44 protein-coding genes (1 of these 44 running past the window's edge) are annotated in these 57,671 nt (G+C 33.2%); 21 read left to right on the top strand and 23 right to left on the bottom strand.

Annotation, left to right across the window (positions count from 1 at the left end; translation table 11 throughout):
• The 3 genes from ABJI11_RS12680 to ABJI11_RS12670 all read left to right on the top strand — a co-directional run.
• A protein-coding gene (locus ABJI11_RS12680) for an FtsX-like permease family protein (protein ID WP_348352771.1) crosses the window boundary here: on the top strand, positions 1-538 show its 3' end. The gene continues 668 nt to the left of window position 1, outside the view; only the last 538 of its 1,206 coding nucleotides appear in the window; its start codon lies beyond the left edge, outside the window; its stop codon occupies positions 536-538.
• An 80-nt stretch (positions 539-618) separates the two neighbouring features.
• The gene (locus ABJI11_RS12675) at positions 619-1,725 is read left to right on the top strand and encodes a hypothetical protein (protein WP_348352768.1); all 1,107 of its coding nucleotides are present in this window, start codon (positions 619-621) and stop codon (positions 1,723-1,725) included.
• Positions 1,726-1,789: 64 nt separating this feature from the next.
• A complete protein-coding gene (locus ABJI11_RS12670; protein WP_348352765.1) occupies positions 1,790-2,896 on the top strand; it encodes a hypothetical protein in 1,107 nt (368 codons plus the stop codon).
• Positions 2,897-2,907: 11 nt separating this feature from the next.
• On the opposite strand, the gene dusB is transcribed toward ABJI11_RS12670, so the two are convergent.
• Positions 2,908-3,906 carry a tRNA dihydrouridine synthase DusB gene (gene dusB / locus ABJI11_RS12665; protein WP_348352762.1) on the bottom strand — a complete coding sequence of 333 codons (999 nt, stop codon included), beginning with the start codon at positions 3,904-3,906 and terminating at the stop codon, positions 2,908-2,910.
• 204 nt (positions 3,907-4,110) lie between these two features.
• On the opposite strand from dusB, the gene ABJI11_RS12660 reads away from it, so the two are divergent.
• The 3 genes from ABJI11_RS12660 to ABJI11_RS12650 are packed head-to-tail and all read left to right on the top strand — an operon-like array spanning position 4,111 to position 6,453.
• Positions 4,111-4,893: a prolipoprotein diacylglyceryl transferase family protein gene (locus tag ABJI11_RS12660; RefSeq protein WP_348352759.1), complete on the top strand. Its 783-nt coding sequence runs from the start codon at positions 4,111-4,113 to the stop codon at positions 4,891-4,893.
• A complete protein-coding gene (locus ABJI11_RS12655) occupies positions 4,865-6,259 on the top strand; it encodes a radical SAM protein (protein ID WP_348352756.1) in 1,395 nt (464 codons plus the stop codon). Before ABJI11_RS12660 ends, ABJI11_RS12655 begins: the two co-directional genes overlap by 29 nt.
• Positions 6,256-6,453 carry a hypothetical protein gene (locus ABJI11_RS12650; RefSeq protein WP_348352753.1) on the top strand — a complete coding sequence of 66 codons (198 nt, stop codon included), beginning with the start codon at positions 6,256-6,258 and terminating at the stop codon, positions 6,451-6,453. Before ABJI11_RS12655 ends, ABJI11_RS12650 begins: the two co-directional genes overlap by 4 nt.
• A 6-nt stretch (positions 6,454-6,459) precedes the next feature.
• On the opposite strand, the gene ABJI11_RS12645 is transcribed toward ABJI11_RS12650, so the two are convergent.
• Positions 6,460-8,859, bottom strand: a complete 2,400-nt coding sequence (locus tag ABJI11_RS12645) for a TonB-dependent receptor (protein ID WP_348352750.1) — start codon at positions 8,857-8,859, stop codon at positions 6,460-6,462.
• A 111-nt stretch (positions 8,860-8,970) separates the two neighbouring features.
• The gene (locus tag ABJI11_RS12640; RefSeq protein WP_348352747.1) at positions 8,971-11,373 is read right to left on the bottom strand and encodes an outer membrane beta-barrel family protein; all 2,403 of its coding nucleotides are present in this window, start codon (positions 11,371-11,373) and stop codon (positions 8,971-8,973) included.
• Between the two features lie 203 nt (positions 11,374-11,576).
• Here ABJI11_RS12640 and lepA point away from each other — a divergent pair, with 203 nt between their 5' ends.
• On the top strand, positions 11,577-13,373 hold the full coding sequence (gene lepA / locus ABJI11_RS12635) for a translation elongation factor 4 (protein ID WP_348352744.1): 1,797 nt from the start codon (positions 11,577-11,579) through the stop codon (positions 13,371-13,373).
• Position 13,374: 1 nt separating this feature from the next.
• Here the strand turns inward: lepA and ABJI11_RS12630 are convergent, their stop codons facing one another.
• From ABJI11_RS12630 to ABJI11_RS12615, 4 genes are all read right to left on the bottom strand, one after another.
• Positions 13,375-14,139 carry a LytTR family DNA-binding domain-containing protein gene (locus tag ABJI11_RS12630; RefSeq protein ID WP_348352741.1) on the bottom strand — a complete coding sequence of 255 codons (765 nt, stop codon included), beginning with the start codon at positions 14,137-14,139 and terminating at the stop codon, positions 13,375-13,377.
• A gap of 10 nt (positions 14,140-14,149) precedes the next feature.
• Positions 14,150-15,157 carry a histidine kinase gene (locus ABJI11_RS12625; RefSeq protein WP_348352738.1) on the bottom strand — a complete coding sequence of 336 codons (1,008 nt, stop codon included), beginning with the start codon at positions 15,155-15,157 and terminating at the stop codon, positions 14,150-14,152.
• 13 nt (positions 15,158-15,170) lie between these two features.
• Positions 15,171-17,537: an outer membrane beta-barrel protein gene (locus tag ABJI11_RS12620; RefSeq protein WP_348352735.1), complete on the bottom strand. Its 2,367-nt coding sequence runs from the start codon at positions 17,535-17,537 to the stop codon at positions 15,171-15,173.
• Between the two features lie 179 nt (positions 17,538-17,716).
• A complete protein-coding gene (locus tag ABJI11_RS12615; protein ID WP_348352732.1) occupies positions 17,717-19,576 on the bottom strand; it encodes a sodium:proton antiporter in 1,860 nt (619 codons plus the stop codon).
• 577 nt (positions 19,577-20,153) lie between these two features.
• Between ABJI11_RS12615 and ABJI11_RS12610 the strand changes: the two genes are divergently transcribed.
• The 7 genes from ABJI11_RS12610 (at position 20,154) to ABJI11_RS12580 (ending at position 30,925) form a co-directional block, all read left to right on the top strand.
• A complete protein-coding gene (locus ABJI11_RS12610; RefSeq protein ID WP_348352729.1) occupies positions 20,154-23,897 on the top strand; it encodes a PAS domain S-box protein in 3,744 nt (1,247 codons plus the stop codon).
• 1 nt (position 23,898) lies between these two features.
• Positions 23,899-24,297 (top strand): response regulator, encoded by a 399-nt coding sequence (locus ABJI11_RS12605; protein WP_348352726.1) that lies wholly within the window; start codon positions 23,899-23,901, stop codon positions 24,295-24,297.
• Between the two features lie 136 nt (positions 24,298-24,433).
• Positions 24,434-25,294 carry an MBL fold metallo-hydrolase gene (locus ABJI11_RS12600; protein WP_348352723.1) on the top strand — a complete coding sequence of 287 codons (861 nt, stop codon included), beginning with the start codon at positions 24,434-24,436 and terminating at the stop codon, positions 25,292-25,294.
• A 42-nt stretch (positions 25,295-25,336) separates the two neighbouring features.
• Positions 25,337-26,986 (top strand): S8 family serine peptidase, encoded by a 1,650-nt coding sequence (locus ABJI11_RS12595; RefSeq protein WP_348352721.1) that lies wholly within the window; start codon positions 25,337-25,339, stop codon positions 26,984-26,986.
• A gap of 18 nt (positions 26,987-27,004) precedes the next feature.
• Positions 27,005-28,858, top strand: a complete 1,854-nt coding sequence (locus ABJI11_RS12590) for a M1 family metallopeptidase (protein WP_348352718.1) — start codon at positions 27,005-27,007, stop codon at positions 28,856-28,858.
• 74 nt (positions 28,859-28,932) lie between these two features.
• Positions 28,933-29,316 (top strand): ribonuclease P protein component, encoded by a 384-nt coding sequence (rnpA, locus tag ABJI11_RS12585; protein WP_348352716.1) that lies wholly within the window; start codon positions 28,933-28,935, stop codon positions 29,314-29,316.
• Positions 29,297-30,925, top strand: coding sequence for a S41 family peptidase (locus tag ABJI11_RS12580; protein WP_348352713.1), 1,629 nt, complete (start codon positions 29,297-29,299; stop codon positions 30,923-30,925). Before rnpA ends, ABJI11_RS12580 begins: the two co-directional genes overlap by 20 nt.
• A 7-nt stretch (positions 30,926-30,932) precedes the next feature.
• Here ABJI11_RS12580 and ABJI11_RS12575 read toward each other — a convergent pair whose 3' ends face one another.
• Both ABJI11_RS12575 and ABJI11_RS12570 read right to left on the bottom strand, forming a co-directional pair.
• Positions 30,933-31,268, bottom strand: coding sequence for a DUF1080 domain-containing protein (locus ABJI11_RS12575; protein ID WP_348352820.1), 336 nt, complete (start codon positions 31,266-31,268; stop codon positions 30,933-30,935).
• An 83-nt stretch (positions 31,269-31,351) separates the two neighbouring features.
• A complete protein-coding gene (locus ABJI11_RS12570) occupies positions 31,352-31,699 on the bottom strand; it encodes a DUF1080 domain-containing protein (protein ID WP_348352710.1) in 348 nt (115 codons plus the stop codon).
• 304 nt (positions 31,700-32,003) lie between these two features.
• Here ABJI11_RS12570 and ABJI11_RS12565 point away from each other — a divergent pair, with 304 nt between their 5' ends.
• A complete protein-coding gene (locus tag ABJI11_RS12565; protein WP_348352707.1) occupies positions 32,004-33,509 on the top strand; it encodes a peptidase S10 in 1,506 nt (501 codons plus the stop codon).
• Positions 33,510-33,523: 14 nt separating this feature from the next.
• Here the strand turns inward: ABJI11_RS12565 and ABJI11_RS12560 are convergent, their stop codons facing one another.
• The gene (locus ABJI11_RS12560; RefSeq protein WP_348352704.1) at positions 33,524-34,153 is read right to left on the bottom strand and encodes a hypothetical protein; all 630 of its coding nucleotides are present in this window, start codon (positions 34,151-34,153) and stop codon (positions 33,524-33,526) included.
• Positions 34,154-34,255: 102 nt separating this feature from the next.
• Positions 34,256-35,449, bottom strand: a complete 1,194-nt coding sequence (locus ABJI11_RS12555) for an SH3 domain-containing C40 family peptidase (RefSeq protein WP_348352701.1) — start codon at positions 35,447-35,449, stop codon at positions 34,256-34,258.
• A gap of 56 nt (positions 35,450-35,505) precedes the next feature.
• Here ABJI11_RS12555 and dcm point away from each other — a divergent pair, with 56 nt between their 5' ends.
• Positions 35,506-36,735, top strand: a complete 1,230-nt coding sequence (dcm, locus tag ABJI11_RS12550) for a DNA (cytosine-5-)-methyltransferase (protein WP_348352698.1) — start codon at positions 35,506-35,508, stop codon at positions 36,733-36,735.
• Positions 36,736-36,885: 150 nt separating this feature from the next.
• On the top strand, positions 36,886-37,260 hold the full coding sequence (locus tag ABJI11_RS12545; protein WP_348352695.1) for a hypothetical protein: 375 nt from the start codon (positions 36,886-36,888) through the stop codon (positions 37,258-37,260).
• A 47-nt stretch (positions 37,261-37,307) separates the two neighbouring features.
• Here ABJI11_RS12545 and ABJI11_RS12540 read toward each other — a convergent pair whose 3' ends face one another.
• On the bottom strand, positions 37,308-37,751 hold the full coding sequence (locus tag ABJI11_RS12540; RefSeq protein WP_348352693.1) for a GNAT family N-acetyltransferase: 444 nt from the start codon (positions 37,749-37,751) through the stop codon (positions 37,308-37,310).
• A gap of 112 nt (positions 37,752-37,863) precedes the next feature.
• Positions 37,864-38,292: a ribose 5-phosphate isomerase B gene (rpiB, locus tag ABJI11_RS12535; RefSeq protein WP_348352690.1), complete on the bottom strand. Its 429-nt coding sequence runs from the start codon at positions 38,290-38,292 to the stop codon at positions 37,864-37,866.
• 646 nt (positions 38,293-38,938) lie between these two features.
• Here rpiB and rnr point away from each other — a divergent pair.
• From rnr to ABJI11_RS12520, 3 genes are all read left to right on the top strand, one after another.
• On the top strand, positions 38,939-41,131 hold the full coding sequence (gene rnr / locus ABJI11_RS12530) for a ribonuclease R (protein ID WP_348352687.1): 2,193 nt from the start codon (positions 38,939-38,941) through the stop codon (positions 41,129-41,131).
• Between the two features lie 87 nt (positions 41,132-41,218).
• Complete coding sequence (locus ABJI11_RS12525) at positions 41,219-41,899, top strand: head GIN domain-containing protein (RefSeq protein WP_348352684.1); 681 nt, start codon at positions 41,219-41,221, stop codon at positions 41,897-41,899.
• A gap of 3 nt (positions 41,900-41,902) precedes the next feature.
• Positions 41,903-42,583, top strand: coding sequence for a LysE family transporter (locus ABJI11_RS12520; RefSeq protein WP_276491424.1), 681 nt, complete (start codon positions 41,903-41,905; stop codon positions 42,581-42,583).
• Positions 42,584-42,628: 45 nt separating this feature from the next.
• On the opposite strand, the gene ABJI11_RS12515 is transcribed toward ABJI11_RS12520, so the two are convergent.
• From ABJI11_RS12515 to ABJI11_RS12490, 6 genes are all read right to left on the bottom strand, one after another.
• The gene (locus ABJI11_RS12515) at positions 42,629-43,135 is read right to left on the bottom strand and encodes an OmpH family outer membrane protein (RefSeq protein WP_348352681.1); all 507 of its coding nucleotides are present in this window, start codon (positions 43,133-43,135) and stop codon (positions 42,629-42,631) included.
• 238 nt (positions 43,136-43,373) lie between these two features.
• Entirely contained in the window at positions 43,374-44,210 is an 837-nt protein-coding gene (locus ABJI11_RS12510) for a class I SAM-dependent methyltransferase (RefSeq protein ID WP_348352678.1), read from the bottom strand.
• Positions 44,211-44,273: 63 nt separating this feature from the next.
• The gene (mnmG, locus tag ABJI11_RS12505; RefSeq protein ID WP_348352676.1) at positions 44,274-46,142 is read right to left on the bottom strand and encodes a tRNA uridine-5-carboxymethylaminomethyl(34) synthesis enzyme MnmG; all 1,869 of its coding nucleotides are present in this window, start codon (positions 46,140-46,142) and stop codon (positions 44,274-44,276) included.
• Between the two features lie 5 nt (positions 46,143-46,147).
• Positions 46,148-46,567: an rRNA maturation RNase YbeY gene (ybeY, locus tag ABJI11_RS12500; protein WP_276491428.1), complete on the bottom strand. Its 420-nt coding sequence runs from the start codon at positions 46,565-46,567 to the stop codon at positions 46,148-46,150.
• On the bottom strand, positions 46,560-49,907 hold the full coding sequence (locus tag ABJI11_RS12495; protein ID WP_348352668.1) for a hypothetical protein: 3,348 nt from the start codon (positions 49,905-49,907) through the stop codon (positions 46,560-46,562). Before ABJI11_RS12495 ends, ybeY begins: the two co-directional genes overlap by 8 nt.
• Before the next feature lie 335 nt (positions 49,908-50,242).
• Complete coding sequence (locus ABJI11_RS12490) at positions 50,243-51,475, bottom strand: fibronectin type III domain-containing protein (protein ID WP_348352666.1); 1,233 nt, start codon at positions 51,473-51,475, stop codon at positions 50,243-50,245.
• Between the two features lie 265 nt (positions 51,476-51,740).
• Between ABJI11_RS12490 and gltX the strand changes: the two genes are divergently transcribed.
• Positions 51,741-53,249 carry a glutamate--tRNA ligase gene (gltX, locus tag ABJI11_RS12485; protein WP_348352663.1) on the top strand — a complete coding sequence of 503 codons (1,509 nt, stop codon included), beginning with the start codon at positions 51,741-51,743 and terminating at the stop codon, positions 53,247-53,249.
• A 78-nt stretch (positions 53,250-53,327) separates the two neighbouring features.
• Here the strand turns inward: gltX and ABJI11_RS12480 are convergent, their stop codons facing one another.
• From ABJI11_RS12480 to ABJI11_RS12465, 4 genes are all read right to left on the bottom strand, one after another.
• Positions 53,328-53,723, bottom strand: coding sequence for an ACT domain-containing protein (locus tag ABJI11_RS12480; protein WP_348352661.1), 396 nt, complete (start codon positions 53,721-53,723; stop codon positions 53,328-53,330).
• Between the two features lie 113 nt (positions 53,724-53,836).
• Positions 53,837-54,808 (bottom strand): 23S rRNA (adenine(1618)-N(6))-methyltransferase RlmF, encoded by a 972-nt coding sequence (rlmF, locus tag ABJI11_RS12475; RefSeq protein WP_348352658.1) that lies wholly within the window; start codon positions 54,806-54,808, stop codon positions 53,837-53,839.
• 41 nt (positions 54,809-54,849) lie between these two features.
• Entirely contained in the window at positions 54,850-55,428 is a 579-nt protein-coding gene (locus tag ABJI11_RS12470) for a PepSY domain-containing protein (protein ID WP_348352655.1), read from the bottom strand.
• A gap of 122 nt (positions 55,429-55,550) precedes the next feature.
• The coding region (locus tag ABJI11_RS12465; protein ID WP_348352652.1) for a hypothetical protein at positions 55,551-57,671 on the bottom strand (2,121 nt) is incomplete at its 5' end.

The following is a 57,671-nucleotide window of genomic DNA, read 5'->3' as shown; positions in this document are numbered from 1 at the left end:
CTCTATTTCCGGCATTAATTTTAAGATGGATGAAGGTGTTGAGCCTAGCGTCGTACGTGATGAAATACAAACCATTCTAGGTGATAACGTACAATTGAAAAATAGACAGCAATTGAACAGTACGCTCTATAAAATGTTAAACACCGAGAATGTAGCAACGTATCTTATTTTCACCTTAGTGCTTATCATTGCCCTGTTCAATGTGGTAGGTGCTATCATCATGATGATTTTAGATAAACAGCAAAATTCTAAAACGCTATATAGTCTTGGTACAACGATAAAAGAATTACGTAGAATTTATTTTGTGCAAGGAATTCTTGTTACCGGTTTTGGCGGATTTATAGGTGTGCTTATAGGTGTATTAATTGTTTGGTCACAACTTGCCTTTAGCTGGCTGAAGATTACGCCGTCATTGGCTTATCCTGTGAAATTTGAATTCATCAACATTGCAATTGTATTGGCAACTATTATTGTACTAGGTATTATTGCCTCTAAGATTGCAAGTAGCCGTATCAATAAAAAACTGGTAGACCTTTAGAAGGTCCTCATTATCTGCTTAATACAATATCTCACATTTGTTTTTGTTATCTTATAGCACAATTAACCATTAACAAAGGCATGAAGATTTCAAAAGTACACTCTAAAACACTTTTAGTTATAGTATCTATTATTTTTTCTCTTTTCACCACAAACGCACAGAAAGCTGGTGGGTTTTACGAAAAGCTCCGTGAATTTAATTTCCCGTATTCCCCTGCTCCTTCTGGTGTAGAATATTATAAAATGGACAATGATTTAAAGACCGGTAGTATTACCATGAAAGACTACCGTGGTGAAATAGTTACCATTGACAACTTTAACCATAAGCGCCCTACTTATCATCCTGACTATAAAAATTATACGAATCCGCTTAGTGTGCTTCAAAAGCATGATGACTTAAAAAGCAATAAAACCAATACCCTATATTACAATCTAAACAGTAGCGATATTGAACTGTATTATAAAAAAGGTGAAAGCGATACTATCTATAATGTATTCGCCAATTTTAAAGCTAAGTATACTGCCAAATATCATGACAAAATTATAGCTGAAGATTCTTTAGTATTTAACGACCAAGTAGGCGAAATTGTTAGTAAGCTCAAAGGCAAAGATTTCGCTATAGTAGCAGTAAATAAAAGTAAAAATGTTGCCTACGGTGCAAACGACGATATTCTTGTATTGGTACATAATGCTTACCAAGGTTTTGCAAGAAGAGCACAAATGTCATATGGTAGAAACAATATGGCTTTTATTAAGCTTAAGAAAACGAAGAAACTTACTTCTGAAGATGACGTAATTGCAATTACAGAAGCTATTAAAAACTTGCAAGCAATTGATACAGGTCTTAAATCTAGAAACACCAGAAATGAAAAAGTACAACGGTTAATTGAAAAACTTACTGCCTTATTAGATTCTGAAGATTACAAGACACACGGTGATTACAAAGTATTTGTACATGGAAATTTAGGCTCATTATATGCTCTTCTAGAGGATTATGACGCAGCAATGGCTCAATATGATTTAGGCGTGTCTTATAGCTCTCGCGGGGGTCTTAGTTCTTATTTGAATGATGGCAAACATAAAGCTGAATTTAGAATGGAACGCAAAAAAAGATTGTTTCTCGATGGGGAAAGCAGCGTTAAACCTGAATATAGCGATAGATATAATAAACGATATCAAGGCAACTAACCATTAATTTATCTATAAACAGTATTTCATTTTTATAAAATAAAATACTTAAAACACCTGACCAATGATTAAGAAAATTATTCCATTACTATTTGTAGCTGTCTTCAACCTACAGCTAAAGGCCCAAACATTAAAGTCAAAAGGTTTTAAGGTTTACATACCAAACTATGCAGAACAGTTAGCCCCTGAACAAAGTGAAACTTATTGGGCAGAAGTTGTACTAGGGCCTGAAGAGGTGTTAAACTTTACAAAGGATGAATTTCAAAAAGGTCTTCAGCTTGAAGATTTTAAAGAAATAACCGGTGAACAATCTCCAGATATGTTTTTTGCCATTAACGGTATTTCTGCAGATGATTTAGAAGTTACAGGAACTATTGCTCCTATAGTAGGTAAAACCTATAGTATTAATATATCTCCAAAAGACAATAAAAGTGTTAAACTACTCTTTTACTATAAAGAAGAACTGACACAGTTATGGCAAATACCTCTATTGCCAAAAGTAGATGTGCAAGGAAATAAAATTCCTATCACTATAAACTTTTCAGAAGATGAAAAAGAAAAGTATCTAATGTTAGAAAGCGGGCGTGCAGTGCCAGACATAAGTCCGTATATGGTAGAAATGTACTTGGACAAAAAGCTTGGGGAGTCTTTTCTTTCGAAAATCATAAACACTATTCAAGATATCTATGACAATAATATGGTTGACATTTATACCAATTTTTACTTTGTAAAAGATAAGAAAAACAAAGCATTAGCAGATGAAACCAAAGACAAACTTACTGAGATGTCCGAACTTTCTATAGCCAATTTATCTACCCTTAACCTGGCAAGAAAAAACAAGAAAGAAATAGACAGCCATATTATTTATTGGAAAAGTTTATTGACAAATTATGAAGATACTAGCGACAAAAAAATAGCTAAAATTAAATGGGGTATACTTATGAACCTATCACAGTTATCGCTTATGATGGAAGATTTTAAAAATGCAAATACCTTTTTAAACCAAGCTTCTGAACTAGATATAAAATCTAACATTGTAAAACAATCACAAAAAGAGTTAGGTAAACTTTATTCCGATTATATATTAAATTATAACGAAGCAACTGGAGAAAGAAAATATTCCAAAGGCTATGAAGTTAGCACCTCTGCAAAAATAATAAGGGTCTTATAATTTTATGGAGATTACGGATTTACAAATTCGTGGTCGCCAAACTTCTGCAACACCTCATCAAAAGCTGCAAATACTGATGCAGAATCATCACTAGTCACCATTTTCATACGATACTCCTTAAAATTAGGAATCCCTTTAAAGTAGTTGGTATAATGTCTTCTGGTTTCAAAAACACCTAAAATTTCACCTTTCCAATCTATAGACATTTGTAAATGACGACGAGCGGCTTCTACACGCTCTGCCATAGTCGGTGGGGCTAAATGTGTACCTGTTTCAAAAAAGTGCTTTATTTCTCTAAAAATCCAAGGGTAGCCAATACTTGCGCGACCGATCATGGCGCCATCCAATCCGTATTCATCACGCATTTTCATAGCAGTCTCCGGTGAGTTTACATCACCGTTACCAAATACTGGTATATGCATTCTAGGGTTGTTCTTCACGTCTCTAATAGGATTCCAATCTGCACTTCCCTTATACATTTGAGCACGTGTTCTACCATGAATTGCAATTGCGGCACAACCTACATCTTGTAGACGTTCTGCAACCTCAACAATTTTAATACTACTATCGTCCCAACCTAATCTTGTTTTTACGGTAATAGGCAAACTGCTATGTTCTACCATAGCCTTGGTCAAAGAGACCATTAAATCAATGTCTTTTAGAATTCCAGCTCCTGCTCCTCTTGATACTACTTTCTTAACAGGGCAACCAAAATTAATATCAATAATATCGGGCTTAGACTTTTCTACAATCTCTACAGATTGCAACATACTATCTAAATTGGCACCAAATATTTGAATACCTACCGGACGCTCCTTTTCATAAATATCCAATTTCATGACACTTTTGGCGGCATCACGAATTAATCCTTCCGATGAAATAAATTCTGTGTATACCACATCTGCTCCCTGCTCTTTACAAAGGGCACGAAACGGCGGGTCGCTCACATCTTCCATCGGTGCTAAAAGCAACGGAAATTCTGGTAATTGTATGTCTCCTATTTTTGGCACTGGTATCTTTTATTTTTCGGGTGCAAAGTTATATAAAAATACGTGAAGGGCATTTCATGTTGTTTTTGGTATAAGACAATGTTCTACCACCTATTTTAATACTCTTAGCCTTTACTTTGTGTGAATACGGTAAATTAGTGCTTGATTATGTTTTGTTCCACAATCAAAACTTAATCTTTTTAATTATTTTCAGATGGTAATTTTATGAGCATCTCCCTACTTATTGTTTCGCTACCATTTGAGCCAGTTGTGTTCGGTGTAAAACTAAACATGCATCTTATTCTAGAATACTTGGCATTCTTTGTTGGCTTTAGATATTATGTTTTCCTGCGAAAAAAAAGCACCGATGTCATTTCTTCAAACAACAGACTCTCCATAATTATAGGTGCGGTTTTTGGGGCTTTATTTCTGTCTAGGTTAGTAGCATTTTTTGAGAACCCAGTAGCGCATATTCAAGAAGGTTGGCTCTATAATTTGAACAATAAAACCATAATGGGTGGTCTTTTTGGAGGTTTACTGGGCGTTGAATTGGTTAAGAAGATTATTGGGGAGAAGCACTCTTCTGGAGACCTGTTTACATTACCTATTATCTTAGGTATAATCATTGGCAGGGTTGGTTGCTTTTTAGCAGGTATTAAAGAGTTTACCTTTGGAAAAGAAACTACCTTTTTTACAGGAATAGATTTAGGTGATGGTCTTCTTAGGCACCCTATTGCATTGTATGAAGTGGTGTTTTTAATTATTCTATTTGTTATTATACGAAGACTTCAAAAATCAAAAATTGAGCATAGAAACGGAGACTTTTTTAAACTGTTTATGGTCAGTTATTTCTCCTTACGTTTCTGTATCGAATTTTTAAAACCGAACAGTTTTTATTGCCTTGGTATAAGCAGCATTCAAATATTATGTTTAATTTGTTTTGTTTACTACTATAAATTTATCCTACGGGGAATAACTTATGTCCGAAAAAAACTATACGTATTATGATTTTACATTAAGCCTTTGCCCAAAATGTTTACGACGGGTAGATGCTAAAATCGTTTTTGAAAACGAAAAGGTATACATGCTAAAAAATTGCAAAGAGCATGGTAGATCTAAAGTACTTATAGCTGATGATATTGAATATTATAAGAACATAAGAAATTATAATAAAGCTTCTGAATACCCTAAAACATTTAACACACAAACACATTACGGTTGCCCATATGACTGTGGTCTGTGCCCTGATCATGAGCAACATTCTTGCCTAACAGTTATTGAACTTACAGACCGCTGTAACCTTACCTGCCCAACTTGTTACGCCGGTTCTTCACCCACTTATGGCAGACATAGAACCCTTGAAGAAATCAAGAAAATGCTCGACGTTATTGTAAAAAATGAAGGCGAGCCAGATGTTGTTCAACTTAGTGGTGGCGAACCTACTATTCACCCAGAATTTTTTGAAATATTAGACTATGCAAAATCGCTCCCTATTCGGCATTTAATGTTAAATACCAATGGAATTAAAATTGCAAAAGATTTTGAATTTACAAAGCGATTAGCCACCTATGCACCAGATTTTGAAGTGTATTTACAGTTTGATTCTTTAGACAACCATGTGTTGCAAACTTTACGTGGTGCAGATTTGGCAGATGTTCGTTTACAGGCATTGGAACACCTGAACAAGTTAAACCTATCTACGACACTAGTTGTTGTTCTACAAAAAGGATTGAACGACCATGAAATGGGAGACACCATAGATTTTGCGCTAAAGCAAAAATGTGTACGCGGAGTTACTTTTCAACCTACCCAAATAGCAGGTAGATTAGAAAACTTTGAAGTAGATGAAAACCGAATTACATTGACAGAAGTTCGCCGTAATATTCTGGAACAATCGCCCATTTTTGAATCGGACGATTTAATACCCGTACCTTGTAATCCTGATGCATTGGTGATGGCATATGCTCTAAAAATAGGCGATGAGGTAAACCCACTAACCAGGTTCATCAACCCAGATGATTTACTGAACGAAGGAAAAAATACTATTATCTACGAGCAGGACGAACAATTACACGGTAAAATGATTGAACTTTTTAGTACGGGAAATTCCGTTGAAAAAGCATCGGAAAACTTGAAGAGTATTATGTGCTGCCTACCTGAAATTGATGCTCCAGAACTAGGGTATGACAACCTATTTCGCATCATTATCATGCAGTTTATAGATGCCCATAATTTTGATGTCCGCGCCATTAAGAAATCTTGTGTACACATTGTAAACAAAGACTATAAAATTATCCCCTTTGAAACTATGAACTTGTTTTATAGGGATGATAAGATTGAACGACTAAAGGAACTACAAAACGAAACGATATGATTTTAGAAGTTGGTAATCTAGATGGTCTTGCTACTTTCTTATTTCTAATAATGTTCGGTCCCGCTATTTTATTTATTCTAATTGGGGCTATCTTATTTTATTACAAGAAGAAAAAGGCAGGTAAAGTATTTATGATCTTAGCGGGAGTGTATTGCCTAATCAGTATAGGTATATGTGGTGCAATGCTATCATAGTAAATATTATAATCGCTTATTTTCGTCTGTATCCTTGTTTTTAGAATTATCACGGATTTTAGTATTGCCAAACTTATACCTAAAGCCCAATACCAATAACCTATTCTCTATTCGTGTAGCCGTTGTATTTTTCTGATCCAAATAATTTCTTCTTGAGAAATTATTGCCATTATTAAATATGTCTTGAACACCTAAAGAAATGCTTATATCCTTATCCATAAAGGTTTTCCTAAAAGACAACCCAACCTTACTAAAGGAATCAAACTTTGCATTACCACTAATAAATGGAGAATAATACAGATACGTTACATCAGCAAAAAGTGATTCATCTTTTAATAAGGTAAAGTAATTATTTGCCCGTATTGAGGTTAACCAGACCGAATTTTCAACAAGGCTATTGGTCTCCACATCTGTAAAGCTATCCTTGTCATAGTACTGCCTTAATAAAAAATAAATATACCAATATGAAGTAAACTGTTTTGAAACACTAACATCATAACCATAATTATAATTTGTTTCCAAATTAATATACCTTGTTACAAGTGTATTGTTCTCATTATCTTGGGTTATCTGTTGTGCGACATCACTAGATCTTCTATTAACAAATAATACCAATTTGTAATCGCGATCAAACACATAATCGAACTGAACATAATGATTATAAGATGGTTTCAAATTGGGGTTTCCTTCAAAAAGGGAATTCGCAGATATGTAAAATTGAAAAGGATTAATACTACTATATCTTGGTCTTCTTATTCTTCTGTAATACTTTAAATAAAAAGCATTTTTCTCTTTCTTATATGATAACGACATATTAGGAAACAAGTTCAAATAAGAAGTTTCATTTAATGAAGAAAGCACGTCTAAGCTCGCTTTTGTATTGGTATACTCGGCACGTAATCCTAAGTTTAATTTCCACTTTTCCCAATTGTTGTTTAAACTAACATATGCTGCATAGATTTCTTCATCATAATTAAATATACCCGAACCTGTTGGTGATATGCCTTCTGCCGTTTCCTCGAAACCAGACTGCGATATATTTGATTCTGAATTAATAATTGCAACCTTTGCCCCGGTTTCCATAGTAGACTGCTTGGAAAGTGGTAAAGTAAGGTCTGTTTGCACACTAAAAAGATTAATAATTTGATCGGTATTAACCATCAAGGTATTTTCAGAAGTGTTATCTGTAATTCCTTGCACAATAGTATTGTTTAGCTCTTGATCTTGTTTAGAGTCGTAATATGTAAAATGTAGGTTTGAACTTATTTCTGCACCATTATCATTCAATTTATGAATCCAATCTAAATAGTTAGATGAATTATATGTATCATCATCTATAACGTTTAAACCATCTAGCTGGGCTAATAAATTTCCTTCAATATTCTCTATATCGGTTATTGAAAAGTAATTTGTACTTCCGTCTGGCGATAAACTAGAGGTAGAGGTAAGGCTAATGGTATTCTTTTCATCTATTTGAACATCTAAGAATAGATTTAGGTTGTGACTTTTTTCATTGCCAATTAATTTCTGCTCCGCTGTCCAAATCTCACTTTCTTCTCCATTTTCAAAATATGTGGTAATATCAGAATACCTAGTCCAGTTTCTATTATGGCTAAAGCTATAATTTGTAGTAAAATCTACCTTTTTACCTTTAAAAAAATGGTCTGTACCAAAAGTATGTTTTGGCAACACCCCTTGTGTATAGTTGTTAAATATCGCTCCATTATACCCAGCAATGAGGTTTTTTTTCATTTTAATATCTATAAGCAAACCACCCTCTGCACTGTATTTTGCAGGGGGACTAGTAATCACCTCAATAGACTCTACATTACTAGCAGAACTGCCCGATAATAAATTGATAATATCTTCTTTAGGTAAGTTTACCAACTTACCATTAATCATTATATTGACATTAGAGCTGCCGTTGATATACAAACGATTATTTAATACCACTACCCCGGGTGTGCGTTTTAAAACATCCCATATATCACCATCTGATAATGCTGTGTTTTCGATATTGAATATATGTCTATCGGCAAGCTGTTCTATAACTGGTTTTTTTTGAGTTACAACCACCTCATCTAATTCTTGTGAGCTTTGTAATATAAGTGGTTCTATCTCTATACTATCAGCTATGGAAAGTAATTCACTTTCTACAGTATTTGCTATATAACTAGCAACTATACGGTAGTTTCCAGTGGTAACTGTCTTAATTTCATAAGCTCCTTGATCATTTGTGACGGTTCCTTTAATAAACTCACCATCCTCACTCAATAAAATGACATTGGCAAGAACAATAGGCGTTTGATTATCGTCTCTTACAAAACCACTAATTATAAATTCTTGAGAAAACGCTAAAGAAAACGTAAGACAAAAAAGAAGCGTTAATAATGATTTTCTAGGCATTTAGTATTCGTATTCTAACTAAATGTAGGAAAGTTATCTTGATTTATCTTACGAAATATTTAAACTTTTCTTAAGAAACAAATTAACCAATTGAAAATTAAATAGTTGACCTTAATCAAGCCGGTCACGTTCTATTTTATCTATATCACGTTGATTGTCTTCTAAGCGAAAATTACCAAAGTTGTAGGTAAAGCCAAATTTTACATATTGGGTTTCAGGTACTACCAAGTACCTATTGTCTTGATTTAAATATTTTGAAGATACGTAGCTATTGTATTTACCTAATAAGTCATTAGCACTTACACTTAAAACTGCTCTATTATCTAGAAATGATTTTCTCAGCCCAACAGTTAAATTTGTAGTCTCTTCTTGAATAAATGATCCTTGTAACCAGCCAGATAAATAAACTAAACCCAATTCTCCTTTAAATGTTCCATCTTTAGAAAGGGTCAAATAATTGGTAAGGTCAACATAAGCTCCATTAAAATCATTTTTATAAGAATATTCATCGCTCTGTAATGTTATAAAAGTTTCATCTTCATGAAAAAGAGAAATATAACTGTATAAATACCAATTGTTAGTGATTGATTTACCATAAGAAAAATCAAGGCCATAAGAGGTGCTTTCTAAAGCGTTTTGGGTAATATCCCTTAAAACAAAATTATTATTGTCTTGAAAGGTAAGTGTAGAAATATACATGCCATTATCTCTGTAGTAGAAATCAAAATAATACTCTTGATTTAAAGTATAGTTCAAATTAAAATTATGGCTAAAACCAGGTCTTAAGTTGGGATTACCTTCTTTGAAGGTACGCTCATTACTATATGTTCTAAACGGATTTAAATCTTCATATCTAGGACGTTCTAACTTTCTAGAATAATCAAAAGATAGACTATGGTGGTCATTAATAGTATGAAGTATGTACAACGAAGGAAAAAGTTCAAAATAGCTAAGATCATTTATAGTCGACACATTTACTGACAGTCCTGAACTCTCTGTTTGTTCTGCTCGTAACCCTGTTTTAATACTCCATTTTTTCCAATCTTTCGATAAACTAAAATAACCGGCATATACACTTTCGTTATACGTATAGTCATCAGATAAATTTGGTATAAACTCTGAGTCATTATTTTGTAAAAAATAATCTAGCTTACTTTCAGAATCAATAAAAGAACCTTTTACCCCAGTTTCAAAAAACACATTTCCTAAATAATCAGTATAATCAATTTGAGCGGTCTTTATCTCTATCTGTTGATCGGCAATAGTTGAGAAATTAAAATCCCTCAAAAATGACCCGTTAGGTTGAAAATAATCTGAGTTTACATCTTGATTTCGGTCTAAATCAAAATTTGTATAGTGCGCATTTACAGATAAGTTTGCCTGATCTTTAAATTGATGTTTAAAAGTAAGGTCACCCGAAACATTATGTTTTTGTTCGCTTAAAAAACTACCGGTCGTAAATAAAGAATCTAAAGCCCCTACACTATTTTTAATAGTAGTTTCTTGGAAAAAATCAGCATCCCTATTTGGTTGAAACTGTGCGTTACTAGTTAAACTTAGTGTGTTCTTGTCATTGAATTCATAATCTACCGACACCCCTGCGTTATGGGTATTGGTGCGTATAACTTGATCAAAATCTGTATCCCAAATAGAAGTAACACCGGTATTATCCATAAAATTGGTATTGCTCAAAGTATTCTTGAAATCCTTCTTTGGGGTGTAATTGTAACTTGCGTTTACATTTAACTTTTTAGTCTTGTAAAAATGAGAAGTGCCAAAACTATACTTCGGAAAAACTCCTTGCGTATACCCAGCATTAATATTCCCCTTATACCCTACAGATAGATTTTTACTGGTAACGATATTTAAAATAGAACCACCTTCAGCATCATAACTCGCTGGTGGATTATGAATAACCTCAACAGATTTTATATTCTCACCTTGGTAATTTTCTAGAAGGCTTCTTACCTCTTCAGAAGACAGTTGAACTTTGCGGTTATTGATATAAACGGTTGTTGCCTGATTTCTAACTTTCAGCTCATCATTCATCATAATTACGCCGGGCGTTTGACGAAGAATATCCCACGAGCTATTCTGAGAGATAACCGTGTTTTCTACATTAAAAACAATACGGTCAACCTCTCTTTTTACTACAGGTTTATTGCTTGTAACGGTCACCTCGTTTAATAATTCTGCTTGCTGCTCAATTATTACAGCTCCAATTTTAGTATCCTTTAAAATCTCAATCGCTAAGTTTTCTGAGGTTTGACCTACATAAGACGCTTTTAAAAAATAGAGCCCCTCTGCAATATCAGAGAACCTAAATGCACCGTTTTCATCGGCAGAACTTCCTTTGACCAATACAGAGTCTGTAACGGTCAATAGAAATACAGAAGCAAATGCTACGGGTTCTTGGTATTGGTCTTTAACCTCTCCTTTTAATTCAAAGGTTTGACTATATCCAAAATGGGACATGCCTATGCAAAAGAATAAAATAACTGTTAGTAGTTTCAATGGAGACTCGGGGTTGGTAATCAAATCTAACTAAAAAAACGTTGTAATTTTCTACAATATATGTAATCCAAACTAATCTATGCAATAATAAATAGCATAGCACACTAAAGTTTAGCGCTATAAATTAGATTATATTTGCAATTGCTCTTTAGTGCCGGGCGTTATTCTTGGTATAAATTAGCATTATTATTACCGTTACCGCTATGAAAAACATTAGAAACTTCTGCATTATTGCACATATTGACCATGGTAAAAGTACCTTGGCAGATAGACTGTTAGAGTTTACCGGATCTGTTACCGATCGAGAGAAAAAGGAACAGCTACTGGACAGTATGGATCTTGAAAGAGAACGTGGTATCACTATAAAAAGTCACGCCATCCAAATGGATTATACCTATAAGGGTGAGCAATATATATTAAACTTAATTGACACCCCTGGTCACGTAGATTTCTCATATGAGGTTTCTAGATCTATTGCGGCTTGTGAAGGTGCATTGTTAGTTGTAGATGCAGCGCAAAGTATTCAAGCACAAACGATATCCAATTTATATCTAGCCTTAGAGAACGACCTAGAAATTATACCTGTTTTGAACAAGGTAGATTTACCTAGTGCCAACCCTGAGGAGGTGACAGATGACATTGTTGATCTTTTAGGTTGTGATGCAGAAGAGGTTATACCTGCATCTGCAAAAACCGGTATTGGTATTGAAGAAATATTAGCTGCTATAATTGACCGTATTCCTGCACCACAAGGTAACCCAGACGAAGCATTACAGGCTTTGGTCTTTGATTCTGTTTATAACCCGTTTAGAGGTGTTGAAACGTATTTTAGAGTTATTAACGGTGAAATTAAAAAAGGACAAAAGATAAAATTCGTAGCTACCGATAAGGACTACTTTGCCGATGAGGTAGGTACATTGAAGTTGACCCAAGAAGTTAAGAAAAGTGTTAAAGCAGGAGATGTTGGTTACTTAATTACAGGAATAAAAGATGCTCGTGAGGTTAAAGTAGGTGATACGATAACCGATGCGGTCAACCCTACCAAAAATGCTATTGAGGGATTTGAAGATGTTAAGCCAATGGTATTTGCAGGTATTTACCCTGTTGATACCGATGAGTTTGAAGAGTTACGTGCATCAATGGAAAAATTACAGTTGAACGATGCCTCTCTTGTGTTCGCACCAGAAAGTAGTGCCGCTCTAGGCTTCGGTTTTAGATGTGGTTTCTTAGGAATGCTACATATGGAAATCATTCAAGAGCGTTTGGAACGTGAATTCAATATGACGGTAATTACTACGGTACCAAACGTTAGTTACCATGCATTCACCAGAAAAGATACTGAAACACCTATTATTGTTAATAATCCTACAGATTTACCAGACCCATCTGGTATTGATCGTGTAGAAGAACCATATATTAAAGCTACGATTATTACAAAATCTGACTTTGTTGGTAATGTAATGTCTTTATGTATAGAGAAAAGAGGTTTAATTACGAACCAAACGTATTTGACCACAGAACGTGTTGAACTTAATTTTGACATGCCTTTGGCAGAAATAGTTTTTGATTTCTATGACAGACTTAAAACGGTTTCTAAAGGCTATGCTTCTTTTGATTATACGCCAATTGGTATGCGTACTTCTAAATTAGTGCGAGTAGATATTCTTTTAAACGCTCAACCAGTAGATGCCCTGTCTGCCTTAATTCATGCAGATAATGCGGTTCATATTGGTAAAAAAATGTGTGAAAAGCTAAAAGAACTGATACCAAGACAACAGTTCGATATTCCTATTCAAGCAGCTATTGGTGCAAAAATTATCTCTAGAGAAACTACTAAAGCTTTGCGTAAAGATGTAACGGCTAAATGTTATGGTGGTGATATCTCTCGTAAACGTAAGCTTCTTGAAAAGCAGAAAAAAGGTAAAAAACGTATGCGTCAAGTAGGTAATGTTGAAGTGCCACAAGAAGCTTTTATGGCAGTATTGAAATTGAACGATTAAATTACTCTAGCCACTTTCTAAAATCTGAGGTGCTTGAAGTACTTGTCATTGCCTTTTCTGTACATCCTTTTATAGTGATGAGCAAACGGTTTTTAAAGTGACTCTCTATTTGCGCTATAAAATCTATATGTACAATTTGGCTACGATTGATTTTAAAGAACTTTTTGGGCGGTAGTTGTTGAACTATACTCCCAAGTGTTTGTGATATAGGGTGTCGTTTACCTTCATGATCAACCGCAATGCAGAAATCTCCAGAAGCCTCTATCAAACTAATATCAGAGGTGTTCAGTAGTTGAATACCATTGGGTCGTTTTATCACAAATCGCTTCTTATAATTGGCCTGCTCTTCTTGTAGCGCCGTTTTTAACGCACTTAATGTTTCATTGCTTAGTTTACTATTGTATTCTCCCTGCTTAAAAAGAGAATTATACTTTTCTAGGGCTTTTATGAAATCTGCATTCGTGTATGGTTTTAAAATGTATGCAATACCGTTGGTATTAAATGCCTGAAACAAATAATTATCATAAGCGGAACAGAATATAATTGGGCTATTCACTTGAACTTCATTGAACAGATCAAAGGAAATACCGTCTAACAACTTTATATCGGATAAAATCAGGTCATAAGCATTAGCTTCTAAAAGAGTTTTACCTTCTACGATAGATCTAGCCCAATGATTAGTTAAGTCTGCATCAAAAAACGTTTTAAGATGACTTAATAGTTTTTGATATGCTGGGATTTCATCCTCCAAAATTAAAAGTTTCATGCGCCTCTAATTAGTTACTTAATTTAATAATCGGAATTGAAATTTTAAACTCCGTTTCACTTTCTTCAATTCTAGGTGTTTCTACAGAGAGTAATTGATATCTGGCCTTTAAGTTGATGAGCCCTGTACCTAAACTATCGTTGGTTGTTATAACTTTTGATTTGTTGTTTACTACCGTTACCCAATCTTCATCAATGGCTATGCTTGTTTGTACTTTGTTATCTCCTATTACCTTATTATGCTTTACCACATTTTCTAATAACGCCTGTATAGCACCAGTGGGTAAGAACTTGTCTGAAAAATCAATATTCTTATTAATATGAAAATTATAATCGTCACCAAAACGCGTTTGAATCAGAAACATATAATTATCGGCTAAATTCATTTCTTCAGACAGTTCCATAATCTCAGCATCTTTTGTTTGAATTAAGTACCTGTATATCAATGACAAGCGATTGATATATTCCTTTGCCTTTTCAGCATTACTATCTATTAAGGCATCTAACGTGTTAAGGTTATTAAATAGAAAGTGAGGGTCTAATTGCGAACGTAGAAGTTTTAGCTCATTCTCTTTTTGTTGTTTTTGAATTTTAATAACCTGTGTTTGACTTTCATAAAACTTTTTGGTCAATAAAATCCCTAAGGGAATACCGACGTTATCAGCACCAGCAAAAAGACCATCTAATAATGCTTTGTGCCAAATAGGATAGGTTCTGCAATCATTTTCACAAGACCAATATCCAACAAGGTTCTCAATGAAGCCTGTAGCTGTCAATATAAATATCGCTAAAATTATCAATAGAAAATAATTCGTTTTCTTCAATAAAAAATTTGGCAACAACCAATACATGAACAACCCTATAGCAATAATTGCCATTAGTATGTATGTTGGAATATCAACTATGTACTCTAACAAATCATTACCATAAACATAATACTGCCATACATTAAAAAGAGATGTTACCCCAATAATAATACCCAGCAATATAAAGTCTGATTTGTTTAGTTTCGTATTCATCTAATGCGCTACTTTAATTGTCTTGCTTAATACGGTCTTGTTCTTCTTTTGAAGCATTTCCTCGTTTTTTATCTTTCCCGAACTTTGACCCAAAACTATAGTTCAATTGTAAAAATACATTGTTTCTTGCCCAATTAGAAACCACCGTTGCATCTACATTATCATACCTTACACTACCGGTAAAAGGTCTTTGTATCAACTCTTCATACTCTAAACTAACCTTTAATTTATCATCGAGAAAACTTTTGCTAATAGCGATATCGATACCGGCTAACCATTCATATTCAATAATGCCTTCTAATCCGCCAGAGGTGTAATATCCAGATATTTCTGAATTGATTTCCCAAGGCAATTCATACTCGGCGCTTGTAAACCAGGTAATACTCCATTTAGACAAATCTAATGCAGGGTCTAGGTTTTCTGAAGCATAACGATTATGATTGGCAATCACACCCGTATAACCATCCAATCCGTTAATAAAACTTAAGGGGGCAAAAAGACTAAAATTCCAATTTTCATTCTTTGCCAAATTAATCATGGTTCTTGAAGTTTCTGCCGAAGCATCGTTCTGAGTAATAACTTCAAACAATTGATCAGATGTTTCTCTATAGCTTATATTAAAGAACGGTTGGTTTTCATACGTCAAATTAAACTGATAGCTATTTGTAAAAGCTGGTTTTAAATTAGGGTTACCTTCTTCAAAAGTAAACGGGTCGTAGAAATACACAAATGAATTTAAAGAGCTGTAAGATGGTCTACGAATACGATAACTGTATGCAAGATTAGCGCTGATCTCTTCTGAAATCTCTCTACTAACACTTGCACTTGGAAAAAGCTTTGAGATTTTTCTGGTTCTTGTCTCGCCTGTAGTTGTCGCGGTACCCTCTGTATCGCTTTCTTCCCAACGCAATCCGCCAGAAAAACTCCATTTATCTAACTTTATAGTTAATTTTGAATACAAGGCTACTATTGTTTCATCAACTAAAAACCTATTGCTCTCAGCTGGTTGAAATTGAAAAACACCTTCATCATCTTCGGTTAAAGATTGTAAATCGCTGTCAGATTCCACATCTGAAAATTTTGCACCGGCATTCCAAGATAAATTTTCATTAACCGTACGTTTATAGTCGGTTTTATAGGTGTTAATCTTATAGGATGCATCTTGAAAATAGCGTCTATTATCATAAGGTAATTGCGATGTTCCTACCTGAAATAGATTGTTTTCATTATCATACCCATAGTCCACAAAATTATAATCTAACACTAATTTATTTTTGTCATCTTTAAACTCATAATACGGGTTTAAAGATTTAATATTTCTATTTCTATCAAAACTATTATCGGTCAACAAAGTTATATCTGATGTTGAGTTTGATATCGTTGTATTGTTATTAGATATTCTGTCAGAATCGCTATTGACTATTCTACCGCTCACACCTATAGAATGCTGTTCTGTTAAGTAATAATCCAAACCTGCACCAACATTAATAATTATAGGATCAAAAGCAGACTTTGAGGTTTGCTTATAGGTGTCATCCAATACTTTTCTAGACAGCGTTAAATCATCTCTAGAAGTAGATTTTCTATACCCTGCACTTAATTGCCAATTAAGTTTGTTTTTATAGCTCGCCACCGAAGCACTTGTGGCATATTCAAACCTATTTTCATAACCCACCATTTGCTTAACATTACCATGCGTGCCTAGTTTTACATTATTCTTTAAAATAATGTTTAGAATTGGTCCGGCTCCCTCGGCATCATATTCAGAACCTGGTTGTTGTATTAATTCTACTTTAGAAATATTGTCAGCAGGCAAGTCTCTCAATAAACTTGCGGTATCCATATAATCTGTAGTTTTGCCGTTGATTAGTATTCTAATATTACCCTGACCTGCATAGCTTACATTACCATTGGTTAATATGATTCCTGGAACCTTTTTTACAACATCCTGAAGATTGGTATTTACCATATCTGAATTTTCAAGATTTACTATAAGTTTTTCTGCAGTCTGCTTAATTTGAGGTCGTTTACTTTTTACAACAACCTCATCTAAAGTTTGAGTTTCTTCTTGTAAAGTAAAATCAACTTTTATACTTGATTCTGATAATTGAAGTTCATCAGATTTTTTGGTTTCGAACCCTAATACCGATACTTCAATCACATAAATACTATTTGCAATGTTTTCAAATATGTAAGCTCCATTATCATTACTAATTACACCGGTAACCGCTTCTTCTTTTCCTACCTCATAAAGTATGATGTTGGCAAAAGAAAGAGGTGTTTCTAATGTGTCCGTGATAGTACCGTTGATTGTGTTCTGTGCAATAGTAATAGCTGTGATGAATAGTGCTACTGTTAAAAAGGTTAATTTAAATTTCATGACTGGTCGTTTTTAATGATACCGTAAAACTATAGTCAGTACGTGCTTTAATAAAGTAGATTCTGCCCAATTGGGACAAAAAGGGGGTAAACAGGGAGTAACTCTGGTGAAAAGAGTTCTGTAACACCAAATGTTTTTAGTGTAGAAATAATCTTTATGGATGTAAAGTAAAAGTGTGCTTACTTACTTTCTTTAGCTTCTTCTTTATCTGGGTCTTCGTTTGGAAACATTTTACCCAAATACGCCAACTTATACCCTTTTTGAATGTCTGTAAATTCTTTACTGAACGCGGTAATAATTTGAATATCGCCTTCTGGGTCTAACAAGAACAAAGGAACTATATCGGCATCTGCCTTCGTTATTTCTATCAAGCCTTCATAGTGTTCTGTATCATGAAGTTCAATTTCATGAATGGCAGGAAATTTTCTTGCAGCTTCTGTCAATTTAATAAAATCATCTGTATGAGAGAACAAGCCTTCTTTTGGGTTATTCTCAGGGTCAGACATTTCATCTGTATCTACCAATCTAAATGACCCATTCTCACCAAATGCATCTTGAAATTTATTTATGGCATACTTATTTATATCAGAATTTGCAGTTAAGGCCATCAAGTATCCAATATCATTCAGTTCTATGTTATCGGTTAAATTGTCTGAATATATATTCGCTGAAATAGCTTCTAAGCCTAATTTTTCAGCTTTATCAATATTAGACTGGTTATTGTCTATTAATACTACGTGCCTTTCGTTTTTATGTAAATATTCACCAATTAAACGCGATACTTTAGATGCTCCTAAAATTAAAATTCCTTCAGACTTATTTAGAAAAACACCTATTAGTTTAGCAAAAATTCTAGCCGTTGTAGCATTCAACAAAACGGTACCAAGCACAATCATGAACACTAGTGGTGTAATATACTCTGCCCCAGCTTCTCCTCTAGCCAGTAATTTTGATCCAAATAAAGATGCTATACCCGCGGCTACAATACCTCTAGGACCTACCCAACTGATAAATAGTTTTTCATTGAACTTTAAATTAGAACCAATAGAACTTAAAAAGACTCCAAGTGGTCTAATAATCAATACAATGGATAAGAACAGTGCTATCGTTTTCCATGTAAAAATTAATTCTAGATCAGAAATATCAATATTGGCAGCTAGTAAAATAAACAGAATGGATATTAAAAGAATGCTTAAAGATTCTTTGAAATATAATAGCTCTTTAATATTCGGTAAATTGGTATTACCCATTACCATACCCATTACAACTACCGCTAATAGACCAGATTCATGTGCAAAGACATCTGACATTACAAAAACCCCTAAAACCACAGATAACGATACTACATTCAATAAATAGTGTGGTATAAAGTTCTTCTTTATTAAAAATGTAAGCGCATGAGCAAAAGTAAAACCGAAAGTAAAACCGAATAACAAGATTTTAGCAAATTCAATCAAGGCAGTCATGGTATATGCTTGACCTTCGCCTACACTAATAAATTCATACACTAAAACTGCGGCCAACGCACCAATGGGATCAATTAAAATACCTTCCCATTTTAATATGGCAGAAACATCTTTTTTAAGTGGAATATTTCTTAAAATAGGAGTAATTACCGTTGGCCCCGTTACAATTATTAAGGCAGAAAACAAGAAGCATAGTTGCCATGATAGTCCGAATAAAAAGTAGGCTGCCAATGCCGCACCAAAGAAGGTTGTTAAACTACCAAGGGTAATCAGTTTAGTAATTACCGGACCAATATTCTTAATCTCTGAACGCTTAAGCGTAAGTCCGCCCTCAAAAAGTATAATACTGATTGCTAATGACACAAAGTAATACAAACCTTCACCAGGAAAAAGACCTTTGTCTCCGTTCCATATAGGTTCAATAATCTTAGAACCATCTTCAGTATACAAAGTTGATAATGGTCCAACGATTAAACCTATAAGAATTAAAGGTAAAATTGCAGGTAGTTTTAAGCGCCAAGCCACCCATTGAGCAAGTATTCCTAAAATGATGATTCCAGCAAGCTCTAGCATTTATTCGATTTTGGATAAAAATAACAATTTAACCCCACTATATAACATTAATACGTAGGTAAACATCGCTTTTTTACATGCTAATTTCGGACACTAAATTTAAAAGAATTGAATTTATATCTAATTATTGAAAGGGATAGATGTCGTTGATTATTATCTCATGTTAAAGTATTTTGTTTCATAAATATTACAAAAAGATAGGTTAATCCCTTTAAATCTAGATTAACTGTTAAACAGTTTTGCCATAAACCTTTTAAAAAGTTAAATTTTAAAAATCTAATTAATTCATGTATCGTCAATAAGTGTATTGTATACACTAAGTTAAATCTTACAAAATATAAAGAAAACACCTGTTATTTGTTATACTTTTTTAACTTCGTAAAAATGTAAAAGTTTAATTTCTAATAGTTTCAACAATTTTAATATTTAGAATTTGACGTTATAAGAATAATATAAAACTAGCTATAGTAAAACCGAAATTATAATAATGTCTAAATCGAATAAGCGGTCTATCCTTAAAAGTCCCCTATTTTATGGTTTTTTGGCATTTCTGCTAGTGTTTACTATAACTCAGTTTGTGGCCTTTCAAAAACATCAGCTAAATCAAAAAACCGAGCAACAAGAAATTGAAAAAAGAGTTTCTAAATTAAAGGTCGATTTACAAAATGCTTTGGGACAAAGTTATAATGTCACCCAAACTTTAGCCTTTATAGTCGACAATTTTGGTATTCCAAATAATTTTGATAGTGTAGCACAGTTACTTTTAAATAGTAACAACAGTGTAGATGCACTAGAGTTGGTCAACGAAGAAGGCGTTGTTACCCATGTTTATCCATTAAAAGGAAACGAGGTTATTGGTCTAAATATTTTAAATGATCCAGATAACAAATTTGGAGCAAAAAAAACTATAGAAAAAAAAGATTACTATACTGCCGGACCCATATATTTAAGACAAGGAGGTTCAGGGATTATTGGTCGAAAGCCATTATATAAAGATGGTAAATTCAAAGGTTTTACAGCAGCTGTTGTAAGATTGTCAACAATTGTAAAAACAATACAATTAGATACTGCTCAAGAAAAAAAATTCTCCTTTAAGTTAGTAAAAGTAAACTCTGACAAAACAGAAGAAACATTTTTTGCTTCTAACAAAATAAATTATGAGAATGCCATTGGTTTACCATTAACAGCAAGCCAAGGAGAGTGGAAACTGTATGTATTCTCAAAGAAATACGATATTAGTTCAACAACTCTATTGTTTTCTATTTTAGGTTTTTTATTATCTTCAATGTGTGGAATTTTCGTATGGTTTTTTATGAAGCAGCCAACTAAGTTAAACAGACTGGTAGAAGAGAAAACAGCTTTATTAAAGATAAGTCAAGATAGATATCGTTTATTAATCGAAGAGGCTTCAGATGCTATTGTATTAAGCGATTTCAATGCTAATATTTTAGACATTAACCCTTACGGTGTACATATTTTTGGTTATTCTAAAGATGAGTTGATAACTAAAAACCTGAAAGAACTTGTTTCTCCAGAAGAAGCTGATATAATACCTTCTAGATATAAAGATATGAGGAAGGGAAAAACAGTACGTTCAGAGAGAACTTTAGTTAAAAAAGATGGCTCTTTGTTTTATGCCGAAGTAAGTGCCAAAAAATTAAGCAATACCACAGTTTTAGGTATCATAAGAGATATTACAGAAAGGAAAAAAGCAGATATTGAAAAGCAGAAACTTGTTTCTATTATTGAAAATAGTCCAGGATTTATAGGTTTGGCAACCATAGATGGTAAAGCCCTTTTCATGAATGATGCCGGTAAAAATTTAGTTAATTTACCTAGTGACTCAAATATAAACGACGCAACTATATTCGATTTTTTCGAAGATAATTATAAAAAAGTTATAGCAAATGAGCACATACCGACTATAATGGAAAAAGGTATATGGACAGGTGAAGTTCCATTAAAAAACTTCAAAACAAATATTTGTACTCCACTTGAATTTTCTGGTTTTTTAATTAAAGATAAAGTAACCGATATGCCAATTGCCATTGGTGCTATTGGTTTTGATTTAACCGAACGAAAAAAATCTCAAAAAGAAATTTTGGAACTTCAAGCCAAAATGAATTCTGCTATTCGTATTGGTAAAATTGGGTACTGGGATTTTGATATTGAATCTGCAACGTTTAATTGTTCTCCTCTCATGTACTCTATTTATGAAATGGATGAAAGTACAATTTTGACCATAGCTTATTTAGAAAGTATTATTCACCCAGATGATTTAGAGTTACATAGAAAGAATGTAAATGACCTAGTTACAGAAAAAATTAATCATGCTTTTACTTACCGTATCATAGTAAATGGAAACATTAAATATTTAATGGTAGAAGTAGAAGTGATTAGAGATCCTGAAAATTTAGCTACCACATATAGAGGTACTGTAATAGATATAACAAAAGAGAAAGAAGCTGATATTGAAATTTTAGACCTAAAGAATAAAATGGAAATAGCCATGCGGATTGGTAAAATTGGTTATTGGGATTATGATTTTAAAACTAAAATCTTCTACTGGTCGCCCAGACTATATTCTATTTATGACGTTGACCCCAATACCAAATTAACTTTACCCTTTGTTGAAAGTTTAATGCATCCAGATGATTTAGAAAGTCATAGAGAACTTTTAAGGAGGGTTTCAGAAGATGTTGATACCTATTCTTTAAATTATAGAATAATTCTTAAAGATGGTTCTATAAAGCATATTATAGCTGAAATGGAGGTTTTAAGAAATGAGGATAAATCCCCTATAAAATACAGAGGAACCATCATAGACATTACCAAACAAAAAGAAGCAGAAGAAAAAATTCTATCACTTCAATCTAAAATGAATTCGGCTATTAGAATTGGCAAGTTTGGTTACTGGTATTGGGATATGAGCGAAGAGGTTGTAGAATGGTCTAAAGAAATGTATGAAATACATGAGATAGCGCCAAATACTATAATGACGCCAAAAAAAATTAAAGAACTTATTTATTCTGAAGATGTTTCATTAATAGAATCAAGAATGGCTTCTACCAAAGAAGTTCAAAATTTAGAATCGGTAATTTATAGGGTTCAAAAAAATGACAATACTTTCAAATACTTTTTAGCTTATGCAGAAATTATATTTAGTGATGATGGAGACCCTTTAATTTATCATGGAACTGCCATGGATATTACAAAAAGTGTATTAGCAGAAAAGGCCTTAAAAGAAAGTCAAGAAAAATTTTCAAAGGCATTTCAGACCAATTTAATGGGTATGATTTTACTAGATGAACAGAAAAGAGTTACTGAAGCCAATAAAATGGCTTATACCATTCTCAACACAACAAATAAAAAAATTATTGGAAAGACCATAGTAGAATCTGGAGATATTATTATTGATAAAAATGAGAGGGAACGACTTTGGAACAAATTTAACACAGCAGGAGAAATAGTTAATCAAGAATATAGGATAGAACTCAAAAACGGAACTAAAAAAACCCTTCTAATTTCCATGGTGCCGCTTTATTTAAATAATAACAAAAGTGTATTGGTGAATATTTTTGACGATTCTAAAAGAAAAGAAGCTGAAAGTAATTTAGAAAATCAATATTTAGAATTACAAAAAACGAACTCAGAATTAGATAGTTTCGTCTATAGCGCATCTCATGAACTGCGAGCCCCACTATCTTCAGTATTAGGATTAATTCAGTTAATTCAATTGGAAGAGGTTGACCCTAAATTATATCAGCATCTTGATATGATGGAAAAATCTATTCAAAGATTAGATGATTTTATCAAAGACATAATAGAATACTCTAGAAATAAACACCTAGCTCTTAACTTAGAGTCTATAAGTTTTACTAAATTAATAGAACATTCTATTGAGAGTTTATGGTATTTAGAAAATACTCATAAAATAATTATTAAAATAAATGTTGTAGATAAGGTTAATTTTGTTTCAGATAGTAAGAGAATTTCAGTTATATTAAATAATTTTATATCTAATGCCATTAAATATCATGATCTTAGCAATGACAAAGCTACTATTTGGATTGATGTAAAAACAACCAAAAAAGAAGCGGTTTTAATTATAAAAGACAATGGTGTTGGAATAGCGGAAGACCAACTAGAAAAGATATTTCACATGTTCTATAGAGTATCTTCTAAAGTTATGGGTTCTGGTATTGGGCTTTTTATAGTAAAAGAAATATTATTAAAATTGAAAGGAACAATAGAAGTGCAATCAAAAATAAATAGCGGATCAACGTTTACTTTAAAAATACCAAACCAAGCAGGTAAATAATATGGCTAAGAATATAAATATTTTATTAATTGACGACTCGGATGTGGACAACTTCATAAACAAAGCCATCATTTCGAAAGAAGAAAATATTTCTCAAATTACGACCATGACATCAGGTCTTGAGGCTTTAACTCATTTAAATAATATAATTGACAATACGGAAGCTTATCCAGATGTAATTTTCTTGGATATCAAAATGCCAGAAATGAACGGATTTGAATTTTTAGATGAATATGTCAATTTACCAGATACACTTACAAATCATTGTAAAATTTATATTCTAAGTTCTTCCCTGGATAATTTAGATTCTACAAAAAGTAAAGAATATCCTGTAATTAAAAAACATTTGACCAAACCGTTAGCGCATCATGCTATAGGCGATTTGTTAAATGAAGACTAGTTCTCGATTAAAGTATCCATAATAAAATTCATATTTACAATACTGTGCCTTTATAAAGTCTTATAATCTGCGGGCTAAATGATAATACTTTCTTAATAAACCTAAGATTACCAACACTTTTATTATTTTGCTAATTATGAAAATTTTTCCTGTTGAAACTGGTAATTTTAAATTGGACGGCGGTGCTATGTTTGGTGTAGTGCCCAAAACAATCTGGCAAAGAACAAACCCAGCAGACAGTAATAATTTAATTGATATTGCTGCAAGAAGCCTATTAATTGAAGATGGTGATAGGTTAATATTGGTAGATACCGGTATGGGTAATAAACAATCTGACAAGTTTTTTGGCTATTATTATCGCTGGGGAGATTTTACAATAGATTCTTCTTTAAAAAAATATGGGTTTCATAGAGATGATATTACCGATGTCTTTTTAACTCATCTTCATTTTGATCATGTCGGTGGTGCCATTCAATGGAATAAAAATAAAACCGGATATGAACCTGCCTTCAAGAATGCTAAATTCTGGACTAATGAAAAACATTGGAAATGGGCAATGGAACCTAATCCAAGAGAAAAAGCATCTTTCCTGACCGAGAATTTAATACCAATGCAAGAGAGCGGTCATTTGTATTTTGTTGATGATGCCGATGAAAATTTTCTTAAAAATAGTCCGCTAGGTTTTGATATCCGCTTTGTTGATGGTCATACAGAAAAACAAATGTTGCCCCAATTCTCATATCAAGGTAAAACAATAGCCTATATGGCAGACTTGATACCTACCGTTGGTCATATATCATTACCTTATGTTATGGGGTATGATACAAGACCGTTAATGACGATGGCAGAAAAAAAGGTATTCCTGAACGAAGCTGCAGACAATAATTACTATCTCTTTTTTGAACATGATGCACATAACCAACTTTGTACCTTAAAACACACAGATAGAGGTGTTCGTTTAGATCAGATATATTCTTTTAACGAACTTTTCAATTAATCTTATATTAACAATAAACATTAACTAATTAGTTGCCCATATATGACGAATTCATATTTTAAATCAATCTTTGCCCTTTCAATAGCTGCAATATTAACAGGCTGCGGAAGCTCTAAAACAGCTGGTGGAAGTGGATTAATTCTTACCCCAGTAGAAAACATAGATGCTACGCCATTAAAAATTTCTGACCTTACTACTAGTGAAAAGAATAACTGGGGGCACTTAGATTTAGTTACCGATACCATTCCGGGTATGAGTGTAGATAGAGCATACAGCGAAATCATTAAGAACAAAAAAGGAACAAAAACAATTGTTGCCGTTCTTGATTCTGGTATTGATTTAGATCATGAAGATCTTGTAAATATATTATGGACCAATACCAAAGAAAAAGCTGGCAATGGCATAGATGATGATGGTAACGGCTTTATTGACGATATACACGGTTATAACTTTTTGGGTGAATCTTATAACGAACAGTTAGAATATGTTCGTATGCTTCGCTTGGGCATAGGTGATGCTGCTACCTTAGCTAAAGCTAAAACCAAATTAGATACCAGTTATAATGAGGCTTTACAAGGTAAAGAACAATATGAATCTATTTACCAAGCTGTAAAAAATGCAGATGCAGATGTAAAGAAGTATTTAAATAAAGAAACTTATACCAAGGAAGATTTAGCTGGTATAAATGCTACTGATGAGACTATGCAGCGTAACCTAGCCATTTTAAACCAAATGTTCGGCATAAAAGATACTATACCTGAAGTTCTTGAAGAATTGAACAACGGACTTAAATATTACTCAGAACAACTGAACTACAATCTAAATAAAGATTTCAACGGTAGGGCCTCTGTTGGTGATAATGCCTATGATATCAACGATGTAGACTACGGTAATGGAAACCCTAATAATAGAGTAGATGATGAAAGTCACGGTACACACGTAGCAGGTATAATAGCTGCTGAACGTAACAACGATAAAGGTGCTAACGGTGGTGCTAACAATGTTGCTATTATGAGTATTAGAGCCGTGCCTAACGGTGATGAGTATGATAAGGATATTGCTAGAGGTATTCGTTACGCAGTAGATAACGGTGCGCGAGTTATTAATGGGAGTTTTGGTAAATCTTTTTCTCCAAATGCTGATTGGGTGTATGATGCTATTAAATATGCTGCAGACAATAATGTGCTTTTTGTTCATGCGGCCGGTAACGATGGTGCAGATTTAGATAACCCTGTCAACGCAAATTTTCCAAATGACCAAATAAACAACGGACCAGAAATTGCAGATAACGTAATAACTGTAGGTGCCTTGAACCCAAAATACGGATCTGAATTGGTAGCAAGCTATTCTAATTACGGAAAAATTAATGTAGATATTTTTGCTCCAGGTACAGATATCTATTCTTCATACCCTAATAACGAATATGAATATTCTCCGGGTACCTCTATGGCAGCACCCGGTGTTGCAGGTGTTGCTGCATTAGTAATGTCTCAATATCCAAGCTTAACCGCTGCGCAAGTGAAAAAAATAATACTGCAATCTGGTTTACCGATTAAAACAAAAGTAGTACTAGGTAAAAACACGGGTAAAAGTGGTTCTTTAGATGAAATTTCTACTTCTGGTAAAATAGCAAATGCCTACAATGCATTGGTTTTAGCCAGTAAAGTAGCTGCAGGACAGATAAAATTATAATACTTACACAACTTATATATGACTAAATCATTTTTTACATTTCTAACAGCAATTTTTTCTATAGGGTTGCTAGCTCAGAATAAGACAGATTATTGGCAGCAACATGTTGATTATACTATGGATGTTGATATGGATGTTGAGACTTTTCAATATACCGGTACTCAAACCTTGGTATATACGAACAACTCACCCGATGAGTTAAAACGTGTCTATTTCCATTTGTATTTTAACGCTTTTCAACCAGGTAGTGAAATGGATATTCGCCTGCAGACAATTGCCGATCCAGATGATAGAATGACTACGCCTGATAAGAAAAGTAGAATTGCTTCTCTGACCGATAGTGAAATAGGTTACTTACATGCTACTTCTTTAACACAAGATGGCAGCAAGGTTTCCTTTTCTGAAGAAGGTACTGTATTGGTTGTTGATTTAGCAAAACCGATAGCTGCTGGTGCAAAGTCTACCTTTAATATGGAATTTAAAGGTCAAGTACCTTTACAGATTAGACGTTCTGGTAGAAATAGCGAAGAAGGCGTTGCCTTGTCAATGAGCCAATGGTATCCAAAATTGGCAGAATATGACTTTGAAGGCTGGCACGCCGATCCATATATTGCACGTGAGTTTCAAGGTGTTTGGGGTGATTTTGATGTAAAATTGACAATTGACAAAGACTATACTGTTGGTGGAAGCGGATACTTGCAAAACCCTAACGAAATTGGTCATGGGTATGAAACACCTGGCACTAAAATCAAAAAACAAAAAGGCAAGACATTAACTTGGCACTTTAAAGCCCCAATGGTACATGATTTTATGTGGGCAGCAGACCCAGAATATATTCATGATATTCAACAAGTACCTGATGGACCTGTACTTCATTTTCTATATAAAGACGATGCTAAAATTTTAGAGAATTGGAAAAAACTTCAGCCTAAAACTATTGAGGCTATGGAGTTCTTTAGTAAGAATATAGGTAAATATCCTTATGATCAATATTCTGTTATTCAGGGTGGCGATGGTGGTATGGAATATGCCATGTCAACACTTATTACAGGTAACCGTAAGTTCGGTAGCCTTGTAGGTGTTATGGCTCATGAAATGGCGCACTCTTGGTTTCAACACATTTTAGCCACTAATGAAGCTAAACATGAGTGGATGGATGAAGGTTTTACTTCTTTTATATCTAAGCTTTGTATGACTGAAATTATGGACTATGAAAAAGAGAATCCATTTGAGGGTACTTATAAAGGCTATAGAAATTTGGCGCTTTCGGGCAAAGAACAACCTCAAGGTACCTATGCCGATCGTTACGCTCTTAACTTTGCTTATGGTATTTCTGCGTATAGCAAGGGCTCTATATTTTTATCTCAGTTAGGCTATGTTATAGGTCAAGATAAGTTGATGGAAACTATTCGTAAGTATTATGAAGAGTTTAAATTTAAGCACCCTGTACCTAATGATTTTAAACGTGTTGCTGAAAAGGTATCTGGTTTTGAACTAGATTGGTACTTAACAGATTGGACACAGACAACGAATACTATTGATTATGGTATCAAAGACGTTTCGGCATCTGAAAACAACACTAAAGTTACTTTAGAACGTATTGGTCTTATGCCAATGCCTTTAGATGTTTTGGTGGTTTATAATGATGGTACCAAAGAAACTTTTTACGCTCCTATACGAATGATGCGAGGCGAAAAAGAGAACCCATATGAGGGTATTGAAAGAACTGTAATCGATGATTGGCCATGGGCTTACCCAACCTATGATTTTGAAATCAATAAACCAATGTCTTCAATACAAGCAATTGTAATAGATCCTTCTCAGTTAATGGCAGATGTTAATTTAGAGAATAATGTTTGGCAAACAGAGTAGTATCTTTTGCTAATCTTTAAGATATAAATGCCCCCATATTGGGGGCTAATTCTTTTTTTAAACTTCTTTTATAAATGAATGCAACCTTCGGAAAAAAGGAAAAACTAAAAAGTAAAATACTCATAACCCAATTGTTCGAAGAGGGTAGGGGTATTTCCGTTTATCCGTTGAAATTAATTTATCTATCCGTAGAGAAAAAAGAAGTTCCTATTAAAACTGCAGTTACGGTATCTAAGCGCAATTTTAAAAGTGCCGTTGATAGAAATAACATTAAACGTTTGCTAAGAGAGTCTTACAGACTTAACAAAGCCTTGGTTTTTAACAATACAGAAGCAAACTTTGCGTTTCTATTTTTATACCTTGGTAAGGATATGCCCACCTTTGAGCAGTTAGATCATAAAATGAAGCTCGTTTTAAACAAGTTTAAGCTACAAATTGATGAAAAAAATAGTAAGTAAAAAAGTACTTGTACCCATAATTGCCATCGCTTTTCTATTTGTTGGAAGTAGTTATAAGAGCGACTTTTTTGAGATAGCCAAACAGATCGAAATCTTTACCACCTTGTTCAAAGAATTGAACATGAACTACGTGGATGAAACCAACCCGGCAGAATTAATGGATACCGCCATTAAAAATATGCTGAATGAATTAGATCCCTATACCAAATTTTTAAACGAACAAGATGTTGAAACGTATCGCATAAACAACGCCGGTGAATACTCGGGTATAGGTGCCATGGTGCGTTCTTTTGATGATAGATTGTTAATTATAGAACCGCATCAAGGATATCCGGCAGATAAAGCAGGATTAAAGGCCGGTGATGAAATTATACAGATTGGAGATATCAAAGTAGCAGATTTTGAAGATAATGCCAGTGAGCTTTTAAAAGGAGCTAACGGATCAACAATTAATGTTACTTATAAAAGACAAGGCAAATTAAACACCACAAGTATTACTCGTGAAGGTATTGAAGTAGATGCGGTACCTTTCTTTAAAATGATCGATAACAAAACCGGTTATATTGTTTTAGCAAAGTTTAATGCCAAAGCAACGGAACAGACCAAATCTGCCTTATTAGATTTAAAAGGAAAAGGTGCTGAAAAAATTATATTGGATTTAAGAGGCAACCCTGGTGGTTTATTATCCGAAGCTATTAATGTGACCAACTTATTTGTGCCTAAAGGCGAGTTGGTGGTGACTACAAAATCCAAGGTCAAGAAATTTAACCGTGAATACCATACCAACAACCAACCCGTGGATGAGGAAATTCCATTAGTTGTATTGGTAAATGGAAGTAGTGCCTCTGCCAGTGAAATTGTATCCGGTAGTTTACAAGATTTAGATAGAGCGGTTATTATGGGTGCTAGAAGCTTTGGAAAAGGCTTGGTGCAACGCCCTCTAAAACTAACTTATGGTACCCAATTAAAAGTGACCATTTCTAGATATTACACTTCTTCTGGTCGTTGTATACAATCATTAGATTATTGGAATAGAGATGAAAGTGGTAAGGCAGTTCGTAATACTACCTTCAACGATTTTACTACCCGTAACGGTAGAAAAGTACAAGACGGTGGTGGTATTTTACCAGATATAGAGGTAGCTACTTCAAAAACAAATGACCTTACATTGGCTTTACTACAGAATAATGTAATTTTCGATTATGCTACCAATTATCATTATACACATAAGTATAACGATGTTGCCGATTTCAAATTTACTGATGCTGATTTTAATGCTTTTAAAAACTATGTAAAACAAAGTAGTTTCTCTTTTGAGACCAAGGCAGAAGAAGCAATCAAAAAAGCACTGTCAGGTGATGAAAACGACTTTTTAGGCTCAGATGTTAAGGATAGCTATAAAACCTTATTAGCGAACATAGAAAAGGGTAAAATTAACGCGTTAGACAAATACCAAAGCGAGATTCAAAAGAACCTAGAAGATGAAATTGTTAAGCGTTATTTCTACAGAGATGGTTTATACCAATATTACCTAAATAATGACGATGCTATTTTAGCGGCTACCGAGTTATTGAGAAATAATTCTAAATACAGCGCAATTTTAAAATAGTTGCCACTTAATAGGTGCAAGCTTCTTTATCCGATACTTGGTAGTATGCCTTAAAGTTATTTGCTTTTGGGTCTGTGCATCCTTTTAAATTTCGAATTTTAATAGCTCTGAAATCAATTGGTTGACCTTCACTTTGTAAAGCAATAAAACCTTCTGTTAACAACTTACCATCTTGTTTCATTTTAGGGTCATAACCTTTAGCTACACCACCACCAATTTGTGGTTTTGTGTATTCTAATACTGTTTTTCCGTTAATAATATGCTTTACCAATGAATCGTGATAAACAACTAACTCTGCAGTTACCCATTGATCACCATAATAGGTGTCTGATGTTGAATTAATACAATGTCTAGGGTCTATTTACCTTCAAAAACCACATCGGTACCTGGTGAGCACATATTACCTGTTGGGCGTTCTACACCTTCTTATACTCCCGCTAAAAATTGTATTTCAACACTAATGGGCCAGTCTTGCTCCTTTAACATCGTTCGTGGATCTTGAGAATGAAACATTACTCCGCTGTTCAAAATAGTATAATCTGGCGCACCTCTATATAGTTCACCTACAAAACGATATTGCATCGTTAAATGAAAATCTGAAAAAGGCTTATCATAGCATAAATGAGCATATTTATTATTGAATTCCCCTTCGTATTTATCATACCTCACCTTAACCATATTATCTTCTGCCCTAAAGGTATCCGCATAATTATCACCTACTTCGTAATGGTGCACTTTTGTTGTCCATCCATTTAAATCAGTACCATTGAACATGGTTTCCCAACCATCGTTTGTTACTTGCGAGGTAATTAATCCGCATCTTAATAAAAATAAAAGTGTAGTTCCCAGTAATTATTACTTAAGTTGTTGTTTTTTCATGTTGATACTGTTTGGTTGATTTTATTTATTCAAAAGAGGGAACTATTGTAAAATTTCACTTTTAAATATACTCAATGTTCTGATATTTAAAGGTTACTATTATAGAATTAGATTCCATTAAGGAGCAGTGTTTCTGTTCATTTATTATCCTTACTTTTAAATGTACAAACTAACACCACCAACAATACCTTAATTTAAAATGAGAAATCTACTTTTATTAGCTAGTTGTATTTTACTTCTTCAATCTACCAAAGCACAAAACTCAAAAAAAGAAGAACAGCCAAAGCCTATACCAGAAGCAAAATCTTTTATAACCAAACATAAAGGCACTTTTGGCGGTACATCTATTGATTATACAACCACGGCCAAAGAAACTTTTTTAACCAATAAAGAAGGAGATTCTATTGCTACTTTTTGGTCTGTTGCCTATACTAAAACTAGTATGGGAGATGTTACTAAAAGACCGGTAACCTTTGTTTTCAATGGCGGACCAGGATCTGCTTCTATGTGGTTGCATATGGGTTTTTTCGGACCAAAAATTGTAAAAGTAGATTCTGATGCAAAATCTGATGACGGCGCCGCTCCATACAACTTGGTAAACAATGATCACGGTTTACTTGATATTACAGATTTGGTATTTATAGACCCTGTAGGTACCGGTTACAGCAGGTTGGTAGGAAAAGGTGAAGGAAAAGATTTTTACGGATTAAAAGAGGATGTAAATTCTTTTGCCCAATTTATTAGAAAGTGGGTAACAGAAAATGAACGTTGGTTTTCACCTAAATATTTAGCTGGCGAAAGTTATGGAACTACACGTGCTGCTGCTCTAGGAAAAGCATTGGAGGGTTCTGGTCAAAACATGGCGCTCAACGGAATGATACTTATATCACAGGCACTAGATTATGCCGGTTCAACATCCATTTCAAATAACATTACATCGTTCATTACTTATTTGCCTAGTATGGCGGCTACAGCATGGTATCATAAAAAAGCAGGTCAAGGTAAATCTTTAGAAGACTTTACCCAAGAATGTAGAGATTTTACATATAATACCTACGTGCCTTCTTTATACAAAGGCAATTCCTTGAGCGATGCTGAAAAGAATACTTTGGCTGAAAAGCTTTCTTATTTTACAGGATTGGATAAAACATATATTCTGCAGTCTAACTTGAGAATATTAATGGGTAGATTTCAGAAAAAATTACTAGAAGATAAAGGTTTGGCTATTGGCAGACTTGACGGAAGATTTATGGGAGAAGAAGAAGATAAAGTATCTGAAAAACCACATTTAGGAGATGCCGCTAGTTATCAAATAAGTGCTGCCTATACTGCTAGTTTAAATCATTATTTTGCTTCAGAACTTAAGGTGAAAATGGATAGACCTTATATTACTTCTGGTGGTGGATCTAATTGGAGATGGAGAACAGTGCCAGATGGTAAATATTGGGAACCTATGCCAGTAAATACAGCTCCGGATCTAGGGGAAACCATGCGCAGAAATACCGCAATGAAAGTAATGGTTGCCAGTGGATATTATGATTTAATTACTCCGTTTTTTGATGCTGAATATACATTTGATCGAAACGGAATCGTAAAAGAGCGTGTTGATATGAAGTACTATGAAGCAGGTCATATGATGTATACACATGAACCAGATTTTATTCAACTAAGTAAAGATATACGCGAGTTTATTACGGCGGATTAATTAATCTTCTTGTTCTATTTTTTCAGAATTAGTACATGTTGATCATTACATTGTAGATTATAAAAGTTAACAATATCTCTTACATGCTTTTTCTTATATTCTTTATTTAGAATCTTCTCCACTAAAACGGGGCAATCTGAAAAATAGGTAGAAGCTGCATTTTTAAAATTCTTACTGAAAAGTTGATTAGAACCTAAGTGTGTAATTTCACCATTTACGCCTCTTCTAACAAAAAGGTTTTTAATATCGTAGTAATTACCGTGTGCCATATTCATTTGACCATTAGCAACACCTACAAACATTGGTGAAGAATACCCAGTTTGTTCAAGAACATATAAGTTAACGGTACCTATTTCTAGTTCTCTTACAACATTGAAATAGCCTTTTTTTGTTTCTAAATATACATATGTAGAAGGTTCTTCTCTATCATTAATTACTACTTGCTCTAGATTTTCAAAATGATATTTTTCTGGTTTATCTCCTCTATTTTTTTTAAATTTTACTTGGTCTCCGTTTACGAGTTTAACTAAACCTTGAATTTTGTTTCCGTCCTTAAAATAAATGGTACCTGCATCTTTTTGGGCAATAGCAATAGATGATCCTACAAAACAGCAGATTAAAACTAGAAGTGTTGTTTTTTTCATAGCACGTGAATGATAGATAACTATCATAAAACGAACACTTTATTACTATGTTATAATTTTTGTCTTAAAATCGATGAAACACCTTTAAATTAACCAAACAGTTTAATCTTTAATTGGTATTGAAATATTTAAGTTTTGAAGCAATGGGTCTTCTTCATTTAATAAGCGCTGTGTTCTTAAATATCTACCTACATTGAACGCATCATAATTTGGTGAGTCTTTATCAACACTACTTATACGAACCATTTCAGAAGAATGTATAAACTGATTATCACCAATCCACATGCCTACATGAACTACTTTCTCTGAAGTGGTTTCCGTAGCTCTTCTTCCAAAGAACAATAAATCACCTTTCTTTAATTTACTAAAATCAGCAATTGAATCTATAGGCTTACCTGCATGTACTTGCTGAGAGGCATCACGTGGTATAACCATACCGTTCAGGTAATATATAGTTTTTGTATAACCACTGCAGTCAACACCTTTTGTAGAAGTACCGCCCCATAGATAAGGTACTCCCATTAACGTTTTTGAGGTTGCAATAAGTGAATCAGCATTAAAGTTTAAGTTTGAAAGCCAGGTGTTATATTTTTCTGCTTCGGTCTTTAAAATATATGCTTGTCTACCATCTGGAAATTCAATTTTATAGAACTCATCATCACTACCTAATAGTTTTAATAAACTACCGGCAACAATGTCAGAGGTTCTGCTTTTAGTCTCTTTAGAACTAAATGCATGACCATAGGTATTTGTGTAAATAATTTTATCTGAAGCTATCCACTTTTCAATAGCATCTGCATTCATTAGTTGTATTCCACCTAAGTCAACCCATGCCAAATATTTATCTGGTGTTTGTATCAAATACCAATCTCCTTCTTTTTTTAAAACATGTACAACAGTACCTAATGTAGCCTGTGTTGCAAGTTCTGCAGAATGTTTAGGATTACTTCTAAGATTAGCGGCAGAGATGTTGATAACTGCTTTCGTCATACCCTCTAATTCATCTGCAGGTAAAATTTTAATATCATTGGTAGCTTCAATGCCTTTATCTTTTAATAGACTGTTCAAAGAATCTACGGCTAGCGGTAAATTGGTTTCACCAGCTAAAATAAAGCCAGACGGACCATCTAATACTTCTAAATTAAAGAGAGCAGTACGCTTATCTGGTGCAAATGCATTTTTTATGATTTCAATTTCTTTGACCAATAATTTCTTTTCATCTATATGTACACCGCATGCTGTATTTAAAGCAATCAAAATCAATACAAAAGACCTCTTCAATAGTATTTTCTTCATCTCTAAAATAATTTCTAATAGTATTAGCCTTGTGAAATTATGTAATTTTATCGCAAATGAAGAAACTAAAGGTCATAGAACTTTTTGCTGGCGTTGGCGGATTTCGCTTAGGATTAGAGGATACCGAGAACTACGAGGTAGTTTGGAGCAATCAATTTGAGCCTAGTACGAAAGCGCAGCATGCCTCAACCGTTTATGAAGCCAGATTTGGTTCTAAAAATCATAGAAACGAAGATATTTCTGAAGTACCTACTAAAGACATACCTGATGCCGATATTTTAGTAGGTGGCTTTCCGTGCCAAGATTATTCAGTTGCGGCTACCCTAAATAACTCTAAAGGACTTATTGGTAAAAAGGGGGTTTTATGGTGGAGTATCCATAGAATTTTATCGGAAAAGAAAAATCCGCCTAAATACTTATTTCTTGAAAATGTAGATCGTTTATTAAAGTCTCCATCAAACCAAAGAGGCAGAGATTTTGCAATTATGCTTAAAAGTTTAGATGACTTAGGTTATGCTGTAGAATGGAGAGTTATTAACGCTGCAGATTACGGAATGCCCCAAAGACGTAGACGTATTTTTTTCTTAGGCTATCATAAATCTACCCCACTTTACAAACAATTTAAAAAAGCCAAAGCCGAAGAATGGATTTTTGAAAAAGGAACAATTGCAACAGCATTTCCCATAACAACTACTTCTTCTAAAATGATTTCATTTGATATTACCGAAGATCTTGTTTCACTATCTGAAAATTTCAATCTAGGCGAAAAATTATCTCCTTTTCAAAATACCGGAGTATTCATTAAAGGAAAAATATATACCACCAAAACTACCCCCAGTTATGTTGGTAAAAGAACGGTCTTAGCAGATATTTTGCAGAAAGGAAATATACCAGAAGAATTTTATATTCCTGAAGAGGAGCATGATAAATGGTATTATCTAAAAGGTGCTAAAAAAGAAACCCGAACTTCTAAATCTGGTTTTGCCTATCATTATAATGAAGGTAGCATGATTTTTCCTGATGCCTTAGATAACGCCTCAAGAACAATCATAACGGGTGAAGGTGGTAAGAGTGCATCGCGCTTTAAACATGTTATCAACACAAAAAAAGGATTACGTAGATTAACTCCCGTAGAATTGGAACGACTAAATATGTTCCCCGATAATCATACTTTATTTGAAGGTATCTCTAATACTAAAAGAGCTTTTTTTATGGGTAATGCTTTGGTAGTAGGTGTAGTCAAAAAAATAGGTAAAGTTCTTTCAAACAAAATAAGATCGACCTAGTATAACTTTCTCTTTTCTAGTTTTATAGTGCATATTTCCCTGTTACCATACTTTAAATAATAGTTGTTTAAAATCTGTTTTTAAACTCAACATATTGTTAATCAACGTTTAAAATTAGGAATTGTCTATTTTTTTGTTATTTTATTAGGTATGGTAAAAGTAGAAAAGTCAGAAAACGTAGAATTTTTAGAAAAGTCAATTCAACATTTAGAAGCTACCGGTTTCGAGAATATCAAAGCTGATATGGAAGGCTATGAAACTCCTAAATCATATTCAAGAAAAGGTTTGGAAGACAATGTTACTCCAGATATTGTAGCTATCAAAAATGGTAGAAAATATTATTTTGATATCAGTCTAAAATCTACAAAAACTAGGTTACTTAAATCTAAGTGGTTGTTTTTAGATACTTTGAGTAGAATGAATTCTAACAGATTTAGGATTATAACTACAAAAGGCCATTATAAGTTTACCGATAATATGTTAGAGGATATTAACCTTAGTAATAAAACACCTATCAAAATTTAAACATATAAAAACAACATATTAAAAAAGACCGCTTATAGCGGTCTTTTTTATTTTTTGATCATTGCTATATGTGGTATACCGTCTTCCAAATACTCTTCTCCTGTGGCATTAAAGCCTAAATCAGTATAGAACTTGGTTAGGTATTTTTGAGCTGAAATTTTAATTTCATAGGTATTGTAATGTTCTTCTACTGCATCAATAGAAGCTTGCATGATTACTTTTCCATAACCAAATTTTCTAAAATCTTTATGTACGGCTACTCTGCCTATACTGGCTTGGTCAAAATAATCACCAGGTTTAAAAATACGGGTATAAGCCACTACAGAATTATTTTTATATCCTATTATATGAATAGCCTTGGCATCTTTACCATCTATATCTTGATACACGCAATCTTGCTCCACTACAAAAATTTCACTTCTTAACTGTAGTACATTATATAGTTCTTCAATATCAAATTCTTTGAAACTCTTTATCTTAATATCTAACATTAAATTATTCAATTAACTAGTTATGTTCATATCTATTATGAAATAACTATATGATTTATAAATGGTTATAATAACTATTTTAGGTTATCAACATAGTTGTAATAACTATCTATTAAAGCGGAATCTTTTCAATTCTACGTTCATGTCTACCACCGTCAAAAGAAGTATTTAAAAAGGTAGAGACCATTTCTAGTGCTTGCGGTAACGCTATGTATCTTGCAGGTAGGCTTAAAATGTTTGCATCATTATGTTCTCTTGCCAGTTTAGTGATTTCTTTGGTCCAACAAAGGGCCGCTCTTACATTTTGTTGTTTATTAGCGGTCATACAAGCCCCGTTACCACTACCACAGATTAAAATACCATAGTCTGCAGTACCATTTTCAACATCTAGTGCTACAGGGTGTGCAAAATCTGGATAATCTACACTATCAGTGCCATCTGTACCATAATTAATAACTTCAACTTGCTTAGATTTTAGTAAACCTATAATAGCTAACTTGTATTCCGTACCAGCGTGGTCATTACCAATAGCTATTTTCATATGCGTAGAATTTAAAGGTTAATAGTTCTTGTTTATATCCAGTGGGGGTGGAACAAAACCAAGCTAAAGGTACAATAATCAGGCATTCACAACAAAAAACGAGGGGTTCACAACAATAGTTATCATGGTATTAATAAAAATTGTTAATTAGTATGTTATAAGCAAGATTACTTAATGCATAAATTGTTTAGAAAAAGTTGCTAAAAAATTTGGTTATTAAGGTTAACATCTGCTTACACTTTTAATCCTCTGAAGACGAATTTAAATATTAGAAACTATTAGAGGATTTTCATCAAATTAACATCCCTAGTTAACATTAAAATTACATTTAGTTATTAATAAATTCATGTTAATAGCACTTATAAACCATGTTTAATAACTCTTCAAAATACTGATTTTCAATTGTAGTTTCATAAAACATATTGTCAACAAGTATTAGTATCTCATAAAGACAAGTAATATAGAAATAAGTTATTCTAGATATTAACAAGCTATAATAATCATTAATATTTAATTTAATTTAAAAGAAAAAATGTCTAATATGATATATATGTTAATAACAACTCATTTACTTAACTTTTCAATAAGAAGTAGAATAACAGCTAGTGGATTATAATTCGTAATTTTCCAATAAATTAAAAGTTTAATGTCAAAGAAGAATAAGAAGGCGAAGAATCATAGAAAGAACGAAATTACAAGAGGAATTTTTACAGTTCTAGAAAAAGAGCCGAATAAAAGTTTCAACTATAAGCAGATTGCTGCTAAATTAAATATAACTGATGCTCAAGATAGAAATACCCTTATTAAAAGGTTAACCGAGCTCAAAGAGAAAAAAAGAATTCAAGAAATTGATAGAGGTCAATATAAAGTATTAGAAAATACAAAATCTTACCATGAAGGTACGGTAGATGTTACCGGTAAGGGTAATGCATATATTGTAGTTGATGGTATGGATGATGATATCTTTATCCCTGCCAATAAATTAAATAAAGCCTTTCATAAAGACAAAGTAGAAGTTTATATCTACCCACGTAAAAAGAGTAAAAAGCTTGAGGGCGAAATAGTTAAAGTACTTGAAAGATACAAAACTACTTTTGTAGGTATTGTTGATATGCAAAAGACATTTGCTTTTGTAAGACCTTCAGATTTTAGAATGTATACTGATATTTTTGTCTCTAAAGATAAATTGAACGGTGCCCAAGATGGTGAGAAAGTTTTGGTTGAAATCACTGACTGGCCAGCAGATGTAGATTCCCCTTTTGGTAGAGTTACCGAAGTATTGGGTATACCTGGTGAGCATGATACAGAGATTCATTCCATTTTAGCAGAGTACGGTTTACCTTATTCTTTTCCTGAAGATGTTCAAAATTTCGCTGATGGTTTAGATACCAGTATAAAAGAAGAAGAAATTAAAAAGCGTAGAGATTTACGTAATGTTCTCACTTTTACTATAGATCCAAAAGATGCCAAAGATTTTGATGATGCCCTTTCTTTTCAAAAACTTGAAAATGGTAATTATGAAATAGGTATTCATATAGCAGATGTTTCTCATTATCTACAAAAAAATACCATATTAGATGACGAGGCTTATGAAAGAGCTACCTCTGTTTATTTAGTAGATCGTGTGGTACCAATGTTACCAGAGGTACTTTCTAATAATGCATGTTCATTGAGACCTAACGAAGAAAAGTATACTTTTTCTGCCATTTTTGAATTAGATACGAACGCTATAATAAGAAATCAATGGTTTGGAAGAACTGTAATCGATTCTAACGAACGTTTCGCTTATGAAGAAGCCCAATATATCATTGAGAACGGTAATGGTAACATACCAGAGGATATATCTATCAGAGAAGCTGCTTACACGGTTTCTAAAGACGTTGTAGAAGCTACATTAGAAATGGATAGGCTTGCTAAAATAATGCGCTCTAAACGTATGGATCAAGGTGCGCTTTCTTTTGATAAAGTAGAAGTAAGATTTAATTTAGATGAAAATAGTGAGCCTATAGGAGTTTACTTCAAAGAATCTAAAGATGCTAATAAACTTATTGAAGAGTTTATGCTTTTAGCCAATAGAAAAGTGGCTGAATTTATAGGAAAGCAAAAGCCTAAAAAGACCTTTGTTTATAGAATTCATGATGATCCAGATCCAGACAAGTTAATGGCTTTAAATGGTATCGTTTCTAAGTTTGGTCATAAATTAGATTTTAAGGATAAAAAATCTATTAGTTCTTCTTTGAATCAATTATTACAAGATGTAAAAGGTAAAAGAGAGCAGAATATGGTAGATACCCTTACTATACGAAGTATGAGCAAGGCTATCTATACTATAGATAATATTGGTCATTATGGGTTAGCGTTTGATTACTATACACATTTTACTTCTCCAATTAGAAGATACCCAGATGTAATGGTTCATAGGCTATTACAACATTATCTTGATGGTGGTAGTTCTGCAAATGCAGAAGAATTTGAAAAGAAATGTAAGCATTCTTCAGATATGGAATATTTAGCTTCAAGTGCTGAAAGAGATTCTATTAAGTACATGCAGATCAAATTTATGCAAGACCATAAAGATGAAGAATTTCGTGGAGTTATCAGTGGTGTTACGGAATGGGGAATCTATGTTGAAATCATTGCCAACAAATGTGAAGGTATGATTCGTATTAGGGACATCAAGGGAGATTATTATATCTTTGATGAGAAGCAATATGCTATTATTGGTGAACGTACCAAGAAAAAATATACCTTAGGTGATGAAATTACCGTTATGGTTAAAAGCACCGATCTTATAAAAAGGCATTTAGATTTTGCCTTAATTCCGGATGACAATAAATAATTTGGAATAGATTTTGGTATAACATGGCTGAAATAAGTAAACATTTTAATTTTAAGATGTTTACTTAAATAAATTACATAGAAAAGAATGAAACAAGTTTTAATTTTAATGTTTCTCTTAGGATGTCTTTCGGTTACTGCCCAAGATAATAAGGTTACCCAAAATTTAGAATCTTTTAAAGAATTAAAGGGTTTTGATGGTTTGTCAATAAACCTTATAAAATCTTCAGAAAATAAGGTTATTATTACAGGTGAAAATACGGGCAAAGTAGTCATTGTTAATAACGACGGCGTCTTAAAGATTAGAATGCAAATAGGTAAAATTTTCAGTGGCTATAAAACCTTTATAGATTTATATTATGCTAGTGATATTTTGGTCATTGATGTTAATGAAGATGCCAGAATTGTTACTGAAGATATTATTGAACAAGATGTATTAGAATTGAAAGCCCAAGAAGGTGGAGAATTGATTGTTAGTGCAGAGGTTGAACAAATGTTAATAAAGTCGGTTTCTGGCGGAGTTATTAGAACTGCAGGTTCTTCAAATTTACAAGACGTTCAAATAAACACCGGTGGTATTTATGAAGGTAAAGGTTTCGTTACCAATTTTTCGACAATAAATGTAAATGCGGGTTCTAGGGCAGAAATTAATGCTAAGGATTACGTAAAGGCAACGGTGAAAGCAGGTGGAGAAGTTTTGGTATTTGGTAACCCTAAAAAACTTGAAGAGAAAACGGTATTTGGTGGTTCCATTAAAAGAATGCATTAATACATGTTAGAAGATATACAGGCAGCAATTCCTTTAGGATTTTTCCTAAGCTTTATGGTTGGGCCGGTTTTCTTTGTCTTATTACAAACAAGTGCAGTAAAAGGTTTTAGAGCTGCTATTACTTTTGATGTTGGTGTTTTACTGGCAGATGTACTATTTATTCTTGTTGCTTATTTTAGTAGTTTCCAACTGTTAGAAAATTTAAGTAATCAGCCTGGTCTCTATGTCTTTGGCGGTGTTATACTGTTGGTTTATGGTCTTGTAACTTTTTTTAAAGTTGATAAAAAAGAGATTCCTGTTGATTCTAAGAAGATTAAAAAATCAGATTACTTTGGTCTTTTTGTAAAGGGTTTTTTACTCAATTTTATCAATATTGGTGTTCTTGTTTTCTGGTTAGGAATTATAATAATTATAGGTCCTACTTTAGATAATCAGCCTAATCGTTTCTTTACTTTTTTTGCAACTGTACTTCTCTCCTATTTTGTAACTGATGTATTTAAAATTCTTTTGGCAAAACAACTTAAACGTAAGCTAACAGCCAAGAGGATTGTTTATGTAAAGAAGATTATAGGAGTTATATTGGTAATATGCGGAATAGTTCTGATAGTAAAAGGATTTTTACCTAAGGATCAATTCAATATTGAGCAGGAATTAGAAAGGTTTGAAACACATTCTGTAGAATAAAAAAAGCCGGTCAATGACCGGCTTTTTTATAAATAGTATATTAATTTATTTCTTATACTTATCGTTAAGTAATTTTACTATCTCATCAGTAAGGTCATTTGCTTCTGTTCCATAAAGAACGCTACCACCGTCACCACCACCTAAAATGTAAGAGTATCCGTTTGTTTTACCGTAGGCTTTAATTTCTTCTTTTACTTTAGAAACTATGCTATCCATTTCAGTCTGACCTTCCATTTGTAATTGTTGGTCTTGTTGTTGTAATTGTTGACCGATCATTTGACCTCTTTGTTGCATTGCTGCATATTCTTCTTGAGCTTTTGATTGAGACATTTTTTGAGCTTTAGTTTGAAAAGCTTGAGCTTCAATTTGAAAAGCTTGAGAAATACTATCTCTAGTTTTTGCTAAGGCATCTGCCTTAACTTTGAATTTAGATTCAACATCAATTTTTTGTTGGTATTCATCCATCAATTTTACGTTATCAACGTATCCAATTTTTTCTTGTTTGCAAGATGCTAATAATACGATAGCGAAAATTAAAATTAGGTTTTTCATTTTTTCATTTTTATGTGTTGCAAAAGTAATAAAGCTTTTAGAATGAAAATATTTTAAGATTGGTATAAATACTCAATATTTCCTATTTATAAGATTTATTGATGGTTTATTAATCTTAAATTGTTTTTATTTATTATAATGACTGATTTTAAGCTATATTTAAGAGGTTTTTGTAATTTTTATATAATTATATATAGTTTTGATTATTTTAACGCTTAAATAAGCTTTAAATAACTAATTACTGTTTTTTAAGCACATATATTAGCGAAGAATACTCTCCTGTGGTCTTAGCTTTTAAATTTGACAATAATCCATGATAAAATGCTTTGAGATAATTAGATGAACCATTTTTATATTTTTCTGATAAAATGGAAACATAATAAGAATCGAAGTGCATTGGTAGCGTTTCTGTAACTATCAATTTTTCTTTTAAAAATATATTTTTAATTGCTAGTTGAGAAAAATGCCAAAGGTGTCTTGGTGTGTCATAAGCAGCCCAGTACTCTTTATAGTATTGCGCATCATAAGACTTATAGTTAGGTACTGCGATTATTAAAGTACCATTTTTTCTAAGTAATGAGTTTATTTTTTTAATTTGATTTTCTAAATCTGGTAAATGTTCTAGTACGTGCCATAGTGTAATAACATCAAATTTTTGATTATTTAAATCTTCTAATGATTTATAAATATCTAGTTTTTTATCTACTGCTTTCTTTCTCGCACTATCATTTAACTCAACCCCTAATGCTTTCCAATTTTTGTTTTTAGCCACATTTAAAAATTCACCAGTTCCGCAACCTATATCTAAAAGATATTTTTCATTAGTATTTTGTTTATCTATAAGTTTTACTTTTTTGTTTAATGTATATTTTTTAACTGCCTGATAAATTTTCTCAAGGATACTACTTCCATTATCAGAATGAGAAATATAGTTATTTGGGTCGTAATATTTTTCTAGATTTTTAGGTACAGGTTTTGTGATTAGCATGTCTGTTTTTGAATCATATTCTAATTCAAATTGTTCCTGCGTTACTAGATAATCTTTAGTGATTATGTTAGAATTTATATGTGACATTTTTGATTTACGGGTTTTTTGTAGATGATGTAAATTTCATTGTTCCACGTGGAACAATTTGCCCTACCTTCCAAGATAAACTAAAAGTACACTGATGTCGCTCGGAGTAACTCCACTAATTCTTGATGCTTGGGAAATGGTAACAGGTTGAATTTTCGTCATTTTTTCTCTTGCTTCAAATGATAATGATTTCAGTTTAGAGTAATCAAAATTTTCTGGAATCTTAACTGCTTCCAATCTATGTAGTTTATCGGCGTTTAATTTTTCCTTTGCAATGTATCCTGAGTATTTAATCTGTACTTCTGCTTGTTCCAATATTTCATTATCAAATTTATTTTCTTTAACGAAATTAGAAACATCTTCTAACATTAACATATGATCCATTGTTACGTTAGGTCTTGAAAATGCTTTGTACATTTTATCAGATTGCTTTACTAAAGATGAATTTACACTTTCAAAAATGGGATTAATGTCTTTAGGCAATACACTAGTTTCTCTGAAGAAATTAACTAAAGCTTCAGATTGTTCTAGTTTTTGTTCCATTCTCTTCATTCTTGAATCTGTAGCAAAACCTATGGAATGACTTAAAGGAGTTAATCTTAAATCTGCGTTATCTTGTCTAAGTAATGTTCTGTACTCTGCACGAGATGTAAACATTCTATAAGGTTCTTCTGTGCCTTTTGTAATGAGGTCATCTATTAAAACACCAATGTATGCTTCATCTCTTTTTAAAATTAAAGGGTTTTCTTCTTTTAGTTTTAAGTGTGCATTTATACCTGCCATTAAACCTTGAGATGCTGCTTCTTCATATCCTGTGGTTCCATTTATCTGTCCGGCAAAATATAAGTTATCAACTGGCTTAGTTTCTAAAGTATGTTTTAATTGGGTTGGTGGAAAGTAATCATACTCTATGGCATAACCTGGTCTAAAGAATTTTACTTTTTCAAAACCTACTACAGAACGCAATGCTTTGAACTGAACATCTTCTGGTAGAGAGGTTGAAAATCCGTTTACATATACTTCAACTGTTTTCCAACCTTCAGGTTCAATAAACATTTGATGACTGTCTTTGTCTGCAAATCTGTTTATTTTATCTTCAATAGACGGACAGTATCGTGGACCTAAACTTTTTATTCTACCGTTGAACATTGGTGATCTATCAAAACCTTCACGCAATAAATCATGAACCAATGCACTAGTATGGGTCATGTAACAATCACGTTGATGCGTTAAAGGTTTTGTATTTGAATAAGAAAATTTTTCTGGAATAGCATCACCAGGTTGTACAATCATTTTGGAATAATCTAAAGATCTACCATCAACTCTTGGTGGTGTCCCGGTTTTCATTCTTCCGCTTTCAAAACCTAATTCAACTAATTGTTCCGTAATTCCGGTTGCAGCTTTTTCTCCTGCCCTACCTCCACCAAATTGTTTTTCGCCAATATGAATCAATCCATTTAGGAATGTTCCATTGGTTAAAACAACAGCTTTGGATTTTATATTGATACCAAGAGAGGTTTTTACTCCAACAACTTTATGGTTTTCTATAAGTAAACCAGACACCATTTCTTGATAAAAATCAACATTAGGTGTGCGTTCTAACATTAAGCGCCACTCTTCCGCAAAGCGCATTCTATCGTTTTGGGTTCTTGGACTCCACATTGCAGGACCCTTAGATTTATTCAACATCTTAAATTGAATAGCAGATTTATCAGAAACAATTCCGCTATATCCGCCAAGTGCATCTATCTCTCTTACAATTTGTCCTTTTGCAATTCCACCCATTGCCGGGTTACAGGACATCTGCCCTATGTTTTGTAAATTCATTGTTACTAATAGGGTTTTTGAACCCAAGTTTGCAGCTGCTGCTGCCGCTTCTGCACCGGCGTGTCCTCCGCCAACTACAATTACATCGTATTCTTCTCCAAACATATTTTCTAATGTTCCACGTGGAACAGCTTTATTTTTTCTTCTTCTTTAGCGCGCATTTCGGCAATAGCTGCATCCGATTTATCCGAATAACCCATTAGATGTAAAACTCCATGAATCATTACGCGTTTTAATTCGTTATCAAACGTAACATTAAATTCTTGTGCATTTTCTTTTATGCGGTCAATTGAAATATAAAGGTCTCCCGAAATATTTTTGCCTGATACATAATCAAAAGTGATAATGTCTGTTAGATAATCGTGTTGTAAGTAATCTTGATTTATTTTAAGCAAGTAGTCATCACTACAGAAGATGTAGTTAAGTTCTTGAATGGAAAACCCTTCGGTATTACAAGATGCTGTAATCCACGAATCAAAGTTTTTTTCTGCTACAAGTTTAAATTCAGTTAGGTAATTGTAATTAATCATTTGCTTTGAAATACTCTTTAACCTTAGATTGAAAATTTTGCCGCAAAGGTAAGCTTTGCCTATTTAAAATTTCAACTTCATTACGATAATTATCTAATAATGAGGGTTTAGTAGTAATAGGATTTGTGAAGTCTTTTGTATTTCTATTACTTTCTCGCTCAGATTTCTCTCCTTGCTTAAGTGCCGCGTTTTCTAATTTCAATAATTCGTACTGTATAGTATTGGCTTTGTTGATAGTACGTTGAGTTATACCGTTTTCTAAAAGATCGTTTTCAAAATCTTCCATCTGTTTAATTAATTTTTGACCTAATTTTTGGTCGCCAGAATTAATCATATTCTGGAGTTGCTCCTCTAGTTCCTGTCTTATTTTTTGTTGGCTTTGATAAATTTCATAGATTTCTCTAAGTTCAGATTCGCTCATTGAACCCTCACCTTGTCCACCCATACCGTTTGTTCCATTTTTTCCTTGTCCATTTTCTCCGCCTTCGCCGTTTTCGCCTTCTTTACCACTTTTTCCTTCCCCGTTTTTTCCATTTTCACCTTCATCTCCGCTTTCACCTTGTTTACCGTTAGCTCCCTGTTTACCACGTTCGCCCTGTTTTCCTCCTTCACCTTCATTTCCATTTTTGCCTTGTTTACCTTCACCACTTTTCCCCTCTTTTCCTTCCTTTCCAGATTCTCCTTGTTGACCCATTTTTTCACCAATTTGTTGTTGCCCTTCAATAATATCCGGTAACTGAAATCCTCCTTCACTTTGCCCAGAACCTTTTCCCATTTGCATACTTTCATTCATATTGTCCATAACCTTGGCTAGAAAATCTGCAAGACTGTTAGCTGCGGTCAACACATATTTTTGATGGGAAATTCCTTGAAACATTTGACCATCTGCCATCGTTTCTAAAGATTTATCAATGTTATAATATACTTCGGTAATCTGTTCATTTACAAATTCTGATAGTTCAGCTTGGCGAAGAGATAATGCAAATAGACTATCATCTACATGTTCAAATAACCCTTTTAATTCATTTTGGTCGCGTACTGTTTCAGAATATTGAGTAGCATCTTGTTCTTCTCTAGAGCTAAGTCTATCATAAAGTGTTTCTTGTTTAAAAGAGAAAATGATGAGATTGTCTAAAATTTGTCTTAGCATTTCAGCATCTTCAGCTACTGATGAACCACCGCTTCCACCAGAGGAAGAATCACTTAAGGCTTCACTCATTTCTTTCATCTTATCTGCTGCAGATTTTTGTTTCTTTTTAGCATCAGAATTAGTTGGTTTATTTTGCTCATTTTGATCATCGTTTTGTAGTTCTTCAAGAGCCTTTTGTTGATCTTCTTTTACAGCTTGTTTTTTGTTTTCTTCAATATTTATATCAATTGGTTTTTTTAGCTTTTCATTATCTTTTTTCAAAGCATCCATTTCCTTTGACAGCTCGTTAAATTTCTTGTTTAATTCGGTTTGTTTTTCTGCTGTATTTTCTTTTTTATTATTTTTAGAAAGTTCTTCTTGTTGTTTAGCTAATTGCTCTAAATCTCGTGCAAGTTGCGAGGCTTTTTCTGTTACATAATACCGTTTGGTTAACTCTAATAGTTGTTCTAAGCTACGCTCACTATTTTGTTGTTTTTTACCTAATTCTTCCAACTTTTTGGTAAGTTCTTCCTTCTTTATTTTGTCAGCTACTTTGTTAAGTTCTTCTAGGAGTTGCTGGTTTTTCTTTGCTTGCTCTTCTTGACGTTTTAAACGTTCTTGTAACAATTGGTTTAATTTGTCATCTTTATTTTCCTTGTTTAGATTTTCTTTAAGTTCTTTACTGAACTTTTGCATGAATTGTTCTTGCTGTTCTTGTTTTTTTAAATAATCTTTTATCTGTGACTTATCATTGAAATTTAGACTGTTTTTTTCTTTCTGATTTTTGTTTATTTTTTCTAATGATTCTTTCTGTTCTTTTGCTCTTTCTAGAGATTTATCTAAGTCCTTTATTAGTGATTGTTGAGATTCAAGGTCTTTGTTTTTTAACTGATTATCATCTAGTAATACTTGTTGGTATATTTGACTTTTAACGGTCTTTCCATTATGTACTGCATCGTTATCTGTTATCTCAAAATAAAAACCATAATTTTTACCTTCTTCTAACTCTAAACCAGAGGGAAACGTGTAATAAAATTGTTCGTAATTAGAAGTCGGTTTAATTAAGGAAATAGTTTTTGTAGCGTTTTCATTACCTACTTCAAAATATATAATGTCAATTTTTCGAAGTCCATAATCATCAGTAGCGGAACCTGTGTAGTAAGAAACATTCGGATTTAAACTATCTAGAACTTGATTTACCTTAATTGTGGGATACGCATCTTTAATTACCTTAAAACTATATGTTAAACGTTCATAATCTTGAACGTTTTCATTTGTAGTCGTTAACTCGTAATTAAAATTATTATAGATGTTCTTCTCTAATTTAAATTGGTTTTTTTCTTTTATAAATGGTAAAAGAGTGTCTTTAGTAACGACATTAATCTTATCGGTATTTTCACCTTTAATTTGCCAAGTAATTTTTGTTCCCTCAGGTATAACAGCGTTTCCAGTACTTTTAATAGTTTTATTAGGTTTGTTTAAATACCTAGGATAAGTAAGATTCATGGTAAAATCTATAATAGAAGGTGTTTGAAGAGACTGTAAGGTATATTCTTTTGATTGCACCTCATTTGCAGAAAATTTAAACGTAGTGGTTTGTATGGGTGGTGAAAATGTGTACTCATAAAAACCGTTTCTTTGTTGTAATAAAATAGGTTTATAATCAATTTCTATATAAACGTTTTCTGGTTTTACTTTACCCTTTGTTGCAACTTGTACAGTAAAGGTTTGGTCTTGTAAGGTGGTTAATTTGTTTGATAGAACCTCAAATTTAAAAGGCGCTGGTTTTTCATAAGCCATTTCGTAGTTTACTACACGTTCATAAGTACCAAAAAAACTATTCCAATTTCCTGATATAAATAGTAAGGCTATTATGGCAATTGGAATAATGGAATATTTTAAATATTTGAAGGAATCTTTGAAGTTTATGGCTTTGGTGAACGGTATTGAGTCTAGTTGTTTCGACCTTTGATTAATACTAGCCAGTAACAATTCTGATTTTTCATTATCACTTGCTAGGTCCAATAAATTTATAAGCTTATCTCCTACTTCAGGAAAATGCTTTCCTATCATATGGGCAGCATCTTTTTGTCCTATACCTTTTTTAAGTTTTAGTAAATAGAAAATTGGCGTTAAAATGTATTTAAAAAGAAGAAATATCTCAACTAATATAAAAATGCCGAATAGCACCATTCTTCCTGTACTGTTCATCCAAAGAAAATATTCAACTCCTAATATCAGTAGGAAAAACAAAAGTCCGAATGCGAAAAATAGTAATATACCTTTCAGTAGAACTTGAGAATAGTGTTTTTGAATAAATTGGTTTAATCGCTGTAATATGTGCTGATAGTCTTGCAATTGTTCTTTTTTATACCAAGATAACGGTTAAAAAGACTGGTTAGTAGGAAATATTTGTTAAAAGGATTTGCTAACAGGTAATAAATGAGCTGACTACTATAGTTTATAACTCAAATTAATAGAAAAAATAAAGGGGTGAAATATGTAGCTAACTACAAATTTCACCCCTTTATGAAAGTAATGTTTTTTTAATTTGTCTCTAAAACAACGTCATAGTTTAGTTGATATAGTACTCCGTCAACTTCTATTAGAAAATATCCGGTTTTATCTTCTTCTAATGAATTGTAGTTTTCCTCACTTAATACGCTACTAGATACTGATGAAGTGTACGTACTATAATTAGCTATTTCATAGTCTACAGCAACCCATTTTTCAATTTCAAAATTGGCAAGTTCTTCTGAGAAAGTAACGTTTAATTGCCCTGGAAAATACTGACTATCCGGTGTAATTAATGTTGCTTCTGTTACTGAGATATCTGGGTGTACAGGATAATCGTTTGTAGTCGTAAAAGTTATGGTAGATTCTTTAGTTTTACCGTTTTCAGGTGCTCTTGCGGTTATTATTACCTCGTAAGTTGTATTTCTTTCAAGGTCGGTAAACTCATAATCAGTTCTATAGATAAATGTATTTGCTGCAGGATAACCTACGCCATTTGCGGTAACAAGATAATATACCGTACTGTCGTCAGACATTGTAGATGCTGTCCAATTTAAAGTTGCGCTAGTTCCTGTAATATTTGAAGCTGTTATTTCAAAATCTGATGGTATAGGGCAGGCAACCTGTGTAAAGGTAATTTCTTCTTCAGTTTCGGCACCACTAAAACTTGCGGCAACCACCTTAATAACATGATCTTCACCTTCAGCAACAAGGAGATTAAAACCAGTTCTTTCTGTGCTATAAGAACCATAAGTTTCAACATGTTCACCGTTTAAATATATTCTATAAGAATAGTCTGATCCGTCTTCTACCGTAGGACTGTCCCAACTAATAAAAGCAATACCACAACCATTGTCTTTATAAGTAATTGGAAAGCTAGATGGTGGGGTTCCTAAAGTTTGAAATTCTGAAGAATTTATACTCTCTACCGCGTTTTCAGCAGATGCACTGATTTTTACTGCGTAGATTGTGTTCATTTCTAACCCCTCAACAGTAAATTCTAATTCAGTAAGGTTTTCTGCAACTAGTTCTTCATTTAAAAAAATGCTGTAGTCTACGGTACTTTCATTTGAAGATGTAACCTCGCTCCACATAATTTTAGCACTTGTTTGGGTGACGTCTTCAAATTCAATTTCAAAAGCAGAAAGTGTAATTTCATCTGCACTGTCAATTACATCGGGCATAGCGTCGTCAGTAGAATCTGAGGTACAACCTGTAATTAATAGTACTACGAATACATAAAAGTAATTCAAATAATTTTTCATTTTCATTGGTTTAAAGATTGTAAATAACGCATTGCTAATGGTATTCGTATATGTATTCTCCATTTTAATATTTCACTTATTTTTCCTCTTCCCAACAACGGTATTTGCTTGGTTTTTTTGAAAAATAAGATTTTATACCCATTTTGATATTAAGTAGTATATTGAATACTAGAGTTGTAAGTGAAATTTCAGGATTTTTTATATTCTAGTAATTAATAGTTTGCCGTAGATATATGGCTAAAGGTGTTTTTTATACCTTTGCCGCATGACAAAGAAAGTACGTGTTCGTTTTGCTCCTAGTCCTACAGGACCATTACATATTGGTGGTGTGCGCACTGCCCTATTTAATTATTTGTTTGCTAAAAAACATGGCGGCGATTTTATTCTTAGAATAGAAGATACCGACCAAAACAGATATGTTGAAGGTGCCGAACAGTATATTATCGATTCTTTGAATTGGTGTGGAATTCCTTTTGACGAAGGTGTAGGTAAAGATGGCGGTTTTGGTCCATATAGACAGAGCGAACGTAAATCTTTATATAAAAAATATGCCGAAGATTTAATTGAAAGCGGTCATGCATATTATGCTTTTGATACAGCAGAAAGTTTAGATGGGCATAGAAAAGAACATGAACAAAACGGCAAAACATTTATTTATAATTGGCACAATAGATTAAAACTCGATAACTCTTTGTCTTTAATGCCAGAAGAGGTTAAAAGTCGTTTAGAAAATGGTGATGATTACGTAGTTCGTTTTCTTACTCCACCAGACGAAATATTGCAACTAAATGACTTAATACGTGGATCTATTAAGATTGATACCAATGTTTTAGACGATAAAGTATTATTTAAAAGCGATGGTATGCCAACTTACCATTTGGCAAATATTGTTGATGACCATTTAATGGAAATTTCTCATGTTATACGTGGAGAAGAATGGTTGCCTTCTTTAGCTTTACACAAACAATTGTATGATGCATTTGGATGGGACTCTCCAGAATTTGCGCATTTACCTTTGATTATGAAACCCGTAGGAAAAGGAAAACTTAGTAAACGTGATGGCGAGAAAATGGGCTTTCCGGTGTTTCCTCTTTCATGGAACGAATCTATTGGATATAAAGAATCTGGATATTTTCCTGAGGCAGTGATAAATTTCTTGGCCTTATTAGGATGGAATCCTGGTACTGAGCAAGAACTTTTCTCTTTAGATGAATTGATTAAAACCTTTAGCTTAGACCGTGTCAATAAATCTGGAGCTCGTTTTGATCCTGAAAAGACTAAATGGTACAACCAACATTATCTTCAGGAAACATCTGATAATGAGTTGGCTGAATTGTTTTTGCTAATAGTCAAAGAGCATATTTCTGATGCGGATAAAATAAATTTGGAATATGTAACAAATGTGGTTGCGCTCATAAAAGAACGTGCCGTTTTTGTTTCTGATTTTTGGAATTTGAGCGATTACTTTTTTACAGCTCCTACTGAGTATAATGCTAAGGCAGCCAAAAAACAATGGAAAGAAGATACTGGCACTATAATGAAAGGTCTTATTTCTGTGTTGAAACCAATAGATGATTTTTCTTCTGAAAATACCGAAACGATTGTAAAAGCATGGATCGGTGAAAAAGAATTATCATTTGGAAAAGTGATGCCTCCATTACGCCTTTTCTTGGTAGGTGATATGAAAGGTCCTCATATTTTCGATATTATGGCAATGATCGGTAAAGAAGAAAGTATTTCTAGAATAGAGACAGCGTTAAGTAAGTTAGGATAAACTAAGATTTTAGGTATAAGGTTAAACTCCTTATATCAAAAATTCAGATTATACTTGGTAGTTTATATCTAGTACAGTTTATTTTTTAGAAAATTCGCCTAATACTTCCATAGCTTTTTCGGTATCTTTTGTAGAAACGAATATGTGGTCGTGATAATATGCAGCTACTACATTACAGCTAATATCATATTTTGTTAAAGCAGTTGAAACCGCCGCGGTTAAACCAACTGCATCTAAAGCGGAATGAACGGTAAGGGTTATCCATGATGCAACAAATTCATATGTGAAATTTAATTCATCGGCTTTATTTTTTTCAAGTATAATTGTGATGCCTTCTTTTTCTTTAAACTCGAATAAAATATCTTCTCTAGAAATATGTTGAATATCTTTTACAGTAATGAAAACATAACTGCCGTCGTTTAAGTTGGGTTTTAAACTTTGTAATAATGTATTAAGATTGGTTTCTCCTTCCATTTTAGCGTTTTTACCGTATTTTCAAAAAAATTTCGACCCTCCGGGTCTATTTGCCAATTAGAACGGCTTAAAAGACCTCGTTTTATAAATTAACAAAGGTCTTTTCGGATTTTTTATTTGCTAATCCATCTATCTTTTGCCCAAGTCTCCATTTCTAGTGTTGATAAAAATGTCCAAGCAATAATTCTGCTCATCTTATTTCCTTGCGCCATTGGTGTGGTTACATGTTCTACAACCCCTATTTTTTCTAATCGATCATAAAATACGCCCAGATTTGATTGCTTTGAAACTAAAGTAGAATACCAAGCTGAATTTTTTGAAAATTGAGCACTTTCATTAATCATGTTGAGTATAAAACGCTTTTCACCACCATCTGTCCATAACTCGCCGCCTTGTCCACTAAAATTCAATTCGGCTTTTTTCACTCTTTTTTTCTTAAGGTTGCTCAGTTTTCGCAATGTTCCGGCTTCCGCTTCGGCTTTTGTAGCGTGAAAAGGTGGGTTGCAAATTGTAAAATCAACCTTCTCATTGGTATTTAAAATACCAGAGAAAATATGCTCTGGTTTTGGTTGATGTCTAAACTTCACCTTACCATTTAGACCAGAATTCATTTTCACTATTTTTTCCGCTGCTTCAATAGCTGTTTTGTCAATATCAGAACCAATAAATGACCAGCCATAAGAACTATTGCCTATAATTGGGTAAACACAATTTGCTCCTACCCCAATATCTAAACAGGTAATTTTTTCTCCTTTAACCGGATTACCACCATTGCTTTTGGCTAAAATATCTGCAATATGGTGTATGTAATCAGCCCTTCCCGGAATTGGCGGACACAAAAAACCTTCTGGTATATCCCAAAATTCTAAATCATAGTCTGATAGTAAAATGGCTTTGTTTAGTGCCTTTACCGCTTTTGGATTAAAAAAATCTATAGTTAAATTGTCATACTTGTTTTTAGCAACAAACGGTTTTAATTCCGGATTTTCTTGCTTTAAACGCTTAAGATCGTAACGACCGGTATGTTTATTCCTTGGGTGTATGCTAGGTTTTTCAGCAGTATCTTTTCTTCTTTGATCAGCCATAATTGTGTAAATTATTCAGAGGTCAAAGCTAAACCTATTTTTTAAGCAGATGCTTTATTTCTTTTCATACGTTTTGGACCATACCATAACCAAAACCCTGTAACGGTAAAAACAAGTAGTGCAAGACCCATTACTGTAGAGTAAAACACTTTTATTTGATTATTGGATGTTCCCAAATAATCATCTAATATAGAGCCGTCATGTAGTTTTTCTATAAAATCAGAATATCTACGTTCTATATGAACTAATTTACCCGTAGCACCATCTATTTGTAAACCCCATAAGTGGTTAGCATATACAAATTTGACCATGCCCTTTTCTTTTCTAATATCTATACGGTCTATTTCTGTAGATAATTCTTTTGAGACAGATTCTAGTAGGTAGGTGTTAGCAAGAGTATGTAAACTATCAACAGGTAACCAATCTTTCAATTCGGTTGATGTACCTGTATATGATTTTGATAAAATTACTCCTCCACTATGTTTTTTCCATCCCAAAAGAAGACCGGTGATAGATATAATGAAGAAGAAAATAAATAATGCGGCACCTGTAGCTCGATGTACTTTTCTAAAAATACGTAGCCATTTTGCTTGTTTCTGTCTTTTATTATCTTTTCGCATTATTTTAGGTCGGTTAAAAGGCAATATAGATAGATTTGTAAAACGTTTATTAGAAGGAATTGTTAAAATAAAACGTTTAACAGTTAAAGGTTCTTTTCATTAATATCTTATGGATTAATTATTTAGAAACTATTTGATTTTTCTAGTTTTAGTTCAATTTCTTCTTTAGTTTTTTCATCTTCTGTAGTAGACCATTCATCATTAATTTGATGATTTTTTGCAACGTCACCGGTATATAGTAATGCATTAAACAATGCTCTATAGGTACCCATTGACTGACCTCGCCATTGGGGCTGAAATCCAAAAAGAATAACATGTCCGTTATTATAGTGTACATCTACAGCTGCTGCTTTGTCATTCATATATTTTTCTCCAATTAGATAACCAGATAATAAAGGCGAACCTTTTTCTTGATATTTAGATAGAATTTCACCTTCAAATCCTTCAAGCGTTTTGAAAACGGGACTACCAAAGACGAATACACCAGATTTTTGAGGCATGCCAGCCATTATAGGATGTAGATTATTATTAGTGACTTCTAAAATAGAACCTCCCGTAAAAAATTCGTTTTTCTTCAGCTTCTTCACATTGTTCTCTATGGGTAGGTGTAGTTCATTAATTGCAAATTCAGTGCTTTTGTTCATGCAAACCAATGTTCCGCCCGTACTTACAAAAGTATCTATATTCCTAACCCCCAATCCTTTTAGTCCGCCTGTATATTGTGGAGGAGCCATTCCTTTTTGAAAGCCATTTTCTATAGTTCCCGGTCTTTCTGAAGCCATAAGAATTACATCAAATTTCTCATTTAAGCGGCCATTGTTGATATCTGCATTTCTAATGATAGTGTATGGTATTTTAAAATTATCTAGTAACCATCTTGTCCAACCCATATCCATACTTGCTTTCCAAGGATCATAAACCGCTATTCTTGAATGCACTTTAATTTTGGGTTTCGTGGAAGATAATTTAGCATTAACAGCATATTCTTTCACCCACTTTTGCATCTGTGATCTAGGGGCATTACTAATTGCATAGGTTTGGTTTTTAGAATTGTAACTAACCGTTATGTTTTGGTTCATGGCATCGCCAATTATTCTAAACGAATTATTTTCCTTTGGGTCAATTATCAGGTTGCTTCCACTGCCCTTTAATGTTCCCGGTAATGGAACAATGCCGGCAGCAACTTCATTGGTGTTAAAACCTGCACCACCAATAAAATCTGTTTTGCTTAAATCTATATCGTTGTTATAATTTTCTTCTATGACACTGCCTTTTATTGGTGTTAAGCTAGAATATACCAATTGAGATAATGGTGTTTTTGCTGCAGTTACCTCTACCTCCATTTGGTATGGCAATGTCCAGCCCGCTGCATCATAAGGTTGTTCTAATGGTCCGTCTGGGGATTCCCTTAAGTCTGGGTATTCTTGAATATCTATTAGTTGTCTAGCCAGCTCTCCAAATTCTTGAGCCATTGGTATAACCCAAGTTCCTTTTGGATATTCATTTCCTTCAAAGGAAATATCAGTATTCAATTGTGAGATTCTAATACCGTTAAACGCTAATCTTTTAAGAAATTCTACAGGGCGAACAGGATCTCGTTGTTTTTGTTTTATAAAATATGCGTAAGGTGGTTCTCTTTTGTATTTTTCTATCGTTGTGATACCTGCTTGATATTTATTAAAGAGTAAGGTTTCTTTATACTTTGTTGCATAATCTAAAACAGCTACAGATGCTTTTTCCATGTATTGTACAGCATCTGATAAACGCCACCACCCACCTTTCCAAGGACTTGAGTACAATGATTCTACTCGTAAAGAGGCTCTTTCTTTTGGAAAATCCTTAATGGTATAAAAGTGTGGTGTAGCAAATTTATAAAGAGAGGTTTCTGTCCAAAACGAAGGTATGTTCTGCATCATGGGCATGTAATCAATGTAACCTGGGTACCAAGCATCAAACCCTTTACCCATATGTACCGCTCCTGGTAATCCTTCAGTTTCTAATTCTTGTGCCATAGCCATACCAATCATATTCACTTCTCTGGCCATTAAAGGTGGAGTTTGCGGAGCAACAGGTTCGGCAAATGGGGGCAACCAAATTCTTGTTGGAAAAGGAGATGATTGATGGTGTACATGAATAATACTTGGCTCCCATTCTCGCCAAGTACTGCCGACAACGCGAGACTCTAATTGATTAAGCATATATGCATCACGATTGTTATCGTGACCTACATACTTTTGGTATAG

Source organism: Maribacter sp. (assembly GCF_039968975.1).
GTDB lineage: Bacteria > Bacteroidota > Bacteroidia > Flavobacteriales > Flavobacteriaceae > Maribacter.
Note: the sequence above shows the minus strand (reverse complement) of the source record. Positions and strands in the feature narration are given on the sequence as shown.

Coding starts and splice junctions, on each gene's coding strand:
- ABJI11_RS12605 (WP_348352726.1), top strand. CDS start 23,899: ATGGCTAAGAATATAAATATTTTATTAATTGACGACTCGGATGTGGAC.
- rlmF (WP_348352658.1), bottom strand. CDS start 54,808: ATGGCTGATCAAAGAAGAAAAGATACTGCTGAAAAACCTAGCATACAC.
- ABJI11_RS12545 (WP_348352695.1), top strand. CDS start 36,886: ATGGTAAAAGTAGAAAAGTCAGAAAACGTAGAATTTTTAGAAAAGTCA.
- rnr (WP_348352687.1), top strand. CDS start 38,939: ATGTCAAAGAAGAATAAGAAGGCGAAGAATCATAGAAAGAACGAAATT.
- ABJI11_RS12580 (WP_348352713.1), top strand. CDS start 29,297: ATGAAAAAAATAGTAAGTAAAAAAGTACTTGTACCCATAATTGCCATC.
- lepA (WP_348352744.1), top strand. CDS start 11,577: ATGAAAAACATTAGAAACTTCTGCATTATTGCACATATTGACCATGGT.
- ABJI11_RS12560 (WP_348352704.1), bottom strand. CDS start 34,153: ATGAAAAAAACAACACTTCTAGTTTTAATCTGCTGTTTTGTAGGATCA.
- ABJI11_RS12615 (WP_348352732.1), bottom strand. CDS start 19,576: ATGCTAGAGCTTGCTGGAATCATCATTTTAGGAATACTTGCTCAATGG.
- ABJI11_RS12515 (WP_348352681.1), bottom strand. CDS start 43,135: ATGAAAAACCTAATTTTAATTTTCGCTATCGTATTATTAGCATCTTGC.
- ABJI11_RS12630 (WP_348352741.1), bottom strand. CDS start 14,139: ATGAAACTTTTAATTTTGGAGGATGAAATCCCAGCATATCAAAAACTA.
- ABJI11_RS12600 (WP_348352723.1), top strand. CDS start 24,434: ATGAAAATTTTTCCTGTTGAAACTGGTAATTTTAAATTGGACGGCGGT.
- mnmG (WP_348352676.1), bottom strand. CDS start 46,142: ATGTTTGGAGAAGAATACGATGTAATTGTAGTTGGCGGAGGACACGCC.
- ABJI11_RS12660 (WP_348352759.1), top strand. CDS start 4,111: ATGAGCATCTCCCTACTTATTGTTTCGCTACCATTTGAGCCAGTTGTG.
- ABJI11_RS12655 (WP_348352756.1), top strand. CDS start 4,865: ATGTCCGAAAAAAACTATACGTATTATGATTTTACATTAAGCCTTTGC.
- ABJI11_RS12590 (WP_348352718.1), top strand. CDS start 27,005: ATGACTAAATCATTTTTTACATTTCTAACAGCAATTTTTTCTATAGGG.
- rnpA (WP_348352716.1), top strand. CDS start 28,933: ATGAATGCAACCTTCGGAAAAAAGGAAAAACTAAAAAGTAAAATACTC.
- ABJI11_RS12645 (WP_348352750.1), bottom strand. CDS start 8,859: ATGCCTAGAAAATCATTATTAACGCTTCTTTTTTGTCTTACGTTTTCT.
- ABJI11_RS12525 (WP_348352684.1), top strand. CDS start 41,219: ATGAAACAAGTTTTAATTTTAATGTTTCTCTTAGGATGTCTTTCGGTT.
- ABJI11_RS12480 (WP_348352661.1), bottom strand. CDS start 53,723: ATGGAAGGAGAAACCAATCTTAATACATTATTACAAAGTTTAAAACCC.
- rpiB (WP_348352690.1), bottom strand. CDS start 38,292: ATGAAAATAGCTATTGGTAATGACCACGCTGGTACGGAATACAAGTTA.
- ABJI11_RS12625 (WP_348352738.1), bottom strand. CDS start 15,157: ATGAATACGAAACTAAACAAATCAGACTTTATATTGCTGGGTATTATT.
- ABJI11_RS12570 (WP_348352710.1), bottom strand. CDS start 31,699: ATGTTCAATGGTACTGATTTAAATGGATGGACAACAAAAGTGCACCAT.
- ybeY (WP_276491428.1), bottom strand. CDS start 46,567: ATGATTAATTACAATTACCTAACTGAATTTAAACTTGTAGCAGAAAAA.
- ABJI11_RS12470 (WP_348352655.1), bottom strand. CDS start 55,428: ATGCGAAAAGATAATAAAAGACAGAAACAAGCAAAATGGCTACGTATT.
- ABJI11_RS12540 (WP_348352693.1), bottom strand. CDS start 37,751: ATGTTAGATATTAAGATAAAGAGTTTCAAAGAATTTGATATTGAAGAA.
- ABJI11_RS12565 (WP_348352707.1), top strand. CDS start 32,004: ATGAGAAATCTACTTTTATTAGCTAGTTGTATTTTACTTCTTCAATCT.
- ABJI11_RS12510 (WP_348352678.1), bottom strand. CDS start 44,210: ATGTCACATATAAATTCTAACATAATCACTAAAGATTATCTAGTAACG.
- ABJI11_RS12670 (WP_348352765.1), top strand. CDS start 1,790: ATGATTAAGAAAATTATTCCATTACTATTTGTAGCTGTCTTCAACCTA.
- ABJI11_RS12650 (WP_348352753.1), top strand. CDS start 6,256: ATGATTTTAGAAGTTGGTAATCTAGATGGTCTTGCTACTTTCTTATTT.
- gltX (WP_348352663.1), top strand. CDS start 51,741: ATGACAAAGAAAGTACGTGTTCGTTTTGCTCCTAGTCCTACAGGACCA.
- ABJI11_RS12490 (WP_348352666.1), bottom strand. CDS start 51,475: ATGAAAAATTATTTGAATTACTTTTATGTATTCGTAGTACTATTAATT.
- ABJI11_RS12520 (WP_276491424.1), top strand. CDS start 41,903: ATGTTAGAAGATATACAGGCAGCAATTCCTTTAGGATTTTTCCTAAGC.
- ABJI11_RS12595 (WP_348352721.1), top strand. CDS start 25,337: ATGACGAATTCATATTTTAAATCAATCTTTGCCCTTTCAATAGCTGCA.
- ABJI11_RS12620 (WP_348352735.1), bottom strand. CDS start 17,537: ATGAAATTTAAATTAACCTTTTTAACAGTAGCACTATTCATCACAGCT.
- ABJI11_RS12675 (WP_348352768.1), top strand. CDS start 619: ATGAAGATTTCAAAAGTACACTCTAAAACACTTTTAGTTATAGTATCT.
- dcm (WP_348352698.1), top strand. CDS start 35,506: ATGAAGAAACTAAAGGTCATAGAACTTTTTGCTGGCGTTGGCGGATTT.
- ABJI11_RS12555 (WP_348352701.1), bottom strand. CDS start 35,449: ATGAAGAAAATACTATTGAAGAGGTCTTTTGTATTGATTTTGATTGCT.
- ABJI11_RS12495 (WP_348352668.1), bottom strand. CDS start 49,907: ATGAACAGTACAGGAAGAATGGTGCTATTCGGCATTTTTATATTAGTT.